This is a genomic window from Streptomyces sp. NPDC006643, from assembly GCF_042870175.1.
In the GTDB taxonomy this organism is placed as follows: Bacteria; Actinomycetota; Actinomycetes; order Streptomycetales; family Streptomycetaceae; genus Streptomyces.
Map to the genome: position 1 here is coordinate 113,827 of NZ_JBIAHA010000011.1, position 56,616 is coordinate 170,442.

Genomic DNA, 56,616 nt, shown 5'->3' on the forward strand with positions numbered 1-56,616 from the left:
TCGTCGGGGACCCCGGCCAGCGTCATCTCCTCGGTGACGACGGCGGCTTCGCGGGGGCTCAGGCCCAGGCCCCCGTACTCCCGGGGCCAGTCGGCGGCCAGCCAGCCGCGTGCCCCGAGGGCGCGGTAGACCTCCAGGTCCGCGGGCTCCTCGCCGGGCGCGTGGGCAGCCACCTCGGCGAGGGTGCGGCGGACCGTGTCGCCGGCGAAGAAGGCACGCACCTCTTCGCGGAAGGTCTCGATGCCGGTGACGGGCGTTGCCTGGGTCACGGTGTCCCCTCCAACTGGTCGAGCAGGGAGTCCAGTTCGTCGTCGGAGACGCCCGCCAGCTCGTCGGCCTCGATCAGCTCGGCCAGTTGGGCGATGGTGGAGCGCACGAAGAGCTGACGCAGTTCCAGCTCGATGCCGAAGGCCGCGCGGATGCGTGAGGCGAGTTGGGTGACCTTGAGCGAGTTGCCGCCGACCGCGAAGAAGCTCGCGTGGATGTCGATCTCCATCTCCGGGTCGAGCAGTTCGCGCCAGATGTCGGCGAGCGTGCGCTCGGTCTCCGTCGAGGGCGGCGCCGCCCGGTACGTCAGCGGGGCGCCCGGCTCCGGCAGCCTGGCCCGGTCCAGCTTCCCGCTGGCGGCTCGCGGCAGCTCCGGCAGCGCGACGAACTCGGCCGGCACCAGATGGGCCGGCAGCCGGTCCACGAGGTGGCCGCGCAGTGCCGCGCCGTCCGCCGCCGGGTCGGTCGTGGCGTAGTAGCAGACCAGCCGTGCGGCGGTGCCGTCGCCGCGGGCGACGACGACCGACTCGGTGACGGCCGGGTGGGACTCGACGGCGTGCTCGATCTCGCCGGGCTCGATCCGCAGGCCGCGGATCTTGATCTGGTTGTCGGCGCGGCCGAGGAAGGTGAGGTTCCCGTCCGGGGCGCGTACGACGAGATCACCCGTGCGGTAGAGCCGCGCGCCCGGCGGGCCGAACGGGTCGGGCAGGAAACGCTCGGCGGTCGCGCCGGGCCGGTGGGCGTACCCCCGGGCCACACCCACACCGCCGACGAACAGCTCGCCGGGCACCCCGTCGGGCACCGGGTTGCCGTACCGGTCCAGGACGTGCGCCGTGTAGTTGGCCATCGGCGTGCCGATCGGCGGCATGGTGTCGTACGGGCCGTCGGGGCACCGGTAGTCGATGCAGGCGATGGTGGCCTCGGTGGGGCCGTACCCGTTGTGGAACTCGCGGCCCTCGGTGTTCCAGCGGTTCACCAGCTCGCCGGGGAACGCCTCCAGGCCGACGAACAACGCCCGCAGATCGGGGAAGAGCCGCTCGTCGAGCTGGCCCAGCACCGCCGGTGGCAGGTCGGTGACGGTGACCTTCTCCTGGGTCATGAGCCGGGTCAGCCGCTCGGTGTCCCACAGCACGTCGGTCGGGGCGTGCACCAGCTGCGCTCCGGAGCACAGCGAGCTGAAGAAGTCGAACAGGGAGACGTCGTAGGCGGGGTTGGCGAACTGGAGGACGCGGTCGCCCTCCCCCAGCCGGAACATGTCGATGGAGGCGCGGGTGAAGTTGACGACGGAGCGGTGCTCGACCTGGACGCCCTTGGGCTTGCCGGTGGAGCCCGAGGTGAAGATCAGATAGGCGAGGTTCTCCGGGCGGACCCCGAAGTGGGGGCGCTCGACTGGCCGTTCCTTGAGGGTCGGGTCGTCGACACGCAGCGCGGTGACACCCGCGGGAAGCTCCCGCGCGAGGTCGTCCGTGGTCACCACCACTGTGCAGCGCGCCTCGGTGAGCACGGTGGCCCAGCGCTCCGCCGGATGGTCGGGGTCGAGCGGCAGATACGCGCCGCCCGCCTTGAGGATCCCGAAGAAAGCGGTGGGCAGTTGGGGGCCCCGCCGCAGCAGCACACCCACGACCGTCTCCGGGCCGACCTGCGCCTCGTGCAGTGCGTGGGCGAGTTGGTTGGCGCGCTCCTCCAACTGCCGGTAGCTGAGGTGCTCCCCCGCGTAGGAGGTGGCGGGCGCTTCGGGCGCGCGGTCCACCACGGCCTCGAACATCTCGTGCAGACAGCCCTCCGGCGCGGGGCCGGGATTGCCGCTGGACTCGACCAGCCGCCGCTGCTCGGCGGCGGTGAGCAGGGGCAGTTCACTCACCCGCAGACCGGGGTCGGCCACGACGGCGGCCAGCACCGCCGCGTAGTGCCCGAGGAGCCGTTCGACTCGGTCGGCGTCGAACAGATCGGTGGAGTACTCCGCCCAGAGCCGGAGCCCTTCGGGGATCTCCGTGAGCTGTACGGCGAGGTCGAACCGGGCGGTGTCGCCCTGGAGCGGATACGCGCTGACGTCGACGCCGGCGATCCGCGCGGACTCCACGCCGGAGTGCTGGAGGGTGAAGGAGGTCTGGAAGAGCGGATTACGGCTGGGGTCGCGCTCGGGGGCCAGCTCCTCCACCAACCGCCCGAAGGGCAGGCTCTGGTGGAGATGGGCGCCCATGACCCGCTCGCCGGTCCGCTTGAGCAGTTCGAGGAAGGTGGGGTCGCCGGAGGTGTCGCAGCGCAGCACGACGGTGTTGGCGAAGAAGCCGATCAGCGGCTCGACCTCGCGGCGCTCGCGGCCGGAGAAGACCGATCCGACGACGATGTCCTCCTGGCCGGTCCAGCGGTCGAGCAGCGCGCCGAACGCGGCCAGTGTCACGGTGAGCAGCGTGACGTGCTCGGCGCGGGCCAGCTGGTTGAGCCCGTCGCGTACGGCGGGCGGCAGCAGCCGGTCCGTCTCCGCCCCGGCTCCGGTGGTGACGGCGGGGCGCGGCCGGTCGGCGGGCAGGTTCAGGGTGGGCAGCGCCGCCAGCTGCTCCTTCCAGTAGGTCAGGTGCTCGTCCAGTACGGCCCCGGTCATCCGGCCGCGCTGCCACACCGCGTAGTCCGCGTACTGGACCTCGAGCTCCGGCAGCTCGGCCGGGCGGCCGGCGGTCTCCGCCTCGTAGAGATGCAGCAGTTCGCCCACGAGGATCGGCATGGACCAGCCGTCGCTGGCGATGTGGTGCAGCGCCAGGACGAGGATGTGCTCGTCCTCCCCGGTGCGGACCAGATTGGCGCGCAGCACCGGGCCGCGCGCCAGGTCGAACGGCTCCTGGGCGAGGCCGAGGACGAAGGGCCGTACGTCGTGCTCGGGCACCCCGGTCAGATCCGTCACGGGGACGGGCACCGCGGTGCCGGGCGGGGCGATGTCCTGGTAGGGGACGCCGTCGCGCTCGGGGTAGCGGGTGCGCAGGGTCTCGTGCCGGTCGGTCAGCGCGGTCAGTGCGCGGCCGAGGGCGGCGGTGTCGAGCGCAGCGCGCAGCGACAGCACGATCGGGGCGTTGTAGACGGCGGCGCCGGGTGTCAACCGGTCGAGGAACCAGAGGCGTTGCTGGGTCGCGGAGAGCGGCAGCTCCCGGTCGCGGGCGACGGGCACGACCCGCTCACCGGTGCCGCGTACCCCGGCGCGCTGGCGCTCGCGCAGTGCCAGGAGGCTCTTCCTGGTCTCCGCCAGGCTCTTTGCTTGTGACGATTCCGGCATCAGACGTTCCCGCTCTCGAATGGTGCTGCTTTCTCGATCCGCGTACCGGCTCCGGCCAGCGCCTCGCGCACCGGGTTCGTCACACGGCCGTCGGCGACGACCACCTGGGTCACGCCGGTGTCCAGGGCGGCTCGGGCGGCCTGGAGCTTCGCCGTCATCCCGCCGCGTGCGTCGGCCTCCCCGAGGGAGCCCGCCGAGACGGTGAGCCGGGGAAGGAGGGAGCCGGGATCCTCCGGGTCCCGGAGCACACCGGGCGCGGAGGTCAGCAGGACGAGCCGGACGGGCCGCCGCTCGGCCAGCGCACCGGCCACCGCCGCAGCTATCCGGTCGGCGTCGACGTTGACCGGCTCGCCCTCCGTACCGAGGGCGGGCGGGGAGAGCACGGGGAGCAGCCCCGCGTCGAGCAGAAGATGCAGCGGTCCGGGGTCGACGGCGTGGATCCGGCCGCTGTGGTCGTCCCGGATCATTCGCGTACGGCCGTCCACCACCGCCTTGTGGGCGCCGGCGCGGCGGGCGGTGACGAGCCCCGCGTCCATGCCGGTGAGGCCCACGGGCCGGGCGCCGTGCCGGCTGAGCGAGGCGACCAGCGCGGGTTTGACCCGGCCGGCCATCGTCATCAGCAGGACGTCCAGGGTGGCGGGGTCCGTGTAGCGGCTGGACGAGCCGCCGGGCGTGCGGAGTCGGCGCTGCGGCACGCCCAACTGAGCCGCCAGCTCGTCGAGTTGGGCGGCGCCGCCGTGCACGAGGACCACCTGGCCCCCGGCCGCCACTGCCGCCAGGTCCTGGCAGATGGTCTCGCGGTGCGCGGAGAGCCCGCCGCCGCACTTGACCACGGTGATCTCGTCACTCACGGTGCTCCCCAGGGGCTCAGATCGGGTGCAGGCCGGGGAAGTCGAGCCCGAGCGACTCGTCGAGGCCCATTCGGATGTTGAGGCACTGGACGGCATTGCCCGCGCCTCCCTTGACGAGGTTGTCGAGGGCTCCGCACAGCAGCACCCTGCGACTCCCCGGGTCGATCGCGAAGCCGACGTCGCAGTAGTTGGAGCCGAGCAGGATCTTGGGCTCGGGCAGCCGGTAGTTGCCGCGCTTCTGTGCGATGACACGCACATGCGGCTCGGCCCGGTACGCCTCGCGGTAGATCCGCCGCAGCTGCTGCTCGGTGACGTCGTCGTTCAGCGTGGCGTGGCACAGCACCTGCACGCCGCGCACGGCGTCCACGCCGGTGGCGGTCATCATCACGTCGAGGCCGGTGGCCTGGGCGATCTCCGCCTGGTGCCGGTGGTTCAGCGGGGCGAACACCCGCAGCACACCGCTGCGTTCGGCGTGCAGATTCATCTCGCCGGCCGAGGCGCCCGATCCGCTGGAGCCGACCCGGCCGTCGACCGTGACGGCCGGCTCCAGGAGGCCCGCCTCGCTCAGCGGGCGCAGCGCCAGGATCGACGCCGTGGCCATACAGCCGGGCACGCTCACCAGGTCCGCCGTACGCAGCCGCGTACGGTACAGCTCCGGCAGGCCGACGACAGCCGTGCCGAGGAGGTCGGGCGCCGGGTGCTCGCCGTAGTGCCGCCGGTAGACGGCCGGGTCGGCGAGCCGCAGGTCGGGGCTGAGGTCGTAGACGACCTTGCCCCGGGCCGTCAGCGCGGCCCGCCCTTCCGGATCGGCCACGGTCGAGCCGGTGAAGAACAGGACGTCGCACTCGGGCAGGTCCTCGGGTGAGACGTAGGCGAGGTCGGTCCTGCCCCGCAGATTGGGGTGGCCGCCGTCGACCCGCCGGCCGGCGAGCCGGGACGAGGTGACAGCCGCAATCTCCACTTCCGTATGCCCGGAAAGGAGACGCAGCAATTCCCCTCCGATATAACCGGCTCCGCCTACGATCCCGACCCGGATCACTCGCCCCAGTCCTCCTCGGCCTCGGGCGCAACCGCGACCATCAACGGGTCCAGCGAAATCACTTCCAATTCACCGGCACACTCACCGCATTCAAGAATTTCGTTCAGCTCTGGCTGCTGCGCGACTTTCACGTCCGCCACGCATTCGGGACAGGCCACGTTCACTGCGTCACCTCCGCCGCAAGGTCATCGGTCTGATGTCTTGAGATTCGCGGAAGCCCGGACGGGTGGGCAGTAGGGGAAACCCCCGACAGGTGTGTCCCCAGCGCCGTCAGGACCTGCTCGTAGGACTCGACGAGCCGTGCCGAGCGGCGGCGCAGGGCGGGCAGGGCCGCCGCCCGGTCCTGGCGCGCGGTGGCCACGGCGATCCTCAGTGCCGCCCAGTGGTGGGCGACGCCCGCGACTTGGCGGGCCAGTTCACGCAGCCGCCCGTCGCCGGACTCGCGGCCCGCGCGGTCCAGGAAGTCGCCGTGCAGTCCGGTCGTGGCCAGCACGGGCCCGGCCACGATGAAGACCTCGTCCACCACCTCGGGGGTCTCCTCCAGCCGCTCCCAGGCGCCGTCGAGGAAGGCCCTGAGGCCGGGCAGCCCCGAGGTGCGCGGGTCGGCGGGGTCGGTCAGGGCCCGGACGTTGCGCGCCATCGCCTCGGCGACGAACTCCGGGGTGAACGGCGGCTGTGGGCCACTCGCCTCCCAGCTCAGCCAGCGGTTGCCGATCGGGTTGGCGGTGAAGAACATGTCCCGGTCGTGCCGGACGGGGTTGCCCGAGTCCCGGGCCGCCGTCAGCGCCGCCAGCGACAACGGGCCCTGGTGGGCGGGCGGTACGGGGTCGGTGACATAGACCTCCCCCGCCTCGTCGTCGAAGCCGTGGACCACCATCAGATGGTTGGTGTGCACGTCCCGGTGGGCGGGGCGGAAGGGCAGATGGAAGTTGTCGGCGGCCACCGCGACGGGCCGCCCCGCGCACAGCTCCGCGCGTACCTCCCGCCAGCCCTCCTCGGGTCCGGCCGGGGTGTGCCATTGCGAGTGCAGCCCGTGGTACGGGGCGAGCCCGGCGAACAGGTCGTCGGCGTGGCCCGGCAGGTAGTACTCCTCCCGCCGCAGGTCACCGGGGTAGTGGAAGCCCCAGGCTGCGCCGAGGACGATCTGCGGGTCCAGCCCCCGGTGGGCCAGCAGCACGCCGGCCGTGGTGTGCAGGCAGTGGCCCAGCTCGTGCCGCCAGGGGACCACGGGTGTCAGCTCAACCCGCATCGCGCACCCCCGGTTCCCTGACCGCGGTGAGCGCGAAGACGTGCATCGCCGGGTTGTCCGGCAGCCGTAGCGCGGCCAGTTCGCCGGGCACCGTGACCGGGACGCGCTGCTGCCAGATCACGGGGCGGTGGCCGTCCTGGGTGTGGCGCGGGTAGCGCAGGCCGGAGCCGCGGAACGCCTCGGGTTCGCCGAACCAGGCGGCCGTCTCGGGCCAGAAGTCGGACATGCGCAGCCAGGCGGTGCGCACCGTGCCGTCCGCGTAGTGGAGTTCGAGCTCGTCCTCGGTGCGGCGCTCGGCGGCGCCGAGGAGGTAGAGCCAGTCGGCGCGGACTCCGGGCAGCGGCAGAAGCTGGCCGCGGCACCGGATGTTGTCGCCGCGACCGGTCGCCCTGGCCGGGAACTCGAACGCCACGCCGGTCACTTCCACCGACGAGCCGGGGGCCGGCAGATCCTCGGCGGGAAAGGTGTTGCGCCAGATATTGAATCCGGCGGAACCGTCGGACCCGTCGGCACCGGATTTCGTAATTCCTCTATTGTCACAGACTTCTGATATGTCGACGACCGTGCTTATCATGCGTGGATGCACGTGAACCTCATTACTACCCTTTCCGGGGAACTCGCCGAGCGAATATCCGAACTCGTGCGGGCTGCTTATGCGACGGGCGATCTTCTGCCCGGACTGCCGATCGCGGACGGTGCGCTGGCCGACGCGGCGGAGGTCCACCGGGACCTGGCCGCCGGGCAGTTGCTGTGGGTGGCGTGGGACGCCGGACGTCCGGTGGGCACGGTGCGGGCGGTGCGGGTGGCGCCGGAGCTGTGGGAGGTACGGCGGCTGGCGGTCGATCCGACGAGCCGTCGCACCGGTGCGGCGCGGGCGTTGCTGGGCCGGCTCGAAGCCGCCGCCGCGGCGGCCGGTGTCCGTGAGGTGGCGCTGGACGCGGTGGTGGAACGTGGCAATCCGGCGTTCTACGCACGGCTGGGCTACCGCACGGTGCGGCACTTCGGCGCGTCCGACAAGCCGCTGTCCGAGGTCCATATGCGCCGTGCTCCGGACACCCGGCCCGTGCCCGTGCCGCACGAGGCCCTGCCGGTGGGGCCGGGGCTGCTCGTCGAGTGGCGGGCGGTGGCCGAGGGCACCCTGTGCCGGCTGCGGTTGACGCGCGCCGGGGAGCGGGTCGCCGCGGGCCCGGAGACGGTCGGGGTGGATTTCTGGCCGGGGGCGGGGGCCGCCGAACTCGCCCTGGTGAGGGGCGCGTTGGCGGCCGGAGCCGACGGCGAGGTGCTGTTCGCCCGGCCGGCGCTCGCCGTGGACGCCTTCTGCCTGCCCCGGGAGCGTCACCCGGAGTTGCTGGCCTGGTGGCGCAGCCCGCTGGTGCGGGCGCCGATGCGGGTCTGAGCGGGTCACTCCCGCCTCCGGGCGAGGGCGAGGGCCGCCGCCGCGATGGCCTCCGGGTGCACTCCCGCGTACTCCAGCAGTTCGCGTTCGCCCGCCACATGGTCCAGATAGCCGTCGGGCACACCGATCCTGTGCACGGGGCAGGGGTGGTCCTCCGCGACCGCCTCGCAGACCGCGGCGCCGAGTCCGCCGACCCGTACGTGGTCCTCGACCGTGACGATGCCGCCGGTCTCCCGGGCGGCGCGGCCGAGGGCGGCGGTGTCGAGCGGCTTGATGGTGTGCATGTTCAGAACGCGCGCCGAGTGCCCCTGCCGGGCGAGGAGTTCGGCCGCTTCCAGGGCCATGACCACCGGATAGGGGCCGGTGGCGACGATCGTGACGTCCTCGCCCTCGCGCAGCAGCCGGGCCTCACCGAGACGGAAGTCGTACGGGGCGTCGTTCACCAACGGCGTCGCGGCGCGGCCCAGTCGCAGATACAGGGGGCCCGGCAGATCGACGGTGGCCCGTACGGCGGCCTCCGTCTCGGCGGCGTCGCACGGCACGACGACGGTCAGATGCGGCAGCGTCCGGACGATCGCGACGTCTTCCACGGCGTGGTGGGTGGGGCCGTAGTGTCCGGCGGAGACCCCGGCGTGCGTGACGACGATCCGTACCGGCAGGTTGTTGCCCGCGACGTCGACCTTCAACTGCTCGCAGGCGCGGGCCGCCGCGAAGCTGGCGATGGTGTTGGCGTAGGGCAGCAGCCCGGAGTGGGCGAGCCCGGCCGAGACACCCAGCAGATTCGCCTCCGCGATGCCCACGTTGACGTACTGCTCGGGGAGCGCGTCGCCGAAGAGGGTCTCCAGCCCGCCCATGTCCGAGTCGACGCAGAAGATCCGGGGGTCCACCCGGGCGAGGTCCACCAGGGTGCGGCGGTAGGCGTCACGCGCGGGTACGGCGTACCGCTCGGCCCAGCTCTGTTCGTCCGGCTTCCCGGCCGCCGCCGTGTCAGCCGGTTTACCGGCAGCCGGGCCGGCGGTGTTGCCGGCGGCCGAGCCGGCCGGTGTCTTCGCCGGTGTCCCGGCCGCTGTTTCGGTGATCACTTCGCTCATGCCGTCCTGCCTGACCTCAGGTCCTTCTTCGCCCGCTGGTAGAGCCTCGGGTTCAGCTGGACGGAGTGGCTCTTCTTCTTGCCCTCGAACAGGGCGACGCCCCGGCCCTTCACGGTCCGCGCGATGACCACCGTGGGCTTCCCGGTCCGCACGGGCAGCCCGGCGAACGTCTGCGCCAGCGCGGCCTCGTCGTGCCCGTCGATCTCCACGGCGGACCAGCCGAAGCTGCGCCACCGCTCCGCCAGCGGTTCCAGGGCCACACATTCCTCGGTGCCGCCGGTGATCTGGAGGCCGTTGCGGTCGACGACGGCCACCAGGTTGTCCAGCCCGAACTGGGCCGCCGACATCGCCGCCTCCCACACCGAGCCCTCTTGGAGTTCGCCGTCCCCGAGCAGGACGAAGGCCCGTGCGGGGCGGCCCAGTCGGCGCATGGCCAGGGCGACGCCGGTGCCGAGGGACAGCCCGTGCCCCAGCGACCCGGTGGGGAACTCCACCCCGGGCAGCCTCCCCAGCGGGTGCCCGGCCAGCCGGCTGCCGGGCTGGGTGTACGTCGCCAGCTCCTCCACCGGCAGATGGCCGGTCTCCGCGAGCACCGCGTACAGCGCGGGCGCGGCGTGGCCCTTGCTGAGCACGAAGCGGTCCCGGTCGGGCCAGTCCGGCTCCTCCGGACGTACGTCGAGCACCCGGGTGTACAGATGCAGCAGCACGTCCGCGCAGGAGAGGCTGCCGCCCACGTGCGCGCCCTGCGGCGCGGTCGCCATCTTCAGGATGTGTTCGCGGATCCGGAAGGCCTGCTCGCCGAAGGTCTGCTCGGCGAAGGGCGGTGACACCGCCTCCGTGGATGCGGTCATCGCGCTGCTCCTCCGTTCATGGCCGCCTGCCACGGCGGGCGGTGCCGCGCCGACGCGATCACGGGCGCCAGGGTGTCCAGTTGGTCCCAGACCTTCTCGAAGGCGGTGGCGCACCGGTCGAGTACGGGTCCGCAGGCCGGGTTGAGATGCCAGCGCTGGAGGGTGACCGACTCGTCGATCACGGCCAGGCTCACCGGGAAGTCCTCGATGTCCGCGCCGACGTCGCGCAGGGCCTGCTGCCCGGGGAGCGGTACCACCTGGTAGGGCTGTACGGGCACGCCCTCGGCACGCAAAGCGCGCTGGACCACGGCCCGGAACGCGCCGGCCGGCAGGTCCGGATGGCCCGCCGCGGCCGGGTCGAACCGCAGCCGCAGGATGTGCCACGCGTGGGTGCGGTCCTCGGGGCAGACGGGGACGACGACACCGGGCAGGGCGTCGAGCCGGCCGAGGAATTGGCGCACCACCCGGTCGCGGGCGGTGCTGTCCGCGTCCAGCCGCTCCAGCTGGCACCGGGTGAACGCGGCCTGTACGGCGCTGAGTTTCTCGTTGCCCGCCAGCACCCGGGAGAGATAGTCACGGTCCCGGCCCGGGGTCAGATCCTCACCGAACTGGCGGTGCAGCACGACGCGTTCGTACAGGGCCTCGTCGTCGGTGGTGACCAGTCCGCCCTCGCCGCAGGTGGGGAGATTCTTCACCACGTTGAGGCTGACCGCGTTGATGTGTCCGAGCGAGGCCGTCCGGCGGCCCTGGTAGGTGGCGCCCTGGGCCTGGGCGGCGTCCTCGATGACGTACAGACCGTGGGCCTCGGCCAGCGCCGCGATGGCGGTCATGTCGCAGGGCAGTCCGTGCAGATGGACGGCGATCACGGCGCGGGTGCGTTCGGTGACGGCCTTCTCGGCGGCCACCGGGTCGAGGGTGTAGGTCCGCGGGTCGATGTCCACGAAGACGGGCTTGAGCCCGCGCTGGAGGACGGGCACGGCGCTGCCGACGAAGGTGAGCGCCGGGACCAGGACCTCGGAGCCCGGCTCCAGGTCCAGTGCGGCGAGGGCCAGTTCCAGGGCGGCGGTGCCGTTGGAGACGGCGGCGCAGTGCCGCGTCCCCACATAACTGGCCCATTCCGTCTGGAGCTTGCTGACCTCGCCGCGGCCCGCGTCGTTGGAGGTGAACAGACCGCCGTCCAGCACACCGCGCAGCGCGGCGTGTTCCCGCTCGGTCACGACCGGCCAGCCGGTCAGCGCCTTGGTCACATCCTGCTTGGCGACGGCGCGGGCGCCGCCGAGCATGGCGAGTTTCCCTGGATCAGCCATGGGTGTCGGCCCCCTGGGCTCCGTCGGGTCGGTGGGTGCCGGCGGGTCGGTGGGTGCCGGGGTGGGCGGGCACCGGTGTCAGGGTGGCCGCGGCCAGCTCCGGCCGCTCGGGCAGCCGTACGCCGCGCAGGACGCCGCGACGCGGCACGGGCAGCCAGGCGAGGTCGGATCCGGCGGTGGCGACCAGCGGTTCCGGGTCGACGGCGTCGGCGAAGTACAGCCACGCGACGCCGGTGGTCTCCTCGTCGGCCGGGCGGCGCAGTTGGACGCGCAGCCAGTCGTAGTGCCCGGGGGGCAGCTCGGTCAGCCCGTCGGGGCCGGTGGCCTCGGCCACCGGGTGGGCGTTCATCGGTCGCCTCCCAGATCGAGGCTGCCGAGCACGTAGTCGACGTAGGCGCCCACCAGGTCGGTGCCGAGCACTTCCACGGCGCCGTGGAACTCCGGTGTGTGGTTGACCTCGTTGACGAACATCCGTCCGTCCCGGTGCTCGATGACGTCGATGCCGAGCACTCCGGGGCCGATGGCGTCGGAGGTGGCCCGGAGCAGTTTGACGAGCTCGTCGGTGAGCGGGCACTTCTCCGCCCGGCCGCCACGCGCGGTGTTGGTACGCCAGTGGTCCTCGCGCACCTTGTAGATCGCGCCGATCACCTCGCCGCCGAAGACGTACGCCTTGATGTCGCGGTCCGGCTTGTCCACGTACTCCTGCACGAAGGTGATCTGGTGCTGGGGTCCGGTCAGCGCGGCACGGTGTTCGAGCAGCGCCTCGGCCTGCTCGTGATCGTGCATACGGGCGGCGAGCCGCCCCCAGGAGCCGGTGAGCGGCTTGACCACCGCCGGATAGCCGAAGTCGTCCAGCTCGTCCAGCGCCGCCTCGGGGGTGAGGGTGACCAGGGCCCGGATGGTGGGCAGCCCGCCGTCGCGCAGGGCGAGGGTGGTCAGCAGCTTGTCGCCGCACACCGAGATGACCTCGGAGCTGTTGACCACCGGCACTCCGGCGTGTTCCAGCAGCCGGCTGGCGTGCAGATTGCGGGTGTGCGATATCTCCCGGCTGAGCGCTCCTCCGTACGGGAGGGACAGCCGCTCGGAGGTGTTCAGGCGCACGGCCAGGCGCCGCGGGTCGACGTGCTCGAAGTCGATGTCCCGCCTGCGGAGTTCGGCCAGGAGGAGCTTCTCCTCCAGCCGGGTCCTGGAGGCGAGCACGGCCAGTGTCTGTCGCCTTGCGGTCACAGCGGGACGCTCCCTGAGAGTTGCTCGGCGCCGTCCGTGGACCGGGCACGGCGCAATGCGTGGGCGAGCCGGGGCAGCGCATCGGTCAGTACGTCGATGGCCGCCAGGTACTCGGTGAGGTCGATGCGTTCGTCGTCCTGGTGGCAGAGCCGGGAGTCCCCCGGGCCGTAGGCGGCCGTGGGAACGGGCCAGTCACGGGCGACCACGTTCCAGTCGGACGTGCCGAGCTTCAGCTTGGGCACGGGCCGGATCCCGCGCGACGCGACGGCCCCGCTGAGCGCGGCCACCGCCGGATCCGTACGCCGGGACCGGACCGCCGGGACGTCCTCGATCACGGTGACGCGGCCGACGGCGGACAGCCGCTCGGTCAGCGCCTTGGTGTCGAAGCCGATGGGCAGCCGGCAGGAGATGTCGACGGTGGCGTGTTCGAGGTCGCCACCCATGCCGACCAGGGTGGGCAACGCCCGCTGGAACAGCGGGGTGTCCTCGGTGTGGCCCTCGGCCAGCGCGGCCGTCAGCTCCTGCCAGAACGCGACGGCGACCTCGGCCGCGGTCGCCTGGCTGGAGCTGGTGTGGGCGGGCGGCTGGGTGAATTCCGTACGGAACCGGAAGACGCCCTTGTAGCCGATCCCGACCGCGTGCACCCCGCTCGGTTCGCCGATGAGCAGCGCGTCGGGCGGCGGGAGATGGAGCAGATGCCGGGCCCCGAACGAGTTGGCCTCCTCGCCGACCGCCCCGATCACCGTCAGCCGGGCCGGGACACGGTCGGCGAGCCGGGACGCGGCGCAGATCATGGTGGCCATCGGCCCCTTGGCGTCGACGGTGCCGCGGCCGTGGAGGATGTCGCCCTCCAGCTTCACCGGCAGGTCGCCGGAGACCGTGTCGATGTGCCCGAGCATCCGGATCTCGGGGCCCTCCGGGTCGCCGACGGCGCCGTGCACATTGCCGGCCGCGTCGATATGGCTGTCGAAACCGGCGGCGGCCATCCGCTCCACGAGCATCAGGGCCAGCTCGCCCTCCCTGCCGGAGGTGGAGGGGATCTCGACCATGGAGCGCAGGAGTTCGGTCTCATGGCCGGGGCCCGGCCACCTCACTGGGCCTCGTCCACGGGGTTGAGGTCGACCAGCAGCATGTCGCGGATGCCGGTCCGCCGGATGGGCCTGGTGGCCGACACCTCGTGCGTGACCTGCTTGTCGTCGACGAAGACCGAGTCGAGCGGGGTACGCAGGGTGAGCCTGGCGGGCTCGCCCCCCTCGGGGTAGATCGTCGACTCGCCGCCCTGGCAGTCCTCCCGGCGCAGCAGGTGCATGCCGATGTAGCAGTGACCGTCCCGGTGGCGGCCCTCGGGAGTGGGCAGCCCGTCCTCGTCCTGACTGGCGACCATGCGGATCTGATGGATCCCCAGCTCCCAGTCGCGCTTGCCGCTGATCGCGGCGGCGAGCGCCGTGTCGAAGCTCGCCAGCGCCAGCATGCCCGGGTGCAGCAGCGCCTTCTCCTCGATGGGCGCGAACTCCCGGTCCGCGCCGCGCCACAGCGGAATGCCGTCCTGCCGGAAGGTGGTGTGCGGCAGCGCCTCGAAGGACGGCCCGTTCTCACCGACCGTCACCCGCAGGCGCCCGTAACGGCGGTAGCGGTACGCCCCGCCGTCGGTCAACGCCTCGTCGGGGGGCAGGTCGTTCCAGAACTGGCCGAAGGTGTCCAGCTCGTCCTCGGGCAGCAGGGTGCGCAGCTGACCTCCGTCCAGCACCGTGTAGCCGCTTCGGACGACGTCCTCGGCGGCCTGCTCCAGTGCGTGCTCCGTAAAGCCGCTCGCGGCCAGACCGAAGGTCCCCATACGCCCCTCCGCTGAAGGTGTGAACTGTGAATGACTTCAGGCCCGTTGCCAGAGTCAAGAAGGGTGTTCAGACTCTCGACCACCTTGACAGTCCGGCCGCCGCGAGACCTGTCGGTCATTGCCCTGACTAGGACGGGGCCCGGTGGCCGTTGGTGTGGGGCGTACGACGACAGCGCCCGCGTACCGACGGGCCTGTGGGCCACTGGTACGCGGGCGCTGTCGTCACACCTGTCAGGTGCCGAGGCCGTGCCCGTACGCGGGAGGTCGCCGTACGCGGACGGTCGCCGTCAGCGGACGGTCGTCCGTCAGCGGGCGGCGGCCGTCCGGCGGGGCCGCGCGACGACCGAGGAGCGTCCGATCATGCTGGCGATCTCCGCCCTCGAGGACACCTTCAACTTGGTGAAGATACGGCCCAGATGGGTCTCCACCGTCTTGTGGCTGACCTCCAGCTGCCGGGCGATCTGCCGGTTGGTACGGCCCTGGCTGACCAGGTCCGCGATCTCGAACTCCCGCTGGCTGAGCATGTGCTGCTCGGTCGGCGGACGCATGGCCGCGGCGCGGGCCTCGACCACTTCTCGCAGCTCACGGGCCGCGGCCAGGGCCTCGCCCAGACCGCACCGGTCGGCCACCGACTCGACGGCGTCCAGCTGCCGGATGGTACCGGCGACGTCTCCCACCGCCCACAGCGCGTTGGCGGCGAGCAGCCGGCCCGGCACCTCCAGCAGGGGGTGGTCCTCGATCTCCGCCACCCGCAGCGCGTGGTCGAGCGCTTCGGCGGGCTTCTCCGCCACCCGCGCCCGCGCCATCGACGCCAGGCCCAGCGCCGCGGGCAGTCGCAGCACCTGCGCCGCCCGCCAGGCCTGTTCGGCGGCCTCCTCGGCCTCGGGCCTGCGGCCGGCGGCCAGCGCCGCCCGGCTGAGCAGGTCGAAGGCCCTGGGGTGGTCCCACATCGGCAGGTCGAGCAGGGCGGCGCCGCCGCCCGCGTCGACGACGGCGGCCGTGCACGCCTCGGCGTCGCCCTGGGCGAGCAGGGCCGCGGCCTCCGCCAGCCGTACCTGACGCCAGGTCGGGGTGTCCGGGGTGATGACCTCGGCCGCGGCCCGGCTGTCGGCCAGGCTGTGCAGCGTGGCACCGTCCGCCAGGGCGATCTCCGCCCGCAGGGCGAGCACCATGCTGAGCAGGTCCTCCCGGCCGGGGCCGAGGGCCAGCTTCATCGCCTGGTTGGCCTGGTCCCTGGCGCGGGCCAGCCGACCCCGGCGCAGCTCGACGGTGCCGAGACCGGTGAGCAGCGGGATCATGGCCAGCCACTGCCCGCGTCGTCTGCATACTCCCTGGCCACGGGCGAAGTGCCGGGCCGCCTCGGCGTGGTGTCCGAGGCGCAGCTCGGCCCAGGCGACATGGCACACGGCCTCGATGTGGCAGGCCAGTTGCTCGTCGCTCTGCCGGTCGATCAGCTGCGCGGCCTCGCTCGCGCTGCGCTCGGCGACGGCCCGGCGTCCCTCGGTCAGCGCGGCGACCGAGTGCACACCGAGCGCGAGGGCCTGGAGCATGAGGTCTTCGCTGCCGACGGCGCTCAGGAGCGCGTCCTCCGACCACTCCCAGCCGGTGTCGAGCACGGTGGTGGCGGCGAGTACGAGGCGCAGCCGGCGCGAGGCGGCGGCCGGGTCCAAGGAGGTGATGGCCTGGCGCAGTATGGTCCGGGCCTCGGTGTACCGCCCGGCGAACTGGGCCAGTCTGGCCCGGCATTCGACGGTGAGTGCCTCCCGGTCCGGCCGGGCGACGCTTCCCGCAAGGAGCGCGTCACGGCGGTCCAGCGCGGCCCCGCACTCCTCCAGCCGCCCGGCCATGAGCGCCCCGTGGGCGATGGCGGTCAGCAACTCCGCCCGCTGCTCGCGGCTGTCGGGGCCGTCCCCGAGCATCCGCAGCGCGGCGGTGTACCAGACGGCGGCGGTCTCGGGGTCCTGCGGCTCGATGACCTTGCCCGCGGAGGTGAGCAGCGCGGCTGCCTTCGGCCCGCCCACACCCGCCCGTTCGACATGTTCGGCGATGCGCACGGTGGGCTGGTTGAGGCCGCTCAGCGCTTCCACGGCCCGCGCGTGCGCCCCCAGGCGCCAGCCTTCGGGGGCGGAGCGGTAGACCACACCGCGCAGTACGCGGTGCCGGAAGCGGAAAGTGCCGGGCACCGTGTCCGCCTGGACCAGATCGAGAGCGAGCAGTTCGTCGACGGCCACCAGCACGGTCGTACGGTCCAGTTCGGCCACGGCCGCGGTCAGTTCCAGATCGAAGACGTCACCGATCACGGCCGCCGCTGAGCCGACGGTCCGCGCCGTGCCGGAGAGGGTGTCGAGGTCGGCGAGGATGGGCGCCGTCGCCTCGCCGGGCAGTTCGGTGCCGCTGCGCAGCAGTGGCTCGCCCCGGCACTCGGCACCCTGGCACAGCGCGGCAAGGAGCTTCAGATGGCGCGGGTTGCCGCCGCTCTCCTGATGCAGGGTCATGTGGTGCTGTCCGCACAGGTGCTCCAGCGGGAACCCCTCGGCGGCCTCCGCGCTCAGCGGTCTGAGCGGCAGGTCGACGATGTCCCACTGCGGCTGGGCCCCGCCGAGTGCGGCGAGGAGCCGGTTGGCGACCCCGTGCGGCCGGTAGGCCAGGACCACCAGGAGGTCGAGCTGCGGCGGGTTCCAGATGAGCTTCTCGATGGCCAGGTTGAGGGCGTGCGACGCCTGGTGCAGGTCGTCGATGACGAGGACGGCTCTGCCCGGGCCCGCCAGCTCCGGCAGGTCCGCCAGTGGGTTCTCGCGGGGACGTGGGTCGTCCAGTCCCGGCAGGGTGGAAAGGGGACGGAATGTACTGTGCCGGTCGTCGGCCGCCGTACATTCCAGGAGCTTCAGCGCGGAATTCTCGCCCGCGATGGCGAGGAATTCCGACAGGATTCTGGTTTTCCCGATTCCGGATTCACCGGAGATCTTGACCATTACGGGCCGGTCGACGGTTTTTCGGGCGGCCTCCATAAGGAGGCTCACCTCGTTCTGTCGCCCCACCAGCACATTGGGCATGGCGATGCCGGACAAAGTACTACCCCCGTTCCCCGGCCACGCCGAAGCAGGCCGGGCAGATCACATTTCAGATGGGCGGACGCCCTCTATCGCTCCATGGCACGACGGAGACTCAGGGGACGCATATCCGTCCACACCCGCTCGATATGGGCCAGGCAGTCCTGCTTCGGGCCGGAGAACCCGGCCTCCCGCCAACCGGCGGGAAGGTCCCTGCCACGGGCCCAGATCGAGTACTGCTCCTCGTCGTTGACTACGGCGACGTATGTGATCTCGTCAGTGCTCTCTGCCATGATCTCCCCCGTTCTGCGGTCGCGCACGCGACCGTAAAATCCAATCAAAGGCTGGTTCAACAACACGGAATGGGCGCACACCGTCGGCGCCGGCCCAGGCCGACGGCAATCCAACGGGTCAGATTGGATCGCCTGATAAGGATTCTCCACCGCCCCCGCGTTCACAAGACCGTAATTTGCACGAAGATCAAAGTCAAGGTTGCGTAACGACCTCCGGGGGGAGCGTTCGTGGCGCACGGATCGTCGCATGTCACGCCTGCGCCGCGGCCAGTTGACGCCGCGTCACCTCGTCGCGTACGGCTTCGGTCTGCGCCAGCGTGGTCAGACCGCTCACCTCTTGACGGCCGTCCCGGATCATCTCGACGGCCACGGTGAGCCGGGCCAGCAGGGTGGCGGGCAGCACGGCACGCGACAGGGCCGCGCCCAGCGCTGCCGCCAACGCACGGCCGTGCTCCGGGTCGCCGTCGACCGTGAGATCGATCCGCAGGTCGTGGAAGCGGCTGGGGACCTCCCGGACCACGTTGAGCATGCCCCGGGTGTCCAGCCGGCCCGAACCGAAGAGCCTGGCACCGGTGACCGGTATGCCGCTCAGCGCCGGATCCTGCCGCAGCAGCCCCGCCACCTCGGCGGTGAGCGCGGCGAGCAGGATCTCCTGGGAGTTGGGGCCCTTGTCGATGCCGAGCATCTGCTTGGCCTGGTCGACCACGAGTGGACGCGTCGTCCGGGTCTCGCCGTCGGTGGTGAGGCTGGTGGTGTACGCCGACTCCGAGCCGTCCTCCCAGACGACATCGGCCTCGGCCGCCACGGCGCGGCCGTCCGTCCCGCCCGAGGAGGCGGGCGCCCACTCCACCGGGAACACCTCGCTCCCGGCCGGGCCGTGCACGGTGACCGTGGCCTCCACCGGTGAGGAGTCCAGGGCGGACTGGTGGTTGGGGCTGAAGGCCCCCACCAGCTCGTTGATCGAACGCAGCGTCGCGGTGGGCGCGTCGCAGTCGATCTCCGTGCTCCAGCCCAGTCCGTCGAGAGCGGCGCCGGCGGCCGGCGCGCCGTCCGGGCCGAGCGGCAACTGGGCGCGCGCGGTGGTGCGCAGGGCGGTCAGACTCACGCCCCGCGAGGTGAAACCGTTGATCTTGGTGGTGAGCACACACGCGGCGACGGCAGCGAGCATCGACTCGCAGGGGGTCGGGTCGCCCGAACCGCCGTCCAGGGTGAGCCGGTGCCGCAGGGTGAAGTCGCGGGCGATCCGGTAGGTGCCGTCCCGGAGCGCGAGCGTACGGCTGACCGCGATGTCCTCCCCCGGCGCGGGGAGCGGGGTGACGACCCGGAAGTCGGCGACGGCCTCCTCCGGGTTGTCCCGGTACTCGTGCACGCTCTCCGAGACGCCGGTGATGTTCAGACCGTTGCGCATGTTCTCGTTCTCCCTGTCCCGCGTCCCTGTCGCACGTCCCTGCCCCCGCGTCCCCGTCTCGTCGGACCCGCGGACCCGCGAGGCCTCACGGATTCGCGAGGCCTCACAGACCCGCGTGGTCTTACAGACCCACGAGATGTCACTGACCCGCCAGGCCTCACAGACCCGCGAGGGCCTGTTCGAGGTCCTCGACGAGGTCCTCGGTGTCCTCGATCCCGGCCGAGAAGCGCACCAGGCCGGGCGCGATGCCGACCTCCGCCCGCTGGCTCTCGGTCAGGAAGCTGTGCGAGGTGTTGAACGGCAGACTCACCAGCGACTCGACACCGCCGAGACTGGTCGCCACCACGGGCAGACGCAGCCGGTCCAGCAGCTTGAACGCCGTCTCGTCCCCGCCCTTCAGCTCGAAACTGACCATGCCTCCCCAGCCGTCGGGGCACACCTCGTGGAGCCAGGTCCAGGGATAGTCCGGACGGGACGGGTGGTGGACCCGGTGCACCGCGGGGTGCTCGTCGAGCAGCGCCGCGACCGCTGTGGCGTTCACACTGTGCTGCCCCATCCGCAGTGCCAGCGTCTTGAGCCCGCGCTCCAGCAGGAAGCACATCCCGGCGTCCAGCGAGCCGCCGAACTTGAGCATCTGCGCCCAGATCCGGTCGACGTACTTACGGGATCCGGCGACCGCGCCGGCCGTCACGTCGCTGTGCCCGTTCAGGTACTTCGTGGCGCTGTGCACCACGATGTGCGCCCCGTGCTCCAGCGGTCGCAGATGGATGGGCGTGAGGAAGGTGTTGTCGATCACCAGCAGCAGATGGCGCTCCCGCGCGAGCTTCCCCAGCTCGACGAGCGGGACCGCCTTCAGGAGCGGGTTGGTGAGCGACTCGAAGTAGAGGACCTGCGTCTCGTCGCGCACCGCCGCCCGGACGGCGTCGATGTCCGTCGGGTCGGTGAAGGTGACCGTACGGCCCAGCTGATGCATGTCCTCACGGAGCAGGTTGAACGTCCCGCCGTAGACGTCGCGGCTGCTCACGATGTGGCCGCCGTGGTTGGTGAGCGCGAGCAGCGTGGTGGTGATGGCGGCCATCCCCGAGGAGAAGACCAGGGCGCTCTCGGTGTTCTCCAGGGAGGCGATCTTCTCCTGGACCGTCCACTGGTTGGGGCTGCCGTACCGTCCGTAGATGGGGACGTCCCGGATGTGCCCCTGGTCGAACGCGTCGTACGTGTCGTCGGTGAACTTGAAGGTCGTGGTCTGGAAGACCGGTGTGCCGACGGCGCCGGTGGCCGGGTCCTCGTACGTACCCGCGTGCACACTGCGGGTACTGGGCCCCCGGCCGTCCACGACCCGTTGCTGGTCGAGTCTCGGCCCCGGAACACGCCCCCTGGACAGACTGTCGGTCCACTCCTTGCCCGCGCCCGGTTCGGGGACGCTGCCCTGGGATTTCGCCATGACACTCCTGTCGCCTGAGTGGGCTGTCACCGTACAGCCGTACGCCGACCGGCAGGACCCAGGAGGATCCCTGACTACCGCCGTACGGCCCGACGGCCTTGAGAATCACTCATCGGCACAAGTACGCGTGACCCGGCGGTCCTTGAGGAGGCCGGACGGATCGACGAACCATGACGAACCATCGACGAACTGGGGAACGGGGGCTGGGGTGAAGAACGCGTCCTTTCAGACGCTGTCGCGGGGCAGTGGCTTTCCACTGAGTCATCTGGATGTGCTGGAGTCGGAGGCCGTGCACATCTTCCGGGAGGTGGCCGGGGAGTTCGAGCGCCCGGTGCTGCTGTTCTCGGGCGGCAAGGACTCCATCGTCATGCTCCGGCTGGCGCTCAAGGCGTTCGCCCCCGCGCCGCTGCCCGTCGCCCTGCTGCACGTGGACACCGGCCACAACTTCCCCGAAGTCCTCGAATACCGCGACAAGGCCGTGGCCGAGCACGGACTGCGGCTGCACATCGCCTCCGTCCAGGAGTTCATCGACAGCGGCGAACTGCGCGACCGCGGCGACGGCACCCGCAACCCCCTCCAGACCGTGCCCCTGCTGCGTGCCATCGAGACCAACCGCTTCGACGCCGTCTTCGGCGGCGGCCGGCGCGACGAGGAGAAGGCCCGCGCGAAGGAGCGCGTGTTCTCCCTGCGTGACGAATTCGGCGGCTGGGATCCCCGCCGCCAGCGCCCCGAGCTGTGGCAGCTCTACAACGGCCGGCACGCGCCCGGCGAACACGTCCGCGTCTTCCCCCTGTCCAACTGGACGGAACTCGACGTGTGGCAGTACATCGCCCGCGAGGAGATCCCGCTGCCCAGCGTCTACTACGCCCACCGGCGCGAGGTGTTCGCGCGCGACGGCATGTGGCTGGCGCCGGGCGGGTGGGGAGGGCCGAAGCACGGCGAGCACACCGAGATCCGCCAGGTCCGCTACCGCACCGTGGGCGACATGTCCTGCACCGGCGCCGTGGACTCCGCCGCGGACACCACCGAGAAGGTCATCGCGGAGATCGCCGCCTCCCGGCTGACCGAGCGCGGCGCGACGCGGGCCGACGACCGGCTCTCCGAAACGGCCATGGAAGACCGCAAGCGCGAGGGATATTTCTGATGACCCGATCCGCCGCCGCCCCGGCCATCGCCCCGGCCACCCCGACCCCCGCCGCCTCGCTGCTGCGTCTCGCCACCGCCGGAAGCGTCGACGACGGCAAATCCACCCTCGTCGGACGCCTCCTCCACGACTCGAAGTCCGTCCTGGCCGACCAGTTGGAAGCCGTCGAGCACGCGTCCCGCGACCGCGGCCAGAGCACCCCCGACCTCGCCCTCCTCACCGACGGACTGCGCGCCGAACGCGAACAGGGCATCACCATCGATGTCGCCTATCGCTACTTCGCCACCCCCAGGCGCCGCTTCGTCCTGGCGGACACCCCCGGACACGTCCAGTACACCCGCAACATGGCCACCGGCGCGTCCACCGCCGAACTGACGGTGATCCTGGTCGACGCCCGCAACGGCGTGGTCGAACAGACCCGCCGCCACGCCGCCATCGCCGCCCTCCTCCGTGTCCCCCACGTCGTCCTCGCCGTCAACAAGATGGACCTCGTGGCGTACGCGGAGCCCGTGTTCGCCGCGATCGCCGAGGAGTTCACCGCGTACGCCGCCTCCCTCGGCGTCCCCGAGGTGACCGCGATCCCGATCTCCGCGCTCACCGGGGACAACGTGGTCGAACCGTCCGCGGCCATGGGCTGGTACGCGGGCCCGACCGTCCTGGAGCATCTGGAGACGGTGCCGGTCGCCCACGACCCCTCCGACGACGCGGCCCGTTTCCCCGTCCAGTACGTCATCCGGCCCCAGCTGCCCGAGCTGCCCGACTACCGGGGCTACGCGGGCCAACTCGCCTCCGGCGTCCTGTGCGTCGGCCAGCCCGTCACCGTCCTGCCCTCCGGACACACCACCACCATCGAGGCCATCGACGCCCTCGGCTCCCCGGTCGACATGGCCTGGGCCCCGCAGTCGGTGACGCTACGGCTCCGCGACGACCTGGACATCTCCCGCGGTGATCTCATCGTGCCGCGGGACACCGGGCCCACCCCGGACAAGGATCTGCACGCCACCGTCTGCCATCTCCACGACACCCCGCTGACCGAGGGACAACGGGTGCTGCTCAAACACACCACCCGCACGGTGAAGGCCGTCGTCAGACAGATCCCCTCCCGGCTGGCCCTGGACGATCTCTCCCAACACCCCAGCCCGGGGCGGCTCGTCGCCAACGACATCGGCCGCGTCGTGATCCGTACCGCCGAGCCCCTGGCCGTCGACGCCTACGCGCACTTCCGCCGCACCGGCTCCTTCCTCCTCATCGACCCGGCGGACGGCAGCACCCTGACGGCGGGCATGGCCGGCCACGCCTTCACCGAGACCCTCGACACGTAGCGGCCGACGGCCGAAAGCCCGCGCCGCGCGAACCGTTGTACGCGCGGTGCGGGCCTGCGAGGAGGCCTACTTCGTGCGACAGGCGTCGATGATCGTCTGGTCGACGGCGTTTCCCCGACGGTCCGTCACCCGGGCCCGGAAGGAGACGGACCCCCCGGCCGCCGGGTTGTCCACGGTCACCTTCCCCCGGTGCACGGAGACCCCCCGCCAGGTGGCGCCGCTGTCGTACGAGACGGACACCCGCAGCGAGTTGAGGCCCTGCCCCTCGGCCGAACCTCGCACCGCGACCGGCACGCTCTGCCGTACGAGGGCGGCGGCCGTCGAGTCAGCGGCGAGCGCCGGCGCGCAGCGGACCACACTCGCCGGGAGCGCGACGGCCTTGTCCGTACGGGCCGAGGTGAACTCCGCCTGCCAGATGACCGACGAACTCACCGGCGACACACCCGATCCGGCCCGGCCCACGGTGGTCACCACGCGGTACTTCGCCTTACCCGGCGGCAGTTGGAAGGACACCCCGTCCAACACGTCATCGGCGGTGGCGAGTTGTCTCCCGTCGCGGTAGACCGTCGTGGTGGCGGATCCGGCGTCGTAACTGTTGTCCCAAGTCTGCAGGCGGGGCTCACCGGAGAAAAAGCTCATTGGTCCAGTCCTTTCCCCACCGCATTGGCATGCACGCCTCACGCCCAACAGACACCCCACAGACACCCCACAGACAGCCCGCAGACGGCCCGCCGCGTCAGGCAGGACTCACCAGTCCCGCGTCGAACGCGAAGATCACCGCCTGCACCCGGTCCCGGGCCCCGATCTTCGCCAGCACCCGGCTCACATGCGACTTGACCGTCGACTCGGCGAGCGAGAACCGCTCGGCGATCTCCGTGTTGCTCCAGCCCCTGGCCATCGCGGTGAGGACCTCGCGCTCGCGCTCGGTCAACCCGGCGAGCCGGCGCTCCTGTTCAGGCGTCCGGCCCGGCATCCGGTCCGCGAAGGCGTCGAGGAGCTTACGGGTCAGACCGGGCGCGATGACGGCGTCCCCGGCGGCCACCGCCCGTACACCGTTGATGAACTCGTCGGGCAGCGCGTCCTTCAGAAGGAAGCCGCTCGCTCCGGCGCGCAGCGCCGCGTACGCGTACTCGTCCAGGTCGAAGGTGGTCAGGACGAGGACCCGGGAGCGCCCACCGGACTGCACGATACGGCGGGTGGCCTCGATGCCGTCCATGCCGGGCATACGGACGTCCATCAGGACGACGTCGGGGCGCAGTTCGGCGGTCTTGCGCACCGCCTCGGCGCCGTGTGTGGCCTCGCCGACCACGCTCAGATCGGGGTGCTGCTCCATGAGCATGCTGAAACCGAGCCGCTGGAGGGCCTGGTCGTCGACGATGAGGACGGTGGTCATACGGGACTCTTCTCCGTGGGTGCCGGGTTGGTCGCGATCACGAAGCGGGCCCGGACGGTCCAGCCGCCCCGGTCGTTGGGCCCCGCTCGCACGCTCCCGCCGTACAGCGCGGCCCGCTCCCGCATACCGACCAGGCCGCGGCCGTCGTCGTTGGCCCGTGGCGTGAGCGCCGGTCCGGTGTCCTCGACCGTGAGGTGTACGGCGGTGTCGTCGGCGGTGATCGTCACATGGACGGCCGTGTCGGCCGCCGCGTGCTTGAGGGTGTTCGTCAGGGCTTCCTGTACGACGCGGTAGACGGCCAGTTGGAGGCCGGGCGGCAGATCCGTACGGTCGCCCCCGGTGCGCAGGGTGACGGCGCGGCCCGCCGCGCGTACCCGCTCCAGCAGCGGGCCCAGATCGCTGAAACCCGGCTGGGGGGCGAGCGGGCTCCCCTCGGCGGCGGTCCGGTCGTCGTCGCCGATGACGGCGAGCAGACGGCGCAGTTCGGCCAGGGCGCCGCGCCCGCTGTCGGCGATGATGCGGAGGGTCTCGGCGCCCCGTTCCGGTTTCGCCTCGGTCAGTCCGGCGGCGCCGTTCGCGAGGCCGACGATGACGGCGAGGGTGTGGCCGAGAATGTCGTGCATCTCGCGGGCGACCCGGGCGCGTTCGGCGGCGGCGGCGAGCCGGGCCCGCTGGTCGCGCTCCACCTCCAGCCGGACGGCGCGTTCGTGCAGGGCCCTGATGTACGCGTTGATCACGCGTGCGACCAGGCCCGCCGTGGCGACGGCCGCCACGAGGGCCGCCTGGATGAGCGCGATCACCCAGGTCTGGAGGCCGATCTCCTCCCCTTCGCCGCCGACCGCGACGGACAGGCCCGTCTGCGCGACGGCGACGCCCAGACAGACCGCGAGATGGACGGGCCGGCCCGCGCGGCCCACATTGAGCAGCGCCACCACCCGCGCGGTCTCGGATCCCGTACTGGCGTCCAGGGCGAGGGCCACGGCGGAGACGGCAGAGGTGAGGCCGAAGACCAGGATGGGACGCTGCTGCCGCCACAGCAGGGGCACGCAGAACGCCGCCATCAGGACGAGCAGCAGCGGGACGGACGGGCCCCGGCCGTTCTCCGCGTTCTGGAGGGCGGGGATGCCGATCAGCGCGCAGAACAGCGGCATGGACCAGCGCCTGACCCAGGGCAGGTTCCGGTCCGTCTGCATGGTCCGCCTGAGCATGCGCATGATCAGCACGTCCGAGCGCCGCTCGGCACCGCCCAGCAGCGCCTCGGGCTCGAACAGGGAGCCCGAGCGTTCGGCCGTGGTCGGTGTGGTCACGTCGTACGCCCTCTCGGTACGGGGACCGCCCACCGGTCCCGGGGGGAGTGGGACCGGCGGGCGGGGCGGTCGGTCACAGCGCCGTACGGGCCGTGAGCGGCGGGTCTCCGGGCCGTACGCCCTGCCTCGGATCGTACGGCCGCGGCCTCAGCCCTTCCCGGCAGGCACCGGCTCGGACTCCGTCGCGTCCCGGGGCGACCCGGCCAGCTCACGCCGCAGCTTCTCGCCCTCCACGTCCACATCGGGCAGCAGCCGGTCCAGCCGGCCGGGCAGCGACCAGGCGCGGTGGCCGAGCAGTGCCATGACCGCGGGAACGATGGTCATCCGCACCACGAACGCGTCGAGGAGGACGGCGGCGGCCAGGCCCAGGCCCATCGACTTGATGATCGCGGTGTCGCTGAAGATGAATCCGGAGAACACCGCGATCATGATGACCGCGGCGGCGGTGACCACCCGGGCCCCGTGCCGGAAACCGGCGACGACCGCTTCCCTCGGACCGGCCCCGTGGACGTACTCCTCCCGCATCCGGGTCACCAGGAAGACCTGGTAGTCCATGGCGAGGCCGAACACCACACCGATCATGAAGATCGGCAGGATGCTCACGACCGGGCCGGTCTGGTCGACACCGAGGACGTCCGCGAACCAGCCCTTCTGGAAGACCGCGACGACGACACCGAGGGTCGCGAGGATGCTGAGCAGGAAGCCGGCCGCCGCCTTGAGCGGGACCAGGATCGAGCGGAAGACCACCATCAGCAGGAGCAGCGCCAGGCCGACGACCACGCACAGGTACGGGATCATGGCGTCGCTCAGCTTGTCGGAGATGTCGATGTTCAGGGCGGTGGTGCCGGTGACCATCAGCTCCGCGCCCGTGTCGTCCCGCAGGGCCGCGCCCCGGTCGCGGATGTCGGAGACGAGGTCGACCGTCCGCTCGCTGCTGGGCGCGGAGCCGGGGACGGCGTGGATCAGCGCCACGTCACCGCCCTGGTTGAAGGCGGCGGGGCTGACCGATGCCACGTCGGGAAAGCCGTCGAGCAGGGCCACCGCCTGGTCGGCGGCGGCCTTGGGGTCGGCGCTGCCGCGGGCGTCGACCACGACCGACAGGGGGCCGTTGTAGCCGGGGCCGAAACCGTCGGTGATGGTGTCGTAGGCGATGCGCTGGGTGCTGCCGGGGGTGGCCGACTCGTCGCTGGGCATACCCAGTTCGAGCGACAGGGCGGGCGTGGCGAGCAGCAGCAGGCCCGCGACCGAGGTGACGAGGACCTTGACCGGGTGCCGCAGTACGAACGTCGACCAGCGCACGCCCATGGGCTCGCGCTCCGCCCGCTCGACGGCCCGCTTACGGCGCGACGTGAGCTTCCCCTTCGCGATCCGGCCGCCGGCGAAGCCGAGCATCGCGGGCAGCAGGGTGAGCGCGATGACGACGGCGACGACCACGGCGAACGCGGCGCCGAGCCCGATGTCGGTGAGGATCTTGATACCGATGACACTGAGCCCGGCCAGCGCGATGACCACGGTGAGCCCGGCGAACACCACCGCCGAGCCGGCCGTACCGAGCGCCCGCCCGGCGGCCTCCTCCGGCGTATGCCCCTCCTTCAGCTCACCCAGATAGCGGGAGACGATGAACAGGGCGTAGTCGATGGCGACCGCGAGACCCAGCATCAGTGCCAGCGTGCTCGTGTTGGAACTGAGGTCGATGACCGCGCTCGCGAGAGTGATCGACAGGATGGCCAGGCCGACCCCGAACAGCGCGGTCAGCAGCGGCAGTCCGGCCGCGACCAGCGAACCGAATGTGATGACGAGGACGACGGCGGCGATCAGGATGCCGATCAGTTCGGTGGTGCTCTGGTGGGTCTCCTCGACGACCGCCGTCCCGCCCATGCTGACCCCGAGCCCGGCCCGCTCGCCGCGCTCGGCGACGTCCGCCAGGTCCTCGCGCGCCCGGTCGCCGACGTCGGAGTCCGCGACCTGGTAGGTCACCTGCGCGTAGCCGATCGTGCCGTCCTCGCTGACGGCGCCGCCGGTGTACGGGTCGGCCACCGCCTTCACCTGGTGGGCCTTCCCGAGCGCTGCGACCAGGGACTCGACCTCGGCCCGGTAGGGACCGGACGTCAGCTTCTGCCCGTCCGGCGCCTCGAAGACCACACGCGCGGTGGCCCCGTCGGCCGAGGCCTGCGCGAACTCCCCCTTCAGCAGGTCCAGCGCCTCCTGGGACTGGGTGCCGGCGATGCTGAAGGTGTCCGTCGTCTTGCCGGACACCCCCGAAGCACCGATGCCGACGACCGCCAGGACGGCTATCCACAGCGCGAGGACAAGCCTTCGCCGCTGGAACGAGAACCGGCCGAGCCGGTAGAGGAACGTGGCCACGGAGAACCCCCGGGAGGCGTGCAGAGGACGGGACAGGGCCGTGCTTCCGGCCCGCCCACCACGCTAGGAACACCTCGCCGCCGTTCCCCCCGTCCACGGAGGCGTATCCACCGCCCGGCACCGGTACCCCGGTGCCGCCCGCCCCTCCTCCTCAAGACGTAGCACCGGTCAGACCGCCGCGCGCAGCTCCGCGTACAGCTCCGGTCCCGACCACGTACGCGGCGCGCTCTCCGCCTCGCGCACCAGGGCGGCGAGCCGCGCGTTCGCGGGGGCGCCCAGTCCGTGAGCGGCGGCGAGGGCGACGATCTCTCCCTGGAGGGAGTCGATCTCCGTGGGCCGGCCGCGCTGGAGGTCCTCCCACATCGAGGAGCGCGCGTGGGCGTCGATCCGCAGGGACGCCGCCGCTGCCCGGCGGAAGAGCGCGTCGGGCAGCCCGAGCAGATACGGGGTGAGGCCCGGCGCCACCGGGCCGAGGCGCGCGGGGGTGATCCCGGCGGCCCGGTAGACGGCCAGTGCCTCGCGCTGGCAGAGGGCGAGACAGCGGCGGTACGCCCGCATGCCGAGCTGATCGCGCAACGGCAGCCCGGAGAGGGCGTTGCACGCGTTGTTGAGATTCATCAGCAGCTTGGCGTGCTGCACCTCGCGCATGTCGGTGCGCGCCTCGACGGCCAGGCCCGCCCCACGCAGGGCGGCGAGGAGCCTGTCGTCGGCCTCGGTCATGAGCGTGCCCGGCATCCCCTGGTGCACGGTCCCCGGCTCGGACCCCACCACGTTGTACGGGACCATCCCGGCGAGCACGGTGCGCGCGGGCAGCGCGGCACGCAGGACGGCGGGGTTGTGCAGCCCGTTCTGGAAACTCACCACGACGGCGCCGGCCGCCAGATGCCCGCCGACATCCCTGGCGGCGGCCTCGGTACCGGCGCTCTTCACGGTGACCAGCACATAGTCGGCACCGGCCACGGCGGCCGGCCCGGTGGCCAACGTCAGCCGCTCCGGCGCGAGATGCACGACATCCCGCCCGGCGACACTGAGCCTGAGCCCCCGCTCCCGCAACACCCCCATCCCGGCCGCCCGCCCGACGAACACCACGTCGTACCCGGCGGCGACGAGATGCCCCCCAAGATGACACCCGATACTTCCGGCACCGAACACGGCGAAGCGGGGCCTGGTCACCGCTCCTCGACCGCGAGTTCGGCCGTGGGGGCGGTGGTCATGGGGGCGGTGGCCGTGGGCGTCTTCGGTGGGGTTGCCGTGGCTCGTAGTGTGTCGAAAGCCGCCGCCGTCGGGCCGGCCGGTTCGGCCTGGTAGACGACCAGTTGCTGGTGCGCGGCGCCGTTGACCGTGAAGGCCGCGAACTTGATGTGCAGGTCCCCGACCTCGGGGTGCTTGAGGTGTTTGCCTTCCTGGGACTTGCTCTTGACCTCGTGCGTCCCCCACAGCTCGGCGAACTCCTCGCTCCGGGCCGACAGATCGGCCACGACGGCTGCGATACGGGGCGATTCGGGATCGTGGCCGTAGGCGGCCCTGATCTCCGCGACGCAGGAGTGCGCGGCCCGCTCCCATTCCTGGTAGAACTCGCGCCCCGCCGGGTCGGCGAACACCATGCGGGCGAGGTTGTCGAACCGGGTGAACCCTGCGTGGAGCGCCACGGCCAGGGAGTTGGCGGCCAGGATGTCGAGGGCGGGCCCGACCACGAAGGCCGGGGTGTGCTGCCAACCGTCCATCAGCTGGAGCAGTTGTGCGCTGACCTCCGACTCGTCCCGGTCCCGGGGGCGCTGCGAGGCGGTGAGGCAGAGGCGGTTGAGGTGGTCGGCGGCCTCCGCGTCCAGTTTCAGGGCCTGCGCCACGGCTTCCAGGACTTGCGGGGACGGGCTGTTCTCGCGGCCCTGTTCGAGCCTGATGTAGTAGTCGGAGCTGACTCCGGCGAGCAGCGCGACTTCCTCTCTGCGCAGTCCGGGCACCCGACGCCGGCCGTATTCGGGCAGACCGACATCGTGAGGCTTGAGCGCCTCTCGGCGGGCTCTGAGGAAATCACCCAGGGGTGTCCCGTTGCTCATGCCGTCAAGATTAGACGCGTCACCGCTGAAGAGAAGTGCCGGCGAACGTAAAATAACAGCAGGTCGTACGGCTCGTACGCAGAGTAGTTCCGTGGCCGCAGAGTAGTTCCGTGGCGCATCCGTAAATGCCGCCCCTCCGCCGCCCACGCTCGCGCGCCTGGTGGCCGCCCGAACCTGGGTGTGACGCACCCACCGTGGGCAGCCCATTTCCGGGCGTTTTCCACCTAGCCTCGACGGTATGGCCAATGACACGCGCCCCGACCCGGTTGAAGGGCTGGGTCACTTTCTGCGCTCGAAGAGGGAACGTCTCAGCCCCGCGGACGCGGGGCTGCCCACCACCGGCCGCCGCAGGGTGCCCGGCCTGCGCCGGGACGAGGTCGCGACGCTCGCGGGTGTCAGCCCGAGTTACTACGGCCGGCTCGAACAGGGCCGTGAACTCAAGCCCTCACCGCGGGTCCTGGACTCGCTGGCCCGGGTGCTGCGGCTCGGCGACGAGGAGCGGCGGGAGCTGTTCCTGCTCGCGCCACCGGCGGCCCGCCGCACGAAGTCCCCGTCCCGGGTCGAGCGGGTCCGTCCGCATCTGCGGCAGCTGATCGAGAGCTGGACCAGCACGCCGGCCTTCATCATCGGCCACGCCCAGGACCTGCTGGCCGCCAACGCGTTGACCGACGTCCTGTACCGCGACTTCGCGCGGCGCGACAACGTGCTGCGCATGCTCTTCCTGGATCCCGCCGCGAAAACGCTCTACCGCAACGCGGACCGGGCCAAGCATCGCGCGGTCGCCGACCTCCAGACCACCGCCGCGAACACCCCCGAGGACCCTCGCATCCTGGAGCTGGTGGGGGAACTGTCCGTGCGCAGCGCGGAGTTCCGCTCCCTGTGGGCACGTGAGTACGCCCGGGTGCCGCCCTACGAAGTCAAGCGGATGCACCACTCCCTCGTGGGGGAGCTGGAGTTGCGGCACGAGGCGCTCAGCATCCGCAGCGCTCCCGGGCAGCAGCTCATCGTCCTGCACGCGGAGCCCGGCTCCCCCTCCGCGGACGCCTTGGCCCTGCTGGGCTCCATCGGCGCACCCGGCGCTTCCGACGCTTCCGGAGCTTCCGACGCCTCCGACGCACCTGAGCGGCAGAAGCCCGCCCGATAGTCGCGTCGTTTCCTGGGTGCGGGACTCCCAGGAAAAGCACAGCCTTCATACCGCGGTGGCCGACGGACAGACTCTTTCACGTCAGCAGGAAATCCCCGGCAAGGGGAAACGATGAAAGGCTTTCTCATGGCTACGTGGTTTGTCACCGGCGCTTCCCGTGGAATCGGTGCCGAAATCGCCCGCACCGCTCTCGCAGGTGGAAACAACGTGGTGATCGGCGTACGGAATCCCGAGCGCGTGCCGGACGATCTGAAGAATTCGGAACAGGTTTTCGCGGTCGCTCTGGATGTCACGGACAACGACAGCATCCCGCGGGCCGTCCAGGCCGCCGTGGACCGCTTCGGCGGCATCGACGTGCTCGTCAACAACGCGGGGCGCGGCCTGCTCGGCGCGGTGGAGGAGATCACCGACGCCGAGGCCCGGTCGCTGTTCGACCTGAACGTCTTCGGACTGATCAACGTCACCCGCGCCGTACTGCCCGTCATGCGTGAGCAGGGATCCGGCAAGCTCGTGCACATCGGCTCCCGTTCGGGTTTCGAGGGTGAGCCGGGCGTCGGCCTCTACTGCGCGTCGAAGTTCGCCGTCGCCGGGATCAGCGAGTCCCTCGCCGTCGAGATGGCCCCGTTCGGCATCCAGTCGATGGTCGTCGAGCCGGGCGTGTTCCGTACCGACTTCCTCGACGCCAGTTCCCTGTCGGTGGCCGGGGACCGTATCGCCGACTACGACGGCACCCCCGCGCACGTGACGCTGGACTGGATCGACCAGGCCAATCACGCGCAGCTCGGTGACCCCGTCAAGGGCGCCGCCCTCATCGTCGAGGTCGCCTCGACCGAGAAGCTGCCCACGCACCTCTACATGGGGCGCGACACGCTTGAGCGGCTGGAGGTCAAGTACCAGCAGATGCGGGACGACCTCGCCCCGTGGCGCGAGAAGTCCGCCGCCACCGCGCACAGCGACGCCGCCTGACGCACGACCGCACGACCGCACGACCGCACGACCGGGCAGCACCACCGCTCAGCGCCCGGCGCCCGTACACCCCACTCACACAGATTGAGGTCTCGTCATGTCCGCTGCTCTGCTCACCGGTACCCCCCTCGCCGGCCGTGTCGCTGTCGTCTCCGGCGCCTCCAGCGGCATGGGCGCCGTCACCGCCCGGCGCCTGGCCGAACTCGGTGCCACCGTGGTCGTACTGGCCCGGCGCAAGGACCGCCTCGACGACGTGGTCAAGAACATCGAGGCCGCGGGCGGCACCGCGCTCGCCCTGGCCGTCGACGTCACCGACCGCGAGGCCGTCCTCGGTGCCGCCCAGCGGGTCGAGGCCCGCTTCGGCAAGGCCGACCTGGTGTTCAACAACGCCGGTGTCCAGCTCATCTCCGGCATCGAGGAACTCAAGGTCGACGAGTGGCAGCGCCAGATCGACCTCAACATCACCGGTCTGATGAACGTCATCGCCGCGTTCGTGCCCCATCTGACGGACTCGGCCGCCCGGGGCAGGCCCGCCGACCTGATCAACACCTCGTCCATCGCGGCCACCCGCATCCTGGCGAAGTTCTCCGTCTACTCGGGCACCAAGGCCTACATCAGCCATCTCACGCGGCTGTTGCGCGTGGAGCTCGGTCAGAAGATGGTCCGCGTGGCCACGATCGAGCCCGGCATGGTCGACACCGAGCTTCCCGACCACGTCACCGACCCCGACGCCTCCAAGCTGATGGCCGACCTCATCCACGACATCGACGTCCTCCAGGGCGCCGACGTCGCCGAGACCGTCGCCTTCATGGCCTCCGTGCCGCGTCACGTCAATCTCACCGAGATCACCATCCTGCCCACCGCCCAAGCCGTCTGAATCCCGTACCCGGCGGGGGAGGAACAGCCGAGCGCTGTTCCTCCCCCGCCGTGTCGCGTCCGCGGAGACGGGCGCCGGCACGACCGCCCACCATCGAGAAACACGAGGAGTACGCGATGAACGTCGCCCGTACGCACACCCAGCCCTGGAACAGCGAAGCCTTCGACGCGATCATCTCGAACGAGGCGGGGCGTCCCGTCCTGTTCACCAACGCCCGGGTCCTGACGGCGGACCCGCTGATCGGCACCATGCCCGGCGCCGATGTCCTGCTGGTGGGCGCCCTGATCGTCGGTGTCGGCCCCGGCATCGTGACGGCGGCGCAGGACGACAACGCCATCGTCGTCGACTGCACGGGCACGACCGTCGTACCGGCCGTCGTGGACACCGTCGCCCTGGCCGGCGGACGCGGCCGACGTTCCGCATACGTGGCCACGCTCACGCCGGGGAACGTGGGCGACCTACTCGTCGTACCCGACGAACTCGCCCCCGACATCCTGAGCGCGCACACCGCACTTCTGTCCCGCCCGGACCAGGTCCGCGCCCTGGTCGCGGCGGGCGAGCCCGTCATCTGGGCCGGAGCCGACGCCCCCGGCCACCCCACCGCGCCCGAGGCGGGAACCCCCGACGCCCAGGACCTGACCGGCAGCGCGCGGACAGGCGTCTGGGTCGACAGAAACGACTTCCTGCACCAGGAACTCACCGCCGACGGCCGCTACGACGAGACCCGGGGCGGCCGTCCGCACGCCTATCAGGGCCGGTACTGGATCGACGGCGACCGCATCGACTACCTGGACGACCTGGGCTTCTGGGCGTTCGGAGAGTTCCGGGGCGAGGAACTGCACCACGCGGGCTACGAGATGCGCCAGCGCTGAGACAGAGCAAAGCTCCAGCCCTTCGCCCGGTCGCGGGCGGAGGGCTGGAGCTTTGCTCCGTACGTTTCCCGGCGCTCAGCTCGCCGGGGTGTTGAGCACATAGGTGCGCGAGGCGTCGACCTCGGCGCGCAGCGCGGGGAGATCCACGTCGAGCACCCGGCCGTCCCACTTACGGGGCTGCCCGTCGATGAGAACGGCCGTGATGTTACGGGCGTCGGAACCCAGCACCAGGGTGCCGATGGGGTCGTTGAGCGGCATGTTGTTGAGATCCTCGGCCTGGACGACCAGCAGGTCGGCCTTCTTTCCGGGAGTGAGGGAGCCGGTGACGGCGCCCAGGCCGTTGGTCCGGGCGCCCTGGAGGGTGGCGAAGTCCAGGACGTCGTGCGCGGTGATACGGGAGGGCGCGGCGTCTGTTCCGTACGCGCCGTCCGTTCCGTACGCGTCGTCCGTTCCGTACGCGCCGTCCCTTCCGTACGCGCCGTTGACCGCGCGCATCCGCTGGATCGCGAGCAGGGCCCGCATCTGGGTGAACATGTCGCTGGCGAGGGCGACTTCGACGTCGATGCTCAGTCCGGGCCGGATACCGACGGCGAGCGCCTCGTCCACCGCGGGGATCGCCGTCTCCAGCCCGATCTGCGCGTCGGACGTGGGCGCCAGCGCGACCGTGGTGCCGGACTCCCCCATGGCCCGCCACGCCTCGGCGGTCAGACCGGTGGCGTGGATCAGGGTGACGTCGGGGCCCAGGATGCCGTGCTCGGCCCAGGACAGCACGGCATCCGACGAGGGCTTGCCGAAGACGGCGTCGACACTGACGCCGATGCCCAACTCGGCCGCCGTACGGGCGAGTTCGGGACCGTACGCGAGGGCGGGGCCGGCGATCTCGTCGGTGGAGAGCGCTGCGATACGGAGGGTGAGCAGCTGGTCGTCACTGCTGAAGTACTCGCTCCTGAGCCGGGTCAGGTCGGCCGGCCACTGCCGGTCCCATTCGCCGAAGTGCGGTCCCATCGAGGCGTGGACGCCCCGGATGCCGGTGTCCCGGAGGGCCTCGATCGCGGCGTCGGAGTGCTCGCGGCTACGGGAGTTGTGGGAGAAGTCGAGCATGGTGGTGATGCCGCTGTCGATCGCGGTCAGCGCCGCCAGCCTGGTGCCGGTGTACATGTCCTGCGGGCGGTAGACGGTGGCGTATCCGGCGAGTGTGGACATCACGTACGCGCCGAGGTCGTCGACGTCCGGCATGATCCGGCGCAGCTGCGCTTCCCAGGCGTGCCGGTGGGTGTCGACCAGGCCGGGGGCGAGGATGGTGCCCGAGGCGTCGACGATCACGGCACCGTCCGCGCTCAGGTCCTGGCCGATCGCGGCGATGGAGTCGCCCTCGACGAGCAGGTCGCTGTCGTGCAGGATCCCCACGTCGGGATCCATGGTGACGACGGTGGCGCCGGTGAACAGGACGCGCCGCCCCGGATCGGACGACCGGCGCAGCAGCTGCTCAAGAAGGCCGGCGCCGACGGTGGCATCGGTATGCATGACGGGGCCCCTTTCGGGTGGTGGTGAGGGTGGGCCGAGCGGCCTGCGGCCAAGACTCGATCCCCACCCCCACGCGAACCAGACCGCGCTTTCCCTAGGTACGGCACACCCAGGACAGCCCCGTGGGCCCCGCCCGCCCCCGGAGACGGTGCGTCAGATCACGGCGAGCCGGTCCACCAGCAGCTCCACCCGCGACTCGGTGTCCCCCGGTGGCAGCCTGCCCGACCGGGTCAGGGTCGCCACCCCGTGCAGGGACGCCCAGAACACCTCGGTGAACAGCCCCGGGGCGACTCCGTCCCCGGTGACCTCGCCGAGGCACTCCAGCAGCGCGGCGAAAGCGTCCTTGAGAGGTTCCGGGGTGTCCTCCTGTGCGTACGCGAGGCCGCCGTCGAGCTGGAAGATGGCGTCGTAGACCGCCGGGTTGCGTTCGGCGAAGTCCAGGTACGCGCGGGCGAGGGCGTACACGCGGGCGCGCGGGCCGTCCGCGGCGGCGGTGGCGGCCCGCACCGCCGAGGCCAGCTCCGTGGAGCCCTGGAGCGCGACGGCGCCGATGATCTCGCGTTTGCCGCGGAAGTGGCTGTAGAGGACGGGCTGGCTGTACTCGATGCGCTCGGCCAGCCGGCGGGTGGTGACCGCGTCCCAGCCCTGCTGCTCGGCGAGTTCACGGGCCGTCGCCACGATGAGGCGCTCGCGGACCGCCCGTTCGCGCTGCTTGCGTTCCTGTACCGACATAGCCCGATCCTAGCATCGCTAGACAATCGAGCGGCAGCAGTACTAGCGTAGCTTCATCATCTAGCGCCGCTAGATTTCAGAAGGGTCAGAAGGGATCGTCATGCTCAACGCGCTTCAGGTCATCACCACCGTGGTCGTCGGCCTGATGGTGGGGGTGGAGTTCTCCGTCGCCTTCGTCATCAACCGGATCCTCGACGCCCTCCCCGAGGACAGTGGCCAACTCGGCCGCGCCCACGGGGGCCGGATGCTCGGCGCGGTGATGCCGGTCTGGTACATCACCTCGCTGGTCCTCGCCGCGGCCTGGGCCGTCGCCGGGTGGCACCACCACGGCACCGGCCTCGTCGTCACCGCCGGCGGGCTGCTGATCGTCAGCGTGATCATGTCGATCCTGCTGCTCGTCCCGATCAACAACCAGGGCAAGACATGGACCCCTGAGAACCGGCCCGCCGACTGGAAGCGGCAGATGAACCGCTGGGACCGCTTCCACTACGCCCGCGTCGCCGTCATCGTCGCGGCCTTCACCCTGCTGGTCGCCGCTCTCGCCTGAGCCAGCAGGGGCCCGGCTGCCTAGAAGAAGTGCTTACGGCCACCCACGGCGCGCCCGGTGGAACCGAGCAGCCACAGGACGGCACCGATCAGAACGAGTACACCGCCGATGGTCGTCAGGAGGGACATACCGACCGCGAGGCCGATGATGAGCAGAATGAGGCCAAGAAGAATCATGGTGTTCCCAATCTCCAGGTCTTCGAAGTACGACGCCCGACAAACCGATCAGCCGCCGCACTCTTACGGATCCCGGGTACCCCGCATTCCCGAACGAAACCAGGCCGCCCCGAAGACCACACCGCGCCCGCCGTAACGCACCGGTCCGGAACCGGACAAGGAAAAGGCTCGACCCCTCGGGGCCGAGCCTTTTTCGTCCCGCGTGATTGCCGGATCAGCGACGCGTCACCAACCCGCCCGCTACACGTTGAAGCGGAACTCCACCACGTCCCCGTCCTGCATCACGTAATCCTTGCCCTCCATACGGGCCTTGCCCTTCGCGCGGGACTCGGCGACCGAGCCCGCCTCCACCAGGTCCGCGAAGGAGATGACCTCCGCCTTGATGAAGCCCTTCTGGAAGTCGGTGTGGATCACGCCGGCCGCCTCCGGGGCCGTCGCGCCCTGTTTGATCGTCCAGGCGCGGGTTTCCTTGGGGCCTGCCGTGAGGTACGTCTGGAGGCCCAGGGTCGCGAAGCCGACGCGGCCGAGGGTGGCGAGGCCGGGTTCGTCCTGGCCCATGGACTGGAGCAGCTCCAGGGCCTCCTCGTCGTCGAGTTCGATGAGTTCGGACTCGATCTTGGCGTTCAGGAAGATCGCCTCGGCCGGGGCGACGAGGGCGCGCTGTTCGTTCTTGAAGTCCTCGTCGACCAGTTCGTCCTCGTCGACGTTGAAGACGTACAGGAAGGGCTTGGTGGTGAGCAGGTGCAGCTCGTGGAGGAGGCGGCCCTTCTCCGTGCCCGCCGAGATGCCCGCGGCGAAGAGCGTCGCGCCCGCTTCGAGGATCTTCTGGGCCTCCTCGACGGCCGCCAGGACGGCGACCTTCTCCTTCTGGAGGCGGGACTCCTTCGTCAGGCGCGGGACGGCCTTCTCGACCGACTGGAGGTCGGCGAGGATCAGCTCGGTGTTGATCGTCTCGATGTCGTCCTTCGGCGAGACCTTGCCGTCGACGTGCACGACGTTCTCGTCCTTGAAGGCCCTGATGACCTGGCAGATCGCGTCGGACTCACGGATGTTCGCGAGGAACTTGTTGCCCAGGCCCTCGCCCTCCGACGCGCCGCGCACGATGCCCGCGATGTCGACGAAGTCGACGGTCGCGGGGAGGATCTTCTGCGAGTCGAAGATCTTGGCGAGGACGGCCAGACGCGGGTCGGGGACACCGACGACGCCGACGTTGGGCTCGATCGTGGCGAACGGGTAGTTGGCCGCCAGCACGTCGTTCTTGGTCAGGGCGTTGAACAGGGTCGACTTGCCGACATTCGGCAGACCGACGATTCCGATCGTGAGCGACACGTTGGCGACTTCCTGAAGTGAGGACTGGCTGGGCCTGTACGGCCGGGGTGGCCGCCCGGATGGGGGCCGATCCCCCAGTTTACGGGCGGGCCGCCCCGGCGGCCGACGGCAGCCGGTACGGCAGATGGCGGCACCCTTCGGCGCGACACGCCCAGCGTCCGTCGAACGCAACGCCAAGGTCGCCCAAAGGGCGTGTCCATCGCCTGAATCCGGCACCCGCGCGACCTAGGTTGTTCCGGTGGAGCAGCACAGGACACGTCCCCCCCAGCGCCGGCCGAGGCCGCCGCAGAGCCCTCCCCCCGCCGCCGTCTACCGCGTTCCCGCGCCGACCGCGCGCCGGGTGCCGCCGGTCGTGCTCACCCTGCGCAGACTGCCCAATCCCCGGCTGACCGGGCTGGGCGCCGGGCTCTTCGCCACCGCCACGATGTTGGTGATCGGCTGCCTGGACGAGTTGCTGTTCGACGGTGAGCCCCTGGTGTACGGGGTGCTGTTCCTGCCGGTCAGCGCGTTGACCGCGCTCTGGGTGCGGACCGCCGATCTGGTCACCGCCCCCATCAGTGTGCCGATCGCCTTCGCCTTCGGCACGCTTCCGATCTCCGGCGGTACGGGCGGCTTCGGCGGACAGACGATGGCCGTCGTCACCGCGCTCGCCGTGCAGGCGGGCTGGCTGTACGGCGGGACGCTCATCGCCGGGGTCATCGCCTCCGTACGGAAGATCCGCCAGATGGGCCGCAGGCAGCGCGCCCGCGATCTCGCCACGCGCGGTGCCGGCGCCGGTGCCGGTGCCGGCGCCGGTGCCGGTGCCGGTGCCGGTGCCGGTGCCGGTGCCGGTGCCAACGTCGGCGCCGGCCCTTCCGCTGCCGCGAGCCCGAGTCAGAAGGCGGGACGCGGTCCGGGAGCGAAGGCCGGCGCGAAGGCGGGGGCCAAGGCCGGCGCCGCCGGGACGGCCGTCCGGCGCGGTTGACGGTGATCGGCGCGCGCCGGAGGATCCCCCCGGCGCGCGCCTCGGTCTCAGCGCTGCTCCGCCGCCATCATCGCCGCTCCCACGATTCCCGCGTTGTTCTGAAGCTCCGCCGGAACGATCTCCGCCTTGACGCCCTCGATGAGCGGGATGAACTTGTCCGCCTTGCGGCTGACGCCGCCGCCGATGATGAACAGCTCCGGCGAGAACAGCATCTCCAGATGGGCGAGATACTTCTGCACCCGGTGCGCCCAGTGGTGCCAGCTCAGATCGTGGTCGTCCTTGGCCTTCGTCGACGCGTGCTTCTCCGCGTCGTGGCCGTTCAGCTCCAGATGCCCCAGCTCGGTGTTCGGGACGAGCCTGCCGTCGATGAAGAGCGCGCTGCCGATCCCCGTACCGAAGGTCAGCAGGAAGACGGTGCCGTGGCGGCCCTTGCCGGCGCCGAAGGTCATCTCGGCCACCCCCGCCGCGTCGCCGTCGTTGAGGATCGTGACGGGCAGTTTCAGCCGGTCGCCGAGCAGTTCGCCCGCGTCCAGATCGATCCAGCCCTTGTCGACATTGGCGGCCGTGCGGACCACGGAGCCCGTGACGACCCCGGGAAAGGTGATGCCGACAGGGCCCGACCAGTTGAAGTGCTCGACCACCTCGGCGACACAGCCGACCACGTCGTCAGGCGTGGCCGGCTGCGGGGTGAGCACTTTGTGGCGCGGCTCTGCCAGTTCGCCGCGCTCCAGGTCCACGGGCGCGCCCTTGATGCCAGAGCCGCCGATGTCCACTCCGAAGACGTTCATGGACGCAACGTTACGGGGAGATGACCACGCTGAACTACTTCTCGGCCAAGGCGGCGGCCTCCGCGCGCAGATCGCGGCGCAGCTCCTTCGGCAGTGAGAAGACGATCGACTCCTCGGCCGACTTGACGATCTCGACGTCCTCGAAGCCGTGCCCCGAGAGCCATTCCAGGACACCCTCGACGAGGATCTCGGGGACGGACGCGCCGGAGGTGACGCCGACCGTGCCGACGCCCGTCAGCCAGGCCTCGTCGATCTCGTCGGCGGAGTCCACCAGATGGGCGTCGCGGGCGCCTGCGCCGAGGGCGACCTCGACCAGCCGTACGGAGTTGGACGAGTTCTTCGACCCGACCACGATGACCAGGTCCGCGTCGGCGCCCATCTGCTTGACGGCGATCTGCCGGTTCTGCGTGGCGTAGCAGATGTCGTCGCTCGGCGGCGCGATGAGCTGCGGGAACTTCTCCTTGAGCTTGTCGACCGTCTCCATCGTCTCGTCCACGGAGAGCGTCGTCTGGGAGAGCCAGACCACCTTGGACTCGTCGCGCACCTCGACGTTGGCGACGTCGTCGGGTCCGTCGACCAGCGTGATGTGGTCGGGGGCCTCGCCGGAGGTGCCGATGACCTCCTCGTGGCCGTCGTGGCCGATCAGCAGGATGTCGTAGTCCTCGGCGGCGAAGCGGACGGCTTCCTTGTGGACCTTGGTGACGAGCGGGCAGGTCGCGTCGATGGTCGCGAGCCTGCGGTCGGCGGCCTCGTCGTGGACGACGGGGGCGACACCGTGGGCGGAGAACATGACGATCGATCCCTCGGGGACCTCCGCCGTCTCCTCGACGAAGATCGCGCCCTTCTTCTCAAGGGTCTGTACGACGTACTTGTTGTGCACGATCTCGTGGCGGACGTAGATCGGCGCCCCGTACTGCTCCAGGGCCTTCTCCACGGCGATCACGGCACGGTCGACGCCCGCGCAGTAACCACGGGGCGCGGCGAGCAGGACACGTTTGCCGGCGCGGCGCGTGTCGTCTCCACTCGGGGTGGCGGCGGGCGGCGGGCTGGGCGTAGCAGTCATGCCCACCATCGTAAGGCCGCCCAGAAGAGGCGGGAGATCACCTCTCGGGCCGAGACTGGGCCTACGTGATCGACGGAGGGACGCGATGGCCGACAGCGGTGCGGGCGATGCGGACGGTACGGATCCTCGTGACGACGACGGCGGCTTCGGCAGGAAACCGGGTCCCGGCGCGCCTCGGGCCGGTTCGGCCAGGGACGGCGGGGATGCCTTCGATACCGGGAATGCCCTGGACGGCGGCGGGCTGCGGCGCACGCTCGGGTTCCGCGATCTCGTCGTGTACGGGCTGCTGTTCATCGCGCCCATGGCCCCCGTCGGCGTGTACGGCACGCTCGACGCCAAGTCGCACGGCGCCGTTGCCCTCGTCTATGTGTTCGCGACCGTCGCCATGGCGTTCACGGCCTTCAGTTACGCGCAGATGATCCGGGTCGCCCCGCAGGCCGGCTCGGTCTTCGCGTACGCGCGCAAAGGGCTCGGCGAGGGGCCGGGGTTCATCGCCGGGTGGATGGCGATGCTCGACTATCTGCTGATCCCGGCCGTCGCGTATCTCTTCGCCGGTATCGCGATGGAGGCGCTGGTGCCCTCCGTCGACCGGTGGATCTGGACCGGGATCGCGGTCGTGATCACCACGCTGCTCAATCTCTGGGGGGTGCGGGCCGCCGCGCGTGTCGGCTTCTTCGTCCTGGCGATGGAGATCGTGGTGCTGGCGGTGTTCGTGGTGTCGGCGATCGTGGTGCTCGTACGGGACGGGGCCACGCGGGACTGGCTGTCACCCCTCACCGGCGACCTGAGCTTCTCCCTGACGGCGGTGCTGAGCGCCGTGTCGGTCGCCGTGCTGTCGTATCTGGGCTTCGACGCGATCGCCTCGTTCGCCGAGGAGGTGACGGGCGGCTCGCGGAAGGTGGCGCGGGCGGTCCTCTTCTGTCTGGCGCTCGCCGGGGTCCTGTTCGTGGCGCAGACCTATCTCGTCGCCCTCCTCGAACCGCTCAGCTCGGCGCAGCTGGCGGCCGACCCGGTCAAGCAAGGGTCGGCCTTCTACGACGCCGTGGACGCCTCTGTAGGAACGTGGCTGCACGACCTGGTCGCGGTGAGCAAGGCGATCGGCGCCGCGTTCGCCGCGCTGGCGGGGCAGGCGGCGGCCGGCCGGCTGCTCTTCGCGATGGGCCGGGAGCGGCGGCTGCCCCGGCTGCTGTCCCGTACGGACGGGGGCACGCCGCGCGTGGCGCTGCTGCTCGCGGCGGTGGTGACCCTGATCGCCGCCGTGTGGGCGGCCAGGCGGGACGACGGGCTCGACCATCTGGTGTCGGTGGTCGACATCGGGGCGCTGACGGCGTTCATCCTGCTGCACGCGTCGGTCGTCGGGTGGTTCGCGGTGCGGCGTATGGAGGGCCCGCCGCGGATCATGGCGCACGTGGTGCTGCCGGTGGTCGGCGCCGGGGTGCTGATCGCGGTGATCGTGGAGGCGACGGGCACGTCGCAGGTGGTGGGCGCGATCTGGCTGGCGGTGGGGCTGGTGGTGCTGGCGGTGCAGTGGCGCCGCCGCGCGGCGATGCCGAAGGCGCCGTAGGGCGTCCCGGCGTGGGCCGTGTTGTCGGAGGCGGCCGATACGCTCGACGGCATGGCTCTCAACACGTCCGCGGACACCCCGCTGCCCGTCGGTGAGGTGTCGCGTCTCATCGGCGGCTGGATCGACCGGCTCGGCGCGATCTGGGTCGAGGGACAGATCACACAGCTGTCCCGCAGGCCCGGTGCCGGGGTGGTGTTCCTGACGCTGCGCGACCCGTCGTACGACATCTCCGTGAGCGTCACCTGCTACCGGCAGGTCTTCGACGCCATCGCCGATGTCGTGTCCGAGGGCGCGCGGGTCGTCGTGCACGCCAAGCCGGAGTGGTACGCGCCGAGGGGGCAGCTGTCGCTGCGGGCCACCGAGATAAAGCCGGTGGGCATCGGCGAACTGCTCGTCAGGCTGGAGCAGTTGAAGAAGTCCCTGGGCGCCGAAGGACTGTTCGCCGCCAGTCGCAAGCGGCCACTGCCCTTTCTGCCGCAGCTGATCGGGCTCGTCTGCGGCCGGGCGTCGGCGGCCGAGCGGGACGTCCTGGAGAACGCGCGCCGGCGCTGGCCGGCCGTCCGCTTCGAGGTGCGCAACACCGCCGTGCAGGGGGTCAACGCGGTGAGCCAGGTCGTCCAGGCGGTCAAGGAGCTGGACGACCTGCCGGAGGTCGATGTGATCGTCGTGGCGCGCGGCGGGGGCAGCGTGGAGGATCTGCTGCCGTTCTCGGACGAGCAGTTGGTACGGGCGGTGGCCGACTGCCGTACGCCCGTGGTGTCGGCGATCGGCCACGAGCCCGACTCCCCGCTGCTGGACCTCGTCGCCGACGTACGGGCGTCGACGCCCACGGACGCGGCGAAGCGGATCGTGCCGGACGTGGGCGAGGAGCTGGACCGGGTGCAGGCGCTGCGGGACCGGGCGCTGCGGACGGTCCAGGGGCTGCTGGACCGGGAGGAGCGCGGGCTCGCCCACGCGCTGGCCCGGCCGGTGATGGAGCGGCCCCGGCGCATGGTGGACGAGCGCGAGAGCGAGATCGACGCGCTGGTCGACCGCAGCCGGCGGGTGCTGCGGCATCTGCTGGACCGCGCGGACTCGGAGCTGTCGCACACCCGGGCGCGTGTGGTGTCGCTGTCGCCGGCGGCGACGCTGGAGCGGGGGTATGCCGTGTTGCAGCGGCCGGACGGGGCGGTCGTCCGCTCCCCGGACGAGGTCGCGGCGGAGCAGGAGCTGCGGGCCAGGGTGGCGGAGGGCGAGTTCACGGTGCGGGTCACCGGGTGAGCCGGGGCGGCCGGGCGAGCCGCGCAGGCAGCACGGCCGGCGCGGGTGCGCCTCTTCACGTATGTCGTTGTCGTAGACCGCACGGATGACCGTGCAGAGGGTGGATGAGATGGCCAAGACGGACAGCGGGACCGCGACGGCCGCCGGTGCGGACGCGCTCGGCTACGAGCAGGCGCGCGACGAGCTGATCGATGTCGTACGACGCCTGGAGACCGGCGGTACGACCCTGGAGGAGTCGCTGGCCCTGTGGGAGCGGGGCGAGGAGCTGGCCAAGGTCTGCCGCCGCTGGCTGGACGGCGCGCGTGCCCGCCTGGACGCCTCGCTGGCCGACCCGGCGCCGCCGGCGGACCCGCAGGAGTGACGCCGCCTCCCGGATCCGGACCCGGGTCCGCGAGGCGTTGTGTCAACAGTGTGTGAAGCGAGTCACCGGCACCCCCGTTTTAGTTGAACCTTCACACATCGAGGCGTACGTTTGGCGACGTCCTTTGATCGATCAACCGGTCGGTCAGTCCGTCCCGGAAGGTACGCCCCCATGTCTTTCGCCCTTGACCCCGCGGCTCAGGACCTCCTCTTCCGCGAGGCCCACACCGCCAACACGTTCACCGACGAGCCGGTGACCGAAGAGCAGATTCAGGCGATCTACGACCTGGTGAAGTTCGGCCCCACCGCCTTCAACCAGACGCCGCTGCGTATCGTCCTGGTCCGCTCCGCCGAGGCCCGCGAGCGCCTCGTCCAGCACATGAGCGACGGGAACAAGCCCAAGACGTCCACCGCCCCGCTGGTCGCGATCTTCGCCGCGGACAACGAGTTCCACGAGGAACTCCCCCACCTCTTCCCGGTGTTCCCCGCCGCCAAGGACGCCTTCTTCTCCGAGCGCCTGGTGCGTGAGCAGAACGCCGGGATGAACGCCGCGCTCCAGGCCGCGTACTTCATCGTCGGCATCCGTGCCGCCGGTCTGGCCGCGGGCCCGATGACCGGCTTCGACCACGCCGGTGTCCAGAAGGAGTTCCTGGACGGCGACCACACGCCCCTGATGGTCGTGAACATCGGCAGGCCCGGCGACGACGCCTGGCGCCCGCGCGCCCCGCGCCTGCCCTTCGACGAGGTCGTCACCACCGTCTGAGCCACGGACGACGGCGCCCGCACCGGTCACGACGTGCCGGGCGCCGGAACGTGCCGGGCGCCGGTCAAAACCCCGCCGGGTGCCCGCCCCGGGTGCCCGTCAGGAGGCGCCGGGGGCCGGCGCCTGCGGCGCCTCGCCGGACTCCAGCGCCTCGGCCATCTCGACCAGCCGCTCGTACGGCGCCGTCCCGGTCACCACCGTCGTCGCCCCCTCGGCGGTGCGCACCAGGGCGTCGTACTTCGGCCCCTCCCACCGCTGCCAGGTCTCGCCGCCCACCCGGGCGCTCTTCCCGGTGTTCTCGGCGTCGTGCGTGACCTTGGCGATGTACTTCTCCGCCGGGCCCGTCGACTGCTCCACGGCCACGTACTCACGGTCGGGATCCAGGAATCCGAGATGCCAGGAGTCGCCGTCCTGCCGCGCGTACGACACGGACGTCGGCTTCCACGACGCCGGCAGGCCCTCCGGCGCCAGCACCGGGTAGGGCGCCGCGCGCTGCGCCGTCGTCAACTCGACCCGGTAGTCCACCGCCTTGAGCGGATCCGCGTCCTCGTCATGCGGGTTGGCGATGTAGATCACGCCGGCGACCGCGACGATGACTCCCATCGACAGGAACATGTCCCGCACCGTCTGTTTGCCTCGCATACCTGCCACCTCCCCATGGTCGCATCCGGGGTTCACGCTCATACGTGGGCCCCTCTGCTCATTTTGTCGACGTACCGATAGAGTCGCAGCACCCTCAATCCGGCCGTCGTCGTACAGAAAGGTGCGTTCCGATGACCGAGCATCAACTCCCGTCCCCGCTGGAGGTCTCTCCGGAGGCCCCCGACCGCAACCTCGCCCTTGAACTCGTACGGGTCACCGAGGCCGCCGCCATGGCGGCCGGCCGCTGGGTCGGACGCGGCGACAAGATCGGCGCCGACGGCGCGGCCGTGAACGCCATGCGCACGCTGGTCTCGACCGTCTCGATGAACGGCGTCGTCGTCATCGGCGAGGGCGAGAAGGACGAAGCGCCGATGCTGTTCAACGGCGAGCACGTCGGCGACGGCACCGGCGCCGAGGTCGACATCGCCGTGGACCCGATCGACGGCACCACGCTCTGCGCCAAGGGCATGCACAACGCCATCGCCGTGCTCGCGGCGGCCGACCGCGGCGCCATGTTCGACCCGTCGGCGGTCTTCTACATGGACAAGCTGGTGACCGGGCCCGAGGCCGCCGACTTCGTGGACATCAACGCCCCGGTCTCGGTCAACATCCGCCGCGTCGCGAAGGCGAAGCGCTCGGCCCCCGAGGACGTCACCGTGGTCATCCTCGACCGCCCGCGTCACGAGGGCATCGTCAGGGAGATCCGCGAGACGGGGGCGCGGATCAAGTTCATCTCGGACGGCGACGTGGCCGGCTCGATCATGGCCGTACGCGAAGGCACCGGCGTCGACCTGCTGATGGGCATCGGCGGCACCCCCGAGGGCATCATCTCGGCGTGCGCGATCAAGTGCCTGGGCGGCACCATCCAGGGCAAGCTCTGGCCGAAGGACGACGCCGAGCGGCAGCGGGCGCTGGACGCCGGGCACGACCTGGACCGGGTGCTGTCGACGAACGACCTCGTCAGCGGCGACAACGTGTTCTTCGTCGCGACGGGCATCACGGACGGCGAGTTGCTGCGCGGGGTGCGCTACCGGTCGGAGACCGCGACCACCCAGTCGATGGTGACGCGCTCCAAGTCCGGCACGATCCGGCAGATCGACTCGACGCACCGGCTGTCGAAGCTGCGCGCGTACAGCACGATCGACTTCGACCGCGCGAAGTAGCGAGCGTCCGACCGCGCGAAGCAGCGACCCGCGCGGTTCGGCGCGGTTCAACTTCGCCCGCGCGCTGATCGGCGACGCGCGAAACCGGGGCGCTCCTCATGTGCGGCAGGAGCGCCCCGGTCACACCGGTCGAGTGGGCCGGGCGGTCAGCCCGCGGCGGCGATCCGGCCCGTGGCCGATGCCGCGTTCCGCAGCTCCACCTCACGGCGCCTGCGGCGCGCCAGCACCACACGGCGCTCGGCGGCGGTCAGGCCGCCCCACACCCCGTACGGCTCCGGCTGGAGCAAGGCGTGTTCGCGGCAGTCGACCAGCACCGGGCAGCGCGCGCAGACCCGCTTCGCGGCCTCCTCGCGCGCGAGCCTCGCGGCCGTCGGCTCCTTGGACGGGGCGAAGAACAACCCGGCTTCGTCGCGGCGGCACACCGCCTCTGAATGCCAGGGTCCGGCCTGATCCTCCCGAGCGGGACTCCGCTGGGTTGGTACGGCGGCGACCTGCAGCGGCTGATGCGGCAATGGCAGCACGGTCCACTCCTGACGACGGCTTCGCGAGCGAGAGACGATGCAGCAGTCCCTACCCGCTGTACGCACGCCTAAGCACTGAGTGGCACTGAGATGCGACCCGCGGAACGCCGTACGGAGGCCGTGCGAACCGTCGGACACCCGGGCCCCAACAGACCTGAGGCCGCCCCGACCTGGCCTCGGACCCATCACCGACTCGCTCCGGCCGCAGGCCAACCGGAACGGGAAGCGGAAGAGATCAACCGTCCGGAGACCGGGGTTCAGTGCCCGAGATGCTTGCGCAGCCGCCTGTTGAGATCCGCGATGAATTTGCCGCGCTTCGGCTTGGCCTCGATGCTGCCGAAGACCGAGTAGCCGTTGACGACCACGACCGGGGCGTCCGGCTGTGTGCCCTCCAGCGTGGTGACCTCGAAGTTGCCGAAGATGCCGGTGCCGCCGCCGCGCAGCGAGATGTTCTCCGGGACGCGTACCTCGATGGAGCCGAAGATGGCGGTCGCGTTGATCACGGTCGTCCGCTGGGTGAAGATCGCCTCGGTCAGATCGATCTCGATGCCGCCGAAGAGCGCGAAGGCGTTCGTACGGCGGCCGACGCGCCAACGGCCCTTGCGGGTCGAGCCGCTGAAGATCGCGACCAGCGTCTCGGCGGGCTCGGTCTCGTCGTCGGGGCCGTACGTGTGCGGCGACGCGGCCGTACGTCCGCCGGCGGACGTCGCGGGCAAGTCCCTGACCAGCGGCTCCAGTTCACCCATGGTCTTGGCGCGGTAGACGGCGTCGATCCGCTCGGAGTGCTCCTCGGCATCCAGGCGACCGAGCGCGAGGGCTTCCCTGAGGATGTCGGCGATTCGGTCTCGGTCGGCGTCGGAGGCCCGGAGACCGCCGTCGGGCTCCGCCGGGGCGACCGGCTTCTGGGAGTGCTTTTCGAGGTCCACCGCACCAGAGTAGCGAAACGCGATAGATCGCGACTAGGGGGTGACTCGCCGATCGGGCCGGACGAGTGGGCGGAGCCCGGCAACGCGCAGGGGGCAACTCCCGTACCCCCCTCGTTCGCACGGGGCGCGGTCCGGACGCAACGGTCCGCCTCCTACTGAGTCTCACCTCACCCGGACCGTCCGCCCGCCACGTCTTACGCTGAGAGGCGCGCTGCCCGACGAAGGTCAGCCGCCGTCTGTCGAGTGAGGAATGGCCGAAATGCCAGAGTTTGCGTACTCCGATCTGCTCCCCCTGGGAGAGGACACCACGCCGTACCGCCTGGTGACCGCCGACGGTGTCTCCACCTTCGAGGCCGACGGCCGTACGTTCCTCAAAGTCGCCCCCGAGGCGCTGCGCACGCTGGCGGCCGAGGCGATGCACGACATCTCGCACTATCTGCGCCCGGCCCATCTCGCCCAGCTGCGCAGGATCGTCGACGACCCGGACGCGTCGTCCAACGACAAGTTCGTGGCGCTCGACCTCCTGAAGAACGCCAACATCGCCGCCGCCGGGGTGCTCCCCATGTGCCAGGACACCGGCACCGCCATCGTGATGGGCAAGCGCGGACAGCACGTCCTTACGGAGGGCGGCGACGAGGCGGCCCTGTCGCACGGCATCTACGACGCGTACACCAAGCTCAATCTGCGCTACTCGCAGATGGCCCCGCTGACCATGTGGGAGGAGAAGAACACCGGCTCGAACCTGCCGGCGCAGATCGAGCTGTACGCGACCGACGGCGGCGCGTACAAGTTCCTCTTCATGGCCAAGGGCGGCGGCTCGGCCAACAAGTCGTTCCTCTACCAGGAGACGAAGGCCGTCCTGAACGAGACCTCCATGATGAAGTTCCTGGAGGAGAAGATCCGTTCACTAGGTACGGCCGCCTGCCCGCCGTACCACCTGGCGATCGTCGTCGGCGGCACGTCCGCCGAGTTCGCGCTCAAGACCGCGAAGTACGCCTCCGCGCACTACCTCGACGAGCTGCCCGCCGAGGGCTCGCCCACCGGACACGGCTTCCGTGACAAGGAGCTGGAGGAGAAGGTCTTCGAGCTGACCCAGAAGATCGGCATCGGCGCGCAGTTCGGCGGCAAGTACTTCTGCCACGACGTACGGGTCGTACGGCTCCCCCGGCACGGCGCCTCGCTGCCCGTCGCCATCGCCGTGTCCTGCTCGGCGGACCGCCAGGCGGTCGCGAAGATCACCGCCGAGGGTGTCTTCCTGGAGCAGCTGGAGACCGACCCGGCGCGCTTCCTGCCCGACACCACGGACGAGCATCTGGGCCGGGACGACGAGAGCGACGTCGTACGGATCGACCTCGGCCGGCCGATGGACGACATCCTCGCCGAGCTGACCAGGCACCCGGTCAAGACCCGGCTCTCGCTGACCGGGACGCTCGTCGTGGCGCGCGACATCGCGCACGCCAAGATCAAGGAGCGGCTGGACGCGGGTGAGGGGATGCCGCAGTACCTGAAGGACCACCCGGTGTACTACGCGGGGCCCGCCAAGACCCCGGAGGGCTATGCCTCGGGGTCGTTCGGCCCGACGACGGCGGGGCGGATGGACAGCTATGTGGAGCAGTTCCAGGCGGCGGGCGGCTCCAAGGTGATGCTCGCCAAGGGCAACCGCTCGAAGCAGGTGACCGACGCCTGCGGCACGCACGGCGGCTTCTACCTCGGTTCGATCGGCGGCCCGGCGGCGCGGCTCGCGCAGGACTGCATCCGCAAGGTCGAGGTCCTGGAGTACGAGGAGCTGGGCATGGAGGCGGTCTGGAAGATCGAGGTCGAGGACTTCCCGGCGTTCATCGTCGTGGACGACAAGGGCAACGACTTCTTCACCGAGCCCGCGCCGGCGCCGACGTTCACCAGCATCCCGGTGCGCGGTCCCGGCCTCGCCTAGGGCGGGTCCGGAGAGTCCCGCCCCAACTGGCGGTGGTACGCGAGGAGCCCCCGGCGGACCGACACCGCCGGGGGCTCCCGCGTACGCCGGGTCAGACGAACCGCTGGTTCGCCGACCCGTCGCAGTTCTGGAGCCGCAGCGGGTCCTGCGCCGACGCCAGCGTCAGACAGAGGGTGCCCGCCGACGCCGGGCGTACGGTGCCCGCCTGACGTACGAACTTCTGGTTGGCGCCGCCGTGGCAGTCCCAGAGGGTGAGCGCCGCGCCCGCGCGGTAGGTGCCGGACGGGACGTCGAGGCAGCGGTCGTGGCTCAGCTCGCTGTGCAGTGACCGCGCTCCGGCGCCCGTGGAGGTGTCGTACCACCAGCCCTGGTTACGGCCGTCGTGGCAGCCGTGACCGGTGACCTTGGAGCCGTTGCGGGTCTTGGCCGCTGTCACATCGACGCAGGTGCCGGTCCCCTCGTTCCTGAGTGGCTGAAAAACGTCGTCCCAGCCGCCCGGTTGGAGAACCGGCCGCCCCGTGCTCGCGGGGTCGGCGCAACTCGCCTCGTCGAGCCCGGAGTCGTAGAGCTGCGTCAGGCACGACGCGAACGCGACATGTCCGGCGGCGTTCGGGTGGAAGGACTGCCGGACCGAATTCTCGCTCGGCGGGAAGGGGTTGCCGAGGTCGATGAAGAGCCCCCGCGCCCAGTCGTCGTCCGTGCACACCTCATGGCCGTGGAAGAGCCGCGAGTTGTCCAGGTACACGGCGCCCGAGTTCGCGGCGGCCTGCCGTACGCCGCGCTGGAAGGCGGGCACGGCGCCGTCACGGGCCCAGGCGGCGTCCTCGTCGTAACCGGTGCAGCCGCCGGGGATCTTGCCGGGGAAGTCCGGGTTGTCGCGGTAGTCGGGAGTGAGCGGACCCGGGTAGCCCATCACCACGAGCCGGTAGTCCCCGTCGGCGTAACCCGCGCCGCGCATGACGCCCCGCAGATCGCCCACGGTCGACTCGATCTTGGGCACGAGCCCGTCGACCCGCGCCTGCCAGCCGGCCTGGTACTTGTTGACGCAGGGCCCCTGAAGGGTGAACCAGCGCAGTACGCAGTCGGTGATCACCGGGCCGAACTGGAGGTCGTCGTTCGCGCCCGCCACCAGCACCACCATCTTGATCCTGGTGTTGCGCGCCTTGATGGCGAGGCTGTCGCTCTGCACGAGTTCGTCGGCGTACTGCGGAGTGCCGCCGACCCGTACGTTGACGGTCGAGGCGCCGGAGCAGGAGACGTTGTACGTGACGTCGGCGGCGATCCCGGTGCGGTGGATCGCCGCGTCGGGCGACCGGTGGCACCAGTTGTCGGGCCCGTTCGTGCCCGGCTCGTAGGTGCCGACGCCCTCGCCGGAGATCTCGCTGTCGCCGAGCGAGATCAGCCCGGTCCTGCGCTGGTCGAGCGGGCGCTCGGCGGGGTCGCCGTAGAGGCGGGTGGCCTCGGCCGCGCGGATCTCCTCCAGGGCCGGCGGCAGCGGGGTGGACGCGCGGACGGAGGCGGGCGCGCCGGTGGGGGCCGCCGCCTGGGCCGTGGGGGTAAGTGCGACGAGTCCGCCGACGAGGGTCGCGGATGCGGCGAGCGTGGCGACGGTACTTCGGAAGGTGGGTCTCGTACGGTGCATGGCCTCCCCGATCTCAGTGTTACCAAGGGTTTTTACTGACGGGTAAGGGACTTGGGAACACTCCGAACCAGACAATTGCTCAACTTCTGTAGGAGGTACGACCACGATGACGAGTGACGCGAACTACCGGACCGAGCACGACTCCATGGGCGAGATCCAGGTCCCCGCCGACGCCAAGTGGCGCGCCCAGACCCAGCGGGCCGTACAGAACTTCCCCATCTCGGGCCGGCCCATCGAACGCGCCCATATCGAGGCCCTGGCCCGTATCAAGGCCGCCGCCGCCACCGTCAACGCCGAACTGGGCGTGCTGGACCGGGACATCGCGGAGGCGGTACGCGACGCGGCGGCCGAGGTCGCCGAGGGGCGCTGGGACGAGCACTTCCCGGTGGACGTCTTCCAGACCGGCTCGGGCACCTCGTCCAACATGAACGCCAACGAGGTCATCGCCACGCTCGCCACCGAGCGCCTGGGCCGTGACGTGCACCCGAACGACCACGTCAACGCCTCGCAGAGCTCCAACGACGTGTTCCCCTCCAGCATCCACATCGCCGCGACGGCCGCCGTCACCGCCGATCTGATCCCGGCGCTCGGCCATCTCGCCGCGTCGCTGGAGCGCAAGGCCGAGGAGTTCGCGGACATCGTGAAGTCGGGGCGTACGCATCTGATGGACGCCACGCCCGTCACGCTGGGCCAGGAGTTCGGCGGCTACGCGGCGGCCGTCCGGTACGGGATCGAGCGGCTGGAGTCGGCTCTCCCGCGCCTGGCCGAGCTGCCCCTGGGCGGTACGGCGGTGGGCACCGGCATCAACACCCCGCCCGGCTTCCCGGCCGCCGTCATCGCCGAGGTGGCGCGTACGACGGGGCTGCCGCTGACCGAGGCCAGGAACCACTTCGAGGCGCAGGGCGCGCGGGACGGACTGGTGGAGACCTCGGGCCAGCTCCGTACGGTCGCCGTCTCGCTCACGAAGATCTCCAACGATCTGCGCTGGATGGCGTCGGGACCGCGCACCGGTCTCGCCGAGATCAATCTGCCCGACCTCCAGCCCGGCTCGTCGATCATGCCGGGGAAGGTCAATCCGGTGATCCCGGAGGCCGTCCTGATGGTGGCGGCCCAGGTGACGGGCAACGACGCGACCGTCGCCACGGCGGGGGCCGCGGGGAACTTCGAGCTGAACGTGATGCTGCCGGTGATCGCCAGGAACCTGCTGGAGTCCGTACGGCTGCTCGCCAACGTCTCCCGGCTGCTGGCGGACCGCACCGTCGACGGCATCACCGCGAACGTGGAGCGCGCCCGCCGGTACGCGGAGTCGTCCCCGTCCGTCGTCACCCCGCTGAACAAGTACATCGGTTACGAGGAGGCGGCGAAGGTCGCCAAGAAGTCGCTCGCCGAGCAGCGCACGATCCGCGAGGTGGTGCTGGAGTCCGGCTATGTGGAGCGCGGCGATCTCACCCTGGAGCAGTTGGACGAGGCGCTGGACGTCCTGCGGATGACCCGTCCGTGACGACCGCCGGGCACGCACTGCCCGCGCGGTGATCGGGACCGACAGGATCGAGCCGTCCGGGCGCACCTCACAGCGCCCGCCGGGGCCCCGCTCTAAGATCTGCGCATGACAGGTGCGGACGGCATTCGACACTGGGACCGGGGCGAGCGGATTCTCTGGCGCTACCGGGACAACGACTCCGGGCATGTCCACATCTGCCGGCCGGTGACCGTCGTCCAGGACACCGACGAGCTGCTCGCCGTCTGGATGGCCCCGGGGACCGAGTGCGTCAAGCCCGTGATCGCCGACGGCACTCCTGTGCACCACGAACCTCTCGCCACCCGCTACACGGCGCCGCGCACCACCGTCCGGGCCCACTGGGAGGGCACGGGTGTGCTGAAGCTGGCGCGGCCGGACGAGCCGTGGTCCGTCTGGCTGTTCTGGGAGCCGGGCTGGGAGTTCCGCAGCTGGTACGTCAACCTGGAGGAGCCGCGGCTGCGCTGGGCGGGCGGCATCGACTCCGAGGACCACTTCCTCGACATCTCGGTCTACCCGGACCGCAGCTGGCTCTGGCGGGACGAGGACGAGTTCGCCGAGGCCCAGCGGGTGGGGCTGCTGGACGCCGGGCAGGCACTGCGGGTGCGGCAGGCCGGGCAGGCGGCGGTCGAGATGATCAAGGCGTGGGGCGCGCCGTTCGCCGACGGCTGGGAGAACTGGCGGCCCGATCCGGGGTGGTCGGTGCCGGAGCTGCCGGCGGGCTGGGACCGGGCCCCCGACCCCGCAAAGGTCCGGACCAGATGACACGGAAGGGTGCAGGTGGCCCGATGTACCTGGTGATCACCGGGACGGGTTCGCCGAGGTCGTGAGACCCTTGATGCGCCCCTGGGGTTCAACCGTAGGATCGTCCTCCGCGAGACCGCGCCCGACCAACGCGCGGGCGGGGCACCGGAGCTGACCTAGAGTCATATCGCTGGGCCGGCAAGGGACCATGGACCGGCAGGGACCATCGAGCCGCACCACGTACGACGCACGCGAGAACGACGCGCACGACGAACGAGCCGCAGACAGCCGCAGGACAGCCGTACAGCAGCCGCTGGACATCAACGAGGGGGTGGAGCCGTGCAGGACGTCTGTCGAGCCGGCGTTCGCTCTCTCGGGGCCCTCGAAGGGTGTTTCCGGCGCAAGGTCCCGATGTCCGGCTGCGAAGGACCCTGCGGCCACAGACCCGGGACACCCTGGACCAGGGTGGCATCGCCAGTCGAATCGGTTGTCTCGCACCACCGGCCCGGACGGACGGAATCCCACGCGTGACGGAGCATCCCACCTCCCATGAAGGCCGGCAGCCCGTGGCTGCCCGGTCCCAGGAACGCACCCGGCCACGGCAGGAGGCGTCCCCCGCCGCCGTACCGCAGCCGTCGGTGCCCCCGGTACCGACGCCCGCGACCGCGCAGGCCGGGGCGCCGTCCTCGGTGCCCCCGCAGGACCCGGTGGGCGCCGCGCGGCGCGAGGGCGACCGGCTGCGCTTCGTGGGTGCCGCGACCCGTCGTATCGCGCGGGGCATCGACCTGGACGAGATCGTGCTCGGTCTGTGCAGGGCGACCGTCCCCACGTTCTCCGACGCGATACTCGTCTATCTGCGCGACCCGCTGCCCGTCGGCGACGAGCGCCCGGTCTCACCCTTCGTACTGAGGTTGCGCCGCACCGACCGGCTGCGGCTCACCGACGAGGACGGCGAGAGCCTGGGCACGGCCGGCGCGGGCCTCCAGCTGCCCGAGTCCGAGGCGGGCCGGGCGTCGCTCCTGGACCCGCAGACCGATGTGATGCCCGCCGCGCAGCTCTGCGAGGTGGCGTCCGGCGGCGCGCTCTCCGAGGTGCTGCGCGGTGTCCGCCCGGTCTTCGGCGACTCCGCCGCAGCCCGCGCGGCGCTGCCCGAACTGCTCGGCGGCGAGATGGGCCTGCCCGGCGGCCGACGCGCCATCCTGGCGCCGCTGCGCGGCAGACGGCGCGTCATCGGCGCGGCCGTCTTCCTGCGCAGGCCCGACCGTCCCGCCTTCGAGCCCAACGATCTGCTGGTGGCGGCGCAGCTCGCGACGCACACCGCGCTCGGCATCGACAAGGCGGTGCTGTACGGCCGCGAGGCGTACATCGCGGACGAGCTCCAGCGCACGATGCTCCCGGAGGGGCTGCCGCAGCCCACGGGCGTCCGGCTCGCCTCCCGCTATCTGCCGGCCGCCGAGACCGCGCGGGTCGGCGGCGACTGGTACGACGCGATCCCGCTGCCCGGCAGCCGTGTCGCCCTGGTCGTCGGTGACGTCATGGGTCACTCCATGACATCGGCGGCGATCATGGGCCAGCTGCGGACGACGGCGCAGACGCTCGCCGGTCTCGACCTGCCGCCGCAGGAGGTCCTGCATCATCTGGACGAGCAGGCGCAGCGCCTGGGCACCGACCGGATGGCCACCTGCCTGTACGCGGTGTACGACCCGGTCTCGCACCGCATCACCATCGCCAACGCGGGTCATCCGCCGCCCATACTGCTGCATCTGGGCGGCCGGGCCGAGGTGCTGCGGGTGCCGCCCGGCGCCCCGATCGGTGTCGGTGGCGTGGACTTCGAGGCCGTCGAGCTGGACGCGCCGGCCGGTGCCACGCTGCTCCTCTACACGGACGGTCTGGTGGAGTCCCGGCTGCGGGACGTGTGGACGGGCATCGAGCAGCTGCGGGAGCGCCTTGCCGCGACGGCGCAGCTGACCGGCCCCGACCACTCGCCTCCTCTGGAGGCGCTCTGCGACGACGTGCTGGACGTGCTCGGGCCCGGTGACCGGGACGACGACATCGCGCTGCTGGCCGCCCGCTTCGACGGGATCGCGCCGAGCGACGTCGCGTACTGGTTCCTGGAGCCGGAGGACGCGGCGCCGGGCCGGGCCAGACGGCTGGCGCGGCGCGCGCTGTCGCGCTGGGGTCTGGAGGAGCTGAGCGATTCGGTCGAGCTGCTGATCAGCGAGGTCGTGACGAACGCGGTCCGGTACGCGGAGCGGCCCGTCACGCTGCGGCTGCTGCGGACCGATGTCCTGCGCTGCGAGGTCGGCGACGATTCGCCGCAGCTGCCGCGCCAGCGCCGGGCGCGCGACACGGACGAGGGCGGCCGGGGACTCTTCCTGGTGAACCGGCTGGCCAGACGGTGGGGCGCGACACGGCTGTCCACCGGCAAGGTGGTCTGGTTCGAG

The 56,616-nt window shown here is 71.2% G+C and carries 52 protein-coding genes (2 of these 52 cut by a window edge); 18 read left to right on the forward strand and 34 right to left on the reverse strand.

Translation table 11 applies throughout. The features are described 5' to 3' along the window. The 7 genes in view from ACFYNU_RS16770 to ACFYNU_RS16800 are tightly spaced (at most 16 nt apart) and all read right to left on the reverse strand, a layout consistent with a single transcriptional unit that may run on beyond the window. Positions 1–269 carry the 5' end (the start) of an acyl-CoA dehydrogenase family protein gene (locus ACFYNU_RS16770; RefSeq protein ID WP_356584150.1) on the reverse strand. The gene continues 889 nt to the left of window position 1, outside the view, so only the first 269 of its 1,158 coding nucleotides appear in the window; its start codon is at positions 267–269; its stop codon lies off the left edge, out of view. After that, positions 266–3,532, reverse strand: coding sequence for an amino acid adenylation domain-containing protein (locus tag ACFYNU_RS16775; protein WP_356584148.1), 3,267 nt, complete (start codon positions 3,530–3,532; stop codon positions 266–268). Before ACFYNU_RS16775 ends, ACFYNU_RS16770 begins: the two co-directional genes overlap by 4 nt. Further along, positions 3,532–4,383 (reverse strand): [LysW]-aminoadipate kinase, encoded by an 852-nt coding sequence (locus ACFYNU_RS16780; RefSeq protein WP_356584146.1) that lies wholly within the window; start codon positions 4,381–4,383, stop codon positions 3,532–3,534. Before ACFYNU_RS16780 ends, ACFYNU_RS16775 begins: the two co-directional genes overlap by 1 nt. Positions 4,384–4,399: 16 nt before the next feature. Beyond that, a complete protein-coding gene (gene argC / locus ACFYNU_RS16785; RefSeq protein WP_356584144.1) occupies positions 4,400–5,422 on the reverse strand; it encodes an N-acetyl-gamma-glutamyl-phosphate reductase in 1,023 nt (340 codons plus the stop codon). Then, positions 5,419–5,586 carry a lysine biosynthesis protein LysW gene (gene lysW, locus ACFYNU_RS16790; RefSeq protein WP_069621941.1) on the reverse strand — a complete coding sequence of 56 codons (168 nt, stop codon included), beginning with the start codon at positions 5,584–5,586 and terminating at the stop codon, positions 5,419–5,421. Before lysW ends, argC begins: the two co-directional genes overlap by 4 nt. After that, positions 5,583–6,671, reverse strand: a complete 1,089-nt coding sequence (locus ACFYNU_RS16795) for a BtrH N-terminal domain-containing protein (protein ID WP_356584142.1) — start codon at positions 6,669–6,671, stop codon at positions 5,583–5,585. The genes lysW and ACFYNU_RS16795 overlap by 4 nt, the downstream gene beginning before the upstream one ends. After that, positions 6,661–7,083, reverse strand: a complete 423-nt coding sequence (locus ACFYNU_RS16800; RefSeq protein WP_356584140.1) for a hypothetical protein — start codon at positions 7,081–7,083, stop codon at positions 6,661–6,663. Before ACFYNU_RS16800 ends, ACFYNU_RS16795 begins: the two co-directional genes overlap by 11 nt. 168 nt (positions 7,084–7,251) lie before the next feature. On the opposite strand from ACFYNU_RS16800, the gene ACFYNU_RS16805 reads away from it, so the two are divergent. Beyond that, positions 7,252–8,067 (forward strand): GNAT family N-acetyltransferase, encoded by an 816-nt coding sequence (locus tag ACFYNU_RS16805; protein WP_356584138.1) that lies wholly within the window; start codon positions 7,252–7,254, stop codon positions 8,065–8,067. Positions 8,068–8,072: 5 nt separating this feature from the next. On the opposite strand, the gene ACFYNU_RS16810 is transcribed toward ACFYNU_RS16805, so the two are convergent. The 11 genes from ACFYNU_RS16810 to ACFYNU_RS16860 all read right to left on the reverse strand — a co-directional run bounded on the left by ACFYNU_RS16810 (position 8,073) and on the right by ACFYNU_RS16860 (position 20,569). Beyond that, positions 8,073–9,158, reverse strand: coding sequence for a transketolase C-terminal domain-containing protein (locus ACFYNU_RS16810; protein WP_356584136.1), 1,086 nt, complete (start codon positions 9,156–9,158; stop codon positions 8,073–8,075). Then, complete coding sequence (locus tag ACFYNU_RS16815; RefSeq protein WP_356584134.1) at positions 9,155–10,009, reverse strand: transketolase; 855 nt, start codon at positions 10,007–10,009, stop codon at positions 9,155–9,157. The genes ACFYNU_RS16810 and ACFYNU_RS16815 overlap by 4 nt, the downstream gene beginning before the upstream one ends. Then, complete coding sequence (locus tag ACFYNU_RS16820; protein ID WP_356584132.1) at positions 10,006–11,316, reverse strand: DegT/DnrJ/EryC1/StrS family aminotransferase; 1,311 nt, start codon at positions 11,314–11,316, stop codon at positions 10,006–10,008. The genes ACFYNU_RS16815 and ACFYNU_RS16820 overlap by 4 nt, the downstream gene beginning before the upstream one ends. Further along, the gene (locus tag ACFYNU_RS16825; protein ID WP_356584130.1) at positions 11,309–11,665 is read right to left on the reverse strand and encodes a hypothetical protein; all 357 of its coding nucleotides are present in this window, start codon (positions 11,663–11,665) and stop codon (positions 11,309–11,311) included. Before ACFYNU_RS16825 ends, ACFYNU_RS16820 begins: the two co-directional genes overlap by 8 nt. Further along, positions 11,662–12,543, reverse strand: a complete 882-nt coding sequence (gene lysX / locus ACFYNU_RS16830) for a lysine biosynthesis protein LysX (RefSeq protein WP_356584128.1) — start codon at positions 12,541–12,543, stop codon at positions 11,662–11,664. Before lysX ends, ACFYNU_RS16825 begins: the two co-directional genes overlap by 4 nt. Then, on the reverse strand, positions 12,540–13,637 hold the full coding sequence (locus ACFYNU_RS16835) for a M20/M25/M40 family metallo-hydrolase (protein WP_356584126.1): 1,098 nt from the start codon (positions 13,635–13,637) through the stop codon (positions 12,540–12,542). Before ACFYNU_RS16835 ends, lysX begins: the two co-directional genes overlap by 4 nt. Further along, the gene (locus tag ACFYNU_RS16840) at positions 13,634–14,377 is read right to left on the reverse strand and encodes a 2OG-Fe dioxygenase family protein (RefSeq protein WP_356584124.1); all 744 of its coding nucleotides are present in this window, start codon (positions 14,375–14,377) and stop codon (positions 13,634–13,636) included. The genes ACFYNU_RS16835 and ACFYNU_RS16840 overlap by 4 nt, the downstream gene beginning before the upstream one ends. Positions 14,378–14,682: 305 nt before the next feature. After that, positions 14,683–17,430, reverse strand: a complete 2,748-nt coding sequence (locus tag ACFYNU_RS16845) for a LuxR C-terminal-related transcriptional regulator (RefSeq protein ID WP_356584122.1) — start codon at positions 17,428–17,430, stop codon at positions 14,683–14,685. A gap of 86 nt (positions 17,431–17,516) precedes the next feature. Further along, positions 17,517–17,720: an MbtH family NRPS accessory protein gene (locus ACFYNU_RS16850; protein ID WP_356584120.1), complete on the reverse strand. Its 204-nt coding sequence runs from the start codon at positions 17,718–17,720 to the stop codon at positions 17,517–17,519. Positions 17,721–17,970: 250 nt separating this feature from the next. Next, positions 17,971–19,128: a hypothetical protein gene (locus ACFYNU_RS16855; protein ID WP_356584118.1), complete on the reverse strand. Its 1,158-nt coding sequence runs from the start codon at positions 19,126–19,128 to the stop codon at positions 17,971–17,973. A gap of 157 nt (positions 19,129–19,285) precedes the next feature. Then, entirely contained in the window at positions 19,286–20,569 is a 1,284-nt protein-coding gene (locus ACFYNU_RS16860; protein ID WP_356584116.1) for an aminotransferase class I/II-fold pyridoxal phosphate-dependent enzyme, read from the reverse strand. 208 nt (positions 20,570–20,777) lie between these two features. On the opposite strand from ACFYNU_RS16860, the gene cysD reads away from it, so the two are divergent. Both cysD and ACFYNU_RS16870 read left to right on the forward strand, forming a co-directional pair. Beyond that, the gene (gene cysD / locus ACFYNU_RS16865; protein ID WP_356584114.1) at positions 20,778–21,713 is read left to right on the forward strand and encodes a sulfate adenylyltransferase subunit CysD; all 936 of its coding nucleotides are present in this window, start codon (positions 20,778–20,780) and stop codon (positions 21,711–21,713) included. Then, positions 21,713–23,035, forward strand: a complete 1,323-nt coding sequence (locus ACFYNU_RS16870; RefSeq protein ID WP_356584112.1) for a GTP-binding protein — start codon at positions 21,713–21,715, stop codon at positions 23,033–23,035. The genes cysD and ACFYNU_RS16870 overlap by 1 nt, the downstream gene beginning before the upstream one ends. Before the next feature lie 66 nt (positions 23,036–23,101). Here ACFYNU_RS16870 and ACFYNU_RS16875 read toward each other — a convergent pair whose 3' ends face one another. The 6 genes from ACFYNU_RS16875 to ACFYNU_RS16900 all read right to left on the reverse strand — a co-directional run bounded on the left by ACFYNU_RS16875 (position 23,102) and on the right by ACFYNU_RS16900 (position 30,156). Beyond that, positions 23,102–23,674, reverse strand: coding sequence for a hypothetical protein (locus tag ACFYNU_RS16875; protein WP_356584110.1), 573 nt, complete (start codon positions 23,672–23,674; stop codon positions 23,102–23,104). A gap of 97 nt (positions 23,675–23,771) precedes the next feature. After that, on the reverse strand, positions 23,772–24,428 hold the full coding sequence (locus ACFYNU_RS16880) for a response regulator transcription factor (RefSeq protein ID WP_356584108.1): 657 nt from the start codon (positions 24,426–24,428) through the stop codon (positions 23,772–23,774). Next, on the reverse strand, positions 24,425–25,735 hold the full coding sequence (locus ACFYNU_RS16885; protein WP_356584106.1) for a histidine kinase: 1,311 nt from the start codon (positions 25,733–25,735) through the stop codon (positions 24,425–24,427). The genes ACFYNU_RS16880 and ACFYNU_RS16885 overlap by 4 nt, the downstream gene beginning before the upstream one ends. A gap of 147 nt (positions 25,736–25,882) precedes the next feature. Then, on the reverse strand, positions 25,883–28,099 hold the full coding sequence (locus ACFYNU_RS16890; protein WP_356584104.1) for an MMPL family transporter: 2,217 nt from the start codon (positions 28,097–28,099) through the stop codon (positions 25,883–25,885). Between the two features lie 168 nt (positions 28,100–28,267). Continuing rightward, the gene (locus ACFYNU_RS16895; protein WP_356584102.1) at positions 28,268–29,272 is read right to left on the reverse strand and encodes a 2-dehydropantoate 2-reductase; all 1,005 of its coding nucleotides are present in this window, start codon (positions 29,270–29,272) and stop codon (positions 28,268–28,270) included. After that, positions 29,269–30,156: a helix-turn-helix transcriptional regulator gene (locus ACFYNU_RS16900; protein ID WP_356584100.1), complete on the reverse strand. Its 888-nt coding sequence runs from the start codon at positions 30,154–30,156 to the stop codon at positions 29,269–29,271. Before ACFYNU_RS16900 ends, ACFYNU_RS16895 begins: the two co-directional genes overlap by 4 nt. Before the next feature lie 238 nt (positions 30,157–30,394). Here ACFYNU_RS16900 and ACFYNU_RS16905 point away from each other — a divergent pair, with 238 nt between their 5' ends. The 4 genes from ACFYNU_RS16905 to ACFYNU_RS16920 all read left to right on the forward strand — a co-directional run bounded on the left by ACFYNU_RS16905 (position 30,395) and on the right by ACFYNU_RS16920 (position 34,015). Next, the gene (locus tag ACFYNU_RS16905; RefSeq protein WP_356584098.1) at positions 30,395–31,300 is read left to right on the forward strand and encodes a helix-turn-helix transcriptional regulator; all 906 of its coding nucleotides are present in this window, start codon (positions 30,395–30,397) and stop codon (positions 31,298–31,300) included. 126 nt (positions 31,301–31,426) lie between these two features. Further along, complete coding sequence (locus ACFYNU_RS16910) at positions 31,427–32,266, forward strand: SDR family NAD(P)-dependent oxidoreductase (RefSeq protein WP_356584096.1); 840 nt, start codon at positions 31,427–31,429, stop codon at positions 32,264–32,266. 97 nt (positions 32,267–32,363) lie between these two features. Beyond that, complete coding sequence (locus ACFYNU_RS16915) at positions 32,364–33,143, forward strand: SDR family oxidoreductase (protein WP_356584094.1); 780 nt, start codon at positions 32,364–32,366, stop codon at positions 33,141–33,143. Positions 33,144–33,259: 116 nt separating this feature from the next. Beyond that, positions 33,260–34,015, forward strand: a complete 756-nt coding sequence (locus ACFYNU_RS16920) for an Atu4866 domain-containing protein (RefSeq protein WP_356584092.1) — start codon at positions 33,260–33,262, stop codon at positions 34,013–34,015. Between the two features lie 75 nt (positions 34,016–34,090). Here ACFYNU_RS16920 and ACFYNU_RS16925 read toward each other — a convergent pair whose 3' ends face one another. Further along, positions 34,091–35,539, reverse strand: coding sequence for an amidohydrolase family protein (locus ACFYNU_RS16925; RefSeq protein WP_356584090.1), 1,449 nt, complete (start codon positions 35,537–35,539; stop codon positions 34,091–34,093). A 153-nt stretch (positions 35,540–35,692) separates the two neighbouring features. Beyond that, positions 35,693–36,271, reverse strand: coding sequence for a TetR/AcrR family transcriptional regulator (locus tag ACFYNU_RS16930; RefSeq protein WP_356584088.1), 579 nt, complete (start codon positions 36,269–36,271; stop codon positions 35,693–35,695). Between the two features lie 100 nt (positions 36,272–36,371). Between ACFYNU_RS16930 and ACFYNU_RS16935 the strand changes: the two genes are divergently transcribed. Further along, on the forward strand, positions 36,372–36,818 hold the full coding sequence (locus ACFYNU_RS16935; RefSeq protein ID WP_356584086.1) for a DUF1772 domain-containing protein: 447 nt from the start codon (positions 36,372–36,374) through the stop codon (positions 36,816–36,818). Between the two features lie 20 nt (positions 36,819–36,838). Here the strand turns inward: ACFYNU_RS16935 and ACFYNU_RS16940 are convergent, their stop codons facing one another. Both ACFYNU_RS16940 and ychF read right to left on the reverse strand, forming a co-directional pair. Continuing rightward, a complete protein-coding gene (locus tag ACFYNU_RS16940) occupies positions 36,839–36,994 on the reverse strand; it encodes a hypothetical protein (protein WP_356584084.1) in 156 nt (51 codons plus the stop codon). 240 nt (positions 36,995–37,234) lie between these two features. Continuing rightward, entirely contained in the window at positions 37,235–38,323 is a 1,089-nt protein-coding gene (gene ychF, locus ACFYNU_RS16945; protein WP_388766525.1) for a redox-regulated ATPase YchF, read from the reverse strand. Positions 38,324–38,663: 340 nt separating this feature from the next. Between ychF and ACFYNU_RS16950 the strand changes: the two genes are divergently transcribed. After that, complete coding sequence (locus ACFYNU_RS16950; RefSeq protein WP_356597171.1) at positions 38,664–39,287, forward strand: DUF6542 domain-containing protein; 624 nt, start codon at positions 38,664–38,666, stop codon at positions 39,285–39,287. 47 nt (positions 39,288–39,334) lie between these two features. On the opposite strand, the gene ppgK is transcribed toward ACFYNU_RS16950, so the two are convergent. Both ppgK and ACFYNU_RS16960 read right to left on the reverse strand, forming a co-directional pair. Further along, entirely contained in the window at positions 39,335–40,075 is a 741-nt protein-coding gene (ppgK, locus tag ACFYNU_RS16955) for a polyphosphate--glucose phosphotransferase (protein WP_356597167.1), read from the reverse strand. A 34-nt stretch (positions 40,076–40,109) separates the two neighbouring features. Beyond that, entirely contained in the window at positions 40,110–41,138 is a 1,029-nt protein-coding gene (locus tag ACFYNU_RS16960; protein ID WP_356597165.1) for a 4-hydroxy-3-methylbut-2-enyl diphosphate reductase, read from the reverse strand. Between the two features lie 85 nt (positions 41,139–41,223). On the opposite strand from ACFYNU_RS16960, the gene ACFYNU_RS16965 reads away from it, so the two are divergent. The 4 genes from ACFYNU_RS16965 to ACFYNU_RS16980 all read left to right on the forward strand — a co-directional run bounded on the left by ACFYNU_RS16965 (position 41,224) and on the right by ACFYNU_RS16980 (position 45,085). Further along, positions 41,224–42,702 carry an APC family permease gene (locus tag ACFYNU_RS16965; RefSeq protein ID WP_356597163.1) on the forward strand — a complete coding sequence of 493 codons (1,479 nt, stop codon included), beginning with the start codon at positions 41,224–41,226 and terminating at the stop codon, positions 42,700–42,702. 51 nt (positions 42,703–42,753) lie between these two features. Then, positions 42,754–43,962, forward strand: coding sequence for an exodeoxyribonuclease VII large subunit (gene xseA, locus ACFYNU_RS16970; RefSeq protein WP_356597161.1), 1,209 nt, complete (start codon positions 42,754–42,756; stop codon positions 43,960–43,962). A 109-nt stretch (positions 43,963–44,071) separates the two neighbouring features. After that, the gene (locus ACFYNU_RS16975; protein ID WP_356597169.1) at positions 44,072–44,323 is read left to right on the forward strand and encodes an exodeoxyribonuclease VII small subunit; all 252 of its coding nucleotides are present in this window, start codon (positions 44,072–44,074) and stop codon (positions 44,321–44,323) included. 171 nt (positions 44,324–44,494) lie between these two features. Next, positions 44,495–45,085 carry a malonic semialdehyde reductase gene (locus ACFYNU_RS16980; RefSeq protein ID WP_356597159.1) on the forward strand — a complete coding sequence of 197 codons (591 nt, stop codon included), beginning with the start codon at positions 44,495–44,497 and terminating at the stop codon, positions 45,083–45,085. A gap of 99 nt (positions 45,086–45,184) precedes the next feature. On the opposite strand, the gene ACFYNU_RS16985 is transcribed toward ACFYNU_RS16980, so the two are convergent. Then, complete coding sequence (locus tag ACFYNU_RS16985) at positions 45,185–45,736, reverse strand: DUF4245 domain-containing protein (protein ID WP_356597157.1); 552 nt, start codon at positions 45,734–45,736, stop codon at positions 45,185–45,187. A gap of 122 nt (positions 45,737–45,858) precedes the next feature. Here ACFYNU_RS16985 and glpX point away from each other — a divergent pair, with 122 nt between their 5' ends. Further along, entirely contained in the window at positions 45,859–46,890 is a 1,032-nt protein-coding gene (gene glpX, locus ACFYNU_RS16990) for a class II fructose-bisphosphatase (protein WP_356597155.1), read from the forward strand. A gap of 146 nt (positions 46,891–47,036) precedes the next feature. On the opposite strand, the gene ACFYNU_RS16995 is transcribed toward glpX, so the two are convergent. Next, a complete protein-coding gene (locus ACFYNU_RS16995) occupies positions 47,037–47,411 on the reverse strand; it encodes a WhiB family transcriptional regulator (RefSeq protein ID WP_031229762.1) in 375 nt (124 codons plus the stop codon). Between the two features lie 257 nt (positions 47,412–47,668). Beyond that, a complete protein-coding gene (locus ACFYNU_RS17000) occupies positions 47,669–48,337 on the reverse strand; it encodes a DUF1707 domain-containing protein (protein WP_356597153.1) in 669 nt (222 codons plus the stop codon). Between the two features lie 250 nt (positions 48,338–48,587). Between ACFYNU_RS17000 and ACFYNU_RS17005 the strand changes: the two genes are divergently transcribed. Then, a complete protein-coding gene (locus ACFYNU_RS17005; protein WP_356597151.1) occupies positions 48,588–50,270 on the forward strand; it encodes a fumarate hydratase in 1,683 nt (560 codons plus the stop codon). Between the two features lie 91 nt (positions 50,271–50,361). Here the strand turns inward: ACFYNU_RS17005 and ACFYNU_RS17010 are convergent, their stop codons facing one another. After that, complete coding sequence (locus ACFYNU_RS17010; RefSeq protein ID WP_356597149.1) at positions 50,362–51,912, reverse strand: ricin-type beta-trefoil lectin domain protein; 1,551 nt, start codon at positions 51,910–51,912, stop codon at positions 50,362–50,364. Positions 51,913–52,018: 106 nt separating this feature from the next. Between ACFYNU_RS17010 and ACFYNU_RS17015 the strand changes: the two genes are divergently transcribed. The 3 genes from ACFYNU_RS17015 to ACFYNU_RS17025 all read left to right on the forward strand — a co-directional run. Next, positions 52,019–53,413 (forward strand): class II fumarate hydratase, encoded by a 1,395-nt coding sequence (locus tag ACFYNU_RS17015; RefSeq protein ID WP_356597147.1) that lies wholly within the window; start codon positions 52,019–52,021, stop codon positions 53,411–53,413. A 105-nt stretch (positions 53,414–53,518) separates the two neighbouring features. Continuing rightward, on the forward strand, positions 53,519–54,193 hold the full coding sequence (locus ACFYNU_RS17020; RefSeq protein WP_356597145.1) for a DUF402 domain-containing protein: 675 nt from the start codon (positions 53,519–53,521) through the stop codon (positions 54,191–54,193). Between the two features lie 506 nt (positions 54,194–54,699). After that, positions 54,700–56,616, forward strand: partial view of a SpoIIE family protein phosphatase gene (locus ACFYNU_RS17025; protein ID WP_356597143.1) — the 5' portion only. The gene runs 18 nt beyond the window's last position; 1,917 of the gene's 1,935 nt are visible here — the first part of the coding sequence; the start codon lies at positions 54,700–54,702; the stop codon falls past the right edge of the window.

Bases quoted from the DNA above. Each gene is read 5' to 3' on its own strand.
- ACFYNU_RS16840 (WP_356584124.1), bottom strand. From the start codon at position 14,377: ATGGGGACCTTCGGTCTGGCCGCGAGCGGCTTTACGGAGCACGCACTG.
- ACFYNU_RS16960 (WP_356597165.1), bottom strand. From the start codon at position 41,138: ATGACTGCTACGCCCAGCCCGCCGCCCGCCGCCACCCCGAGTGGAGAC.
- xseA (WP_356597161.1), top strand. From the start codon at position 42,754: ATGGCTCTCAACACGTCCGCGGACACCCCGCTGCCCGTCGGTGAGGTG.
- ACFYNU_RS17010 (WP_356597149.1), bottom strand. From the start codon at position 51,912: ATGCACCGTACGAGACCCACCTTCCGAAGTACCGTCGCCACGCTCGCC.
- ACFYNU_RS16805 (WP_356584138.1), top strand. From the start codon at position 7,252: ATGCACGTGAACCTCATTACTACCCTTTCCGGGGAACTCGCCGAGCGA.
- ACFYNU_RS16845 (WP_356584122.1), bottom strand. From the start codon at position 17,430: ATGCCCAATGTGCTGGTGGGGCGACAGAACGAGGTGAGCCTCCTTATG.
- ACFYNU_RS16825 (WP_356584130.1), bottom strand. From the start codon at position 11,665: ATGAACGCCCACCCGGTGGCCGAGGCCACCGGCCCCGACGGGCTGACC.
- ACFYNU_RS16875 (WP_356584110.1), bottom strand. From the start codon at position 23,674: ATGAGCTTTTTCTCCGGTGAGCCCCGCCTGCAGACTTGGGACAACAGT.
- ACFYNU_RS16965 (WP_356597163.1), top strand. From the start codon at position 41,224: ATGGCCGACAGCGGTGCGGGCGATGCGGACGGTACGGATCCTCGTGAC.
- ACFYNU_RS16795 (WP_356584142.1), bottom strand. From the start codon at position 6,671: ATGCGGGTTGAGCTGACACCCGTGGTCCCCTGGCGGCACGAGCTGGGC.
- ACFYNU_RS17015 (WP_356597147.1), top strand. From the start codon at position 52,019: ATGACGAGTGACGCGAACTACCGGACCGAGCACGACTCCATGGGCGAG.
- ACFYNU_RS17005 (WP_356597151.1), top strand. From the start codon at position 48,588: ATGGCCGAAATGCCAGAGTTTGCGTACTCCGATCTGCTCCCCCTGGGA.
- ACFYNU_RS16870 (WP_356584112.1), top strand. From the start codon at position 21,713: ATGACCCGATCCGCCGCCGCCCCGGCCATCGCCCCGGCCACCCCGACC.
- ACFYNU_RS16810 (WP_356584136.1), bottom strand. From the start codon at position 9,158: ATGAGCGAAGTGATCACCGAAACAGCGGCCGGGACACCGGCGAAGACA.
- ACFYNU_RS16935 (WP_356584086.1), top strand. From the start codon at position 36,372: ATGCTCAACGCGCTTCAGGTCATCACCACCGTGGTCGTCGGCCTGATG.
- ACFYNU_RS16940 (WP_356584084.1), bottom strand. From the start codon at position 36,994: ATGATTCTTCTTGGCCTCATTCTGCTCATCATCGGCCTCGCGGTCGGT.
- ACFYNU_RS16820 (WP_356584132.1), bottom strand. From the start codon at position 11,316: ATGGCTGATCCAGGGAAACTCGCCATGCTCGGCGGCGCCCGCGCCGTC.
- ACFYNU_RS16975 (WP_356597169.1), top strand. From the start codon at position 44,072: ATGGCCAAGACGGACAGCGGGACCGCGACGGCCGCCGGTGCGGACGCG.
- ACFYNU_RS16900 (WP_356584100.1), bottom strand. From the start codon at position 30,156: ATGAGCAACGGGACACCCCTGGGTGATTTCCTCAGAGCCCGCCGAGAG.
- ACFYNU_RS16815 (WP_356584134.1), bottom strand. From the start codon at position 10,009: ATGACCGCATCCACGGAGGCGGTGTCACCGCCCTTCGCCGAGCAGACC.
- ppgK (WP_356597167.1), bottom strand. From the start codon at position 40,075: ATGAACGTCTTCGGAGTGGACATCGGCGGCTCTGGCATCAAGGGCGCG.
- ACFYNU_RS16980 (WP_356597159.1), top strand. From the start codon at position 44,495: ATGTCTTTCGCCCTTGACCCCGCGGCTCAGGACCTCCTCTTCCGCGAG.
- ACFYNU_RS16855 (WP_356584118.1), bottom strand. From the start codon at position 19,128: ATGCGCAACGGTCTGAACATCACCGGCGTCTCGGAGAGCGTGCACGAG.
- ACFYNU_RS16775 (WP_356584148.1), bottom strand. From the start codon at position 3,532: ATGCCGGAATCGTCACAAGCAAAGAGCCTGGCGGAGACCAGGAAGAGC.
- ACFYNU_RS16880 (WP_356584108.1), bottom strand. From the start codon at position 24,428: ATGACCACCGTCCTCATCGTCGACGACCAGGCCCTCCAGCGGCTCGGT.
- ACFYNU_RS16925 (WP_356584090.1), bottom strand. From the start codon at position 35,539: ATGCATACCGATGCCACCGTCGGCGCCGGCCTTCTTGAGCAGCTGCTG.
- ACFYNU_RS16930 (WP_356584088.1), bottom strand. From the start codon at position 36,271: ATGTCGGTACAGGAACGCAAGCAGCGCGAACGGGCGGTCCGCGAGCGC.
- ACFYNU_RS16905 (WP_356584098.1), top strand. From the start codon at position 30,395: ATGGCCAATGACACGCGCCCCGACCCGGTTGAAGGGCTGGGTCACTTT.
- glpX (WP_356597155.1), top strand. From the start codon at position 45,859: ATGACCGAGCATCAACTCCCGTCCCCGCTGGAGGTCTCTCCGGAGGCC.
- ACFYNU_RS16850 (WP_356584120.1), bottom strand. From the start codon at position 17,720: ATGGCAGAGAGCACTGACGAGATCACATACGTCGCCGTAGTCAACGAC.
- ACFYNU_RS17020 (WP_356597145.1), top strand. From the start codon at position 53,519: ATGACAGGTGCGGACGGCATTCGACACTGGGACCGGGGCGAGCGGATT.
- ACFYNU_RS16920 (WP_356584092.1), top strand. From the start codon at position 33,260: ATGAACGTCGCCCGTACGCACACCCAGCCCTGGAACAGCGAAGCCTTC.
- ACFYNU_RS16910 (WP_356584096.1), top strand. From the start codon at position 31,427: ATGGCTACGTGGTTTGTCACCGGCGCTTCCCGTGGAATCGGTGCCGAA.
- ACFYNU_RS16860 (WP_356584116.1), bottom strand. From the start codon at position 20,569: ATGGCGAAATCCCAGGGCAGCGTCCCCGAACCGGGCGCGGGCAAGGAG.
- ACFYNU_RS16915 (WP_356584094.1), top strand. From the start codon at position 32,364: ATGTCCGCTGCTCTGCTCACCGGTACCCCCCTCGCCGGCCGTGTCGCT.